Here is a 55,509-nt window from a genome sequence, read left to right on the forward strand (position 1 = left end):
GGAGCGGAGCCGCTCATCGACGAGGACGCCGCGCGCCGTGCGCAGCCCGGCCCCGGCGGCCAGCTCGTCGCGCGGAATCACCCCGCACGAGAGGACGAGCAGGTCGCCCCGGATGACTTTGCCGTCGCCCGAGACGAGGGCGCGAAACGCGCGCCGCCCGGCGATCTCCTCGGTCACGATCGCATCGGCCCGCGTGTGCGGCACGACGTGGACGCCGGCGGCCGCGAGCTGATCCGTGACGACCCGGGCGGCGCCGCGGTCCAGCTGGCGCGGCATCGGCGCCGGCCCGAAGTGCGCGAGGGCGGGGCGGGCGCCCGCCTCGGCCAGGAGGAGCGCCAGCTCGAGCCCGAGCACGCCGGCGCCCAGCACGACAACACGCCCCCCGGCCCGGACGACGCGGCGCACACGCTCCGCGTCGCCGAGCGTCCGCAGCCCGCAGACGCCGTCGGTGAGGACGTCGTCGAGCCTTGACCCGTCGGCGCCCGCGACCTCCAGCCCGTCGAGCGCGGGGACGCGGGCGCGGGCTCCCGTCGCGAGAACGAGGCGGTCGAAGGGGACCCGGCCGCCGTCGGAGAGTTCGACCTCGCCGCGGGCGCGGTCGATCGCGACCGCGACCTGGCCGGTGCGGACGCTCGCGCCCGCGTCGGCAAGCTCCTGCGGATCCGCAATCGCGAGCTGAGAGGCGGGCAGGTCGCCGGCGGCGTGCTCGGCGAGCAGGATCCGGTTGTACGGGGCGCCCTCCTCGGCACCGAGGACCGTGAGGTCGACGCGGCCGTCGCGCACGGCGGGCAGGAGGTCCTCGGCGAACCGAACCCCGACCGGACCGAAGCCGACGAGGACGACGCGCAGCGGATCCGTCATACGATGCGTCCTGCCAGCGACGCGCGGGGCACGAGATACACGCTTGCCGTCACGATGCCGAGCGCGAGGTAGAAGGCGACGAAGCCCCAGAACGCGGGAACGTAGGAACCGCTCGCGGCCTGGGACGCGTTGAGCACCTGCGGAATCACGAAACCGCCATAGGCGCCGAGCGCGGAGATGAGGCCGAGCGCGGCGGCGCCCTGGCGCTGCGTCGACACCGCGTGTTCCTCGCCAGCCGTCGCGGCGCCGCGCGCCGCGAAGATCGACGGGATCATGCGGTAGGTCGCGCCGTTGCCGACGCCCGTCGCGCAGAACAACACGAGAAAGCACCCGAGGAACAGCCAGAAGCTCCCGAGCGGGAGGGTGGCGATGAGGGCCAGGGTGGCCGCGATCATGATGCCCAGTGCGACGATCGTCATGCGGGCACCCCCGAGCCGGTCCGCGAGGCGGCCTCCGTAGGGCCGGGCGAGCGAGCCGACGAGAGCGCCCAGAAAAGCGAGCGAGAGCGAGGCCGCGCCGACGGAGAAGGTGGAAAACGCCGGGAACTGGTCCGCGATGAGCTTCGGGAACACCCCGGCGAAGCCGATGAACGAGCCGAACGTGCCGATGTACAGCAGCGCCATGATCCACAGGTGCGGCTCGCGCAGGGCGGCGGCGGCGCCCGCGACGTCGCTGCGCGCGGCCGAGAGGTTGTCCATGAAGCGCCACGCGCCCCACATCGCGACGAGGATGAGCGGAACCCACATGAACCCCGCGAGCGAGAGGTTGAGGGTCCCCGCGGCGCCGAGGGTGACCGCGATGGGCACGAGCAGCTGCGCCACGGCCGCCCCGATGTTGCCTCCGGCCGCGTTGAGCCCGAGGGCCCAGCCCTTCTCGCGCTGCGGGAAGAAGAAGGTGATGTTCGCCATCGAGCTGGCGAAGTTGCCGCCGCCGACGCCTCCGAGCGCGGCCACGAGCAGCAGCACGGGATAGGGCGTCTCGGGGTGCTGCACGACGACGCCCAGGAGGATCGCGGGAACGAGCAGGAGTCCCGCGGACACGATCGTCCAGTTGCGGCCGCCGAAGCGGGCGACCATGAACGTGTAGGGAAAGCGCAGCGTCGCGCCGACGAGGCTCGCGACGGAGATGAGCCAGAACTGCTGGCCCGAGGTCAGGTCGAAGCCTGCCGCCGGGAGCATCACGACGACGATGCTCCACAGCTGCCACACGACGAAACCGAGAAACTCCGCGAACACCGACCAGCCCAGGTTCCGGCGCGCGATCCGCCGACCCTCGCCCGCCCACTGCTCCGGATCCTCGGGATTCCATCCGTCGATCCAGCGCCCGGGGCGCGTGGCAAGTCCGCTCGCCGTCGGAGTGTATGCGGGCCGGGTGCGTGTCGTGCCGAAGGGAGCGCTCATGTGTCCTCCGAGGGGTGTGTGGACCGTTCGCCCCCGAGGCTAGGCGCGGCGTGTTTCACGCCCCGTGGCGGCCACGTGACGCGTGCGTCACCTTTCGATCACGCGCGGCAGACGTGCGGGGGGAGCGCCGCGTAACGCGCAGGAAACAGGGCCCGCGAACGTAGAATTGGGGGATGCGCATCGACATCGTGACGATCTTCCCCGGGTTCTTCGATGTGCTCGACGTCTCGCTGATCGGGAAGGCGCGCGGATCCGGGATCCTGGACCTGCGCGTGCACGACCTCCGCGACGGCGCGCACGACCGCCACCGCACGGTCGACGACACCCCATACGGCGGCGGCGCCGGCATGGTCATGAAGCCCGAACCGTGGGGCGAGACGCTCGACCCCCTGCTCGAGGGCGACGCCGTGCTCGTCGTTCCGACGCCGTCGGGCGAGGTCTTCACGCAGAAGACGGCGCGCGAGCTCGCCGGCGAGGAGCGCCTCGTGTTCGCCTGCGGGCGGTACGAGGGCATCGACCAGCGCGTCCTCGACCACTACGCCGCGCGCGGGCGGGTCCGGCTCGTGAGCATCGGCGACTACGTCCTGAACGGCGGCGAGGTCGCCGCGATGGCGATGATCGAGGCGATCGGGCGGCTCGTCCCCGGCGTCGTGGGCAACCCCGAGAGCCTCGTTGAGGAATCGCACGAACTCGGCATGCTGGAGTATCCGATCTATACCAAGCCCGCAGAGTGGCGGGGGCTCGCGGTCCCGGAGGTGCTCCTCAGCGGCCACCACGGCCGCGTCGCGGAGTGGCGGCGTGCGCAGGCGCTTGAGCGCACGCGGCAGCGCCGCCCCGACCTGCTCGCGGAGGACGAGCGGTGAGGGCCGCCGTCATCACCGTGAGCGATCGCTCCGCTGCGGGAGCGCGTGCCGATCTCGCGGGCCCGGCGGCCGTGTCCGCCCTGCGCGAGGCGGGCTACACCGCGGCCGACGCCGTCGTCGTCCCCGACGGCGCGGAGAACGTCGAGGGCGCCCTCCGCGCCGCGCTCGCCGCGGGGGCCCGCCTCGTCGTCACGACCGGAGGCACGGGGATCGCGCCGCGCGATCGGACGCCGGAGGGAACGGCGCGGGTGATCGATCGGGAGGTGCCCGGGATCGGCGAGGAGCTGCGCCGGCGCGGCGCGGCGGAGGCCCCGGGAGGGCTCCTCTCGCGCGGCATCGCGGGCGTAGCGGACGACGCGCTCGTGGTCAACCTGCCCGGGAGCCCGAAGGCGGTCGCGAGCGGCATGCCCGTCGTGCTCGCGGTCGCCGGCCACGCCCTCGGTCAGCTCGGTGGGGCCGACCATGGGTGAGGTGCGGATCGCGGCGATCTCGGCGGATCCGATCTCGGTCTCGGAGCACTCCGCGGCCGTGGACGACCCGCGCATGGGCGCCGAGACGAGCTTCGTCGGCCGCGTGCGCGACCACGACCCGGACGCCGCGGGCGTCGTCGCCGCGCTCGAGTATTCCGCGCACCCCGATGCCGAGCGGATCCTCGGGGAACTGGCCGAGCGCCACGCGGCGCGCACGGGCGGGCTCGTCGCGGTCAGCCACCGGGTGGGGCGGCTCGCGGTCGGCGATGTCGCGGTGGCGATCGCCGTGAGCGCGCCGCACCGGGCCGAGGCGTTCGACGCGTGCCGGGCGATCATCGAGGACATCAAGCGGGAGCTTCCCGTGTGGAAGCGCCAGATCGAGGACGACGGCCGGACGGCCTGGAAGGGCCTCGGCGGCTGAGCCGGCTCGGGGTGTCCTCCTAGCCGCCCGCGAAGGGCGGCAGGACGTCGACCGTGCGGGCGCCCGCGAGGTCCGCGTCGCCGTCGTGACGGGACCCGTCGACGAGGATCGAGCAGCGGTCGATCACGCCGGTGAGCGCGGGGTGATCGGCGATCAGGGCCGCGCGGAGCGCCGCGAGGGTCGTCTCCTGGCGCTCCTCGTCGGGCGTGCCCGCGGCGTCCTCGGCGGCGGCGAAGAACCGGACGCGGACCATCACGCGCGCCAATTCTTGGCGAGGTCGGACGCCGTCGCGATCGCGCGCTCGGCGGCTCCCGGGTCCGCGTCGCGGCCCGCGGCGAGCCCCGCGAGGAAGGCCGTGAGGGGTGCCGCCGGCCGGGCGACGCCGTGTGCGACGTCGCGGGCGAGATCCAGAACCGCCGAGATGTCCACCTCGGCGGGGTCGAGGCCGAGGCGATCGCAGGCCGCGCGCGTCCACGCCTCGAGCGCTTCCGGCGGGAGGTGCGCGCTCACGCGATGCCCTCGCCCTCGCGCGTCCAGGATCCGCTGCGTCCGCCCGTCTTGGCGACGACGCGCGCGTTCTCGATGAGCGCCGAGCGGTCGATGCCCTTGACCATGTCGAGCACGCTGAGCGCCGCCACGGTGGCGGCCGTGATGGCCTCCATCTCGACACCGGTCCGGTCGGCCGTGCGCACGGTCGCCTCGATCGCGACGCCGTCGCCCGTCACCTCGAGGTCGACGCGTGCGCCGTGCACGCCGATCGCGTGGGCGAGCGGGAGAAGCTCCGGGGTGCGCTTGGCGGCGCCGATCCCGGCGATCCGCGCGACCGCGAGGACGTCCCCCTTCGGCACGGAGCCGTCGCGGAGGGCGGCGACGGTGGCGGGCGCCGCGCGCACGAACGCCCGCGCGGTCGCCGAGCGGACGGTTGGCTGCTTGTCGGTGACGTCGACCATGCGGGCGTGGCCCGCGTCGTCGAGGTGCGTGAAAACGGGGGAGGTCATGACACCAGCATGACATCGAGGACGTCGCCCGGCGCGACCGTGGCGACGTCCTCGGGGACGATCGCGTATCCCTCGGCGCGGCCGAGGCCGCCCGCGAGGTGGGAGCCGGATCCGCCGCCCGTCGCGGGGACGACGCGCCAAGGCCAGGCCTCGCGGAGGACCCGCACGGGCAGGTACTGCCGGCGCGCGGGGGGCGTGCGCCACCCGGTCGCGGCCGCAAGCCGCAGGCGCGGCCGCTCCGTCGCCGCCCGCCCCTGCAGCGCGTGGAGCGCGGGCCGCACGAACAGCTCGAAGGACACCGCGACGCTGACGGGGTTGCCGGGGAGGCCGAAGAACAGGGCGCCGCCGTCCAGAACGCCGAACGCCTGCGGCTTGCCGGGCTGCATTGCCACGCGGCGGAAGTCGACCCGATCCGCCAGCGCGAGGCGCACCGGCTCGTAGGCGCCCTGGCTCACCCCGCCCGAGGTGACGATCGCGTCGGCGCCCGCGTGGGCGTCGACGAGACGCGCGAGCTCCTCCGGGTCGTCGCCGACGCGGAACGCGGTCACCTCGGCGCCGCACTCGCGGGCCAGCAGCGCGAGGAGGGTCGAGTTCGAGTCGGGAATCTCGCCGGGCCGCGGCGCGGCGCCCGGCGCGACGAGCTCGGCGCCCGTCGAGACAACGACGACGCGCGGCCGGGGCGCGACGCGGACCCGCGCGACGCCCGCCGCGACGAGCGCCGCGACCTGGAGCGGGCCGAGCGCGGTCCCGGCGGGGAGCACCTCGTCCCCGACACCGACGTCCTCCGCCCGGCGCCGCACGTGCGCCCCGATCGCCGACGGGCGCTCGACGATCGCGCGCTCTAGCGAATCTGCCAGCCCGGCGCGCGTCGCCTCGAACGGCACGATCGCGTCGGCGCCGGCGGGCAGGGGCGCGCCCGTCATGATGCGGGCCGCGGCGCCGGGCGGCAGCGGGTCGGGGGAGCCCGGGCCCGCGGGGATGTCGGCGGCGACCGGGAGTACCCGCGGCGCGTCGGCCTGCGCGCCGGCGACGTCCTCGGCGCGAACCGCGAACCCGTCCATGGCGGAGTTGTCGAACGCCGGGACGTCGAGCCCCGCGCGCGCCGGCGCGGCCAGCGTGCGGCCCGAGGCGTCGACGGTGCGGATCTCCTCCGGCTCCGGCGGTCGAACCCGGGCCATGATGTCGGCGGCGTGCTCCTCGACGGAGATCACGCCGCTCACGCGCGCCCGCCCGGTCGCTCGATCGCGCCCGTCCATCCGGCCATGCCCCCCGCGACGGACCGGGCCCGCACACCCACGCGACTGAGCGCGGCCGCGGCGCGCTCGGCGCGCGGACCGGCCTGGCACACGACGGCCACCTCGCGCCCGTCGGCCGCGCGCGCCACCGCCGCGGGGTCGGCGAGGAGCTGCCCGAGCGGGAGCAGGAGGGCGCCGGGGATGACGCCGGTCCGATGTTCCTCGGGCTCGCGCACGTCGATTACGAGGCCGGCGCCGGCGAGCGGATCCGCCTCGCCCGTCCGCTCCGGCAACGGGCGGTCCGACCGCGTCGCCGGGGCGAGGGGCACCTCGCGCGTTGTGGAACGGAGCGCGTCGACAACCGCGACGCGGCCGAGGAGCGGCTCCCCGATCCCCGCGACGAGGAGGAGGACCTGCGTCGCCATGATCGCGCCGACCTGGTGGACGACGGGCGTGAGCACGCCGACCTCGGCGCATGTCGGGACGCCGCCCGCGGGTTCGCCGGGAAACAGGTCCGTAAGCCGCGTCGGAGCGTGCCCGGCCGGCGGATCCGACCAGAACACCGTGACCTGTCCCGCGGTCTCCTGCACGACGCCCCACACGAGCGGGACGCCGCTCGCGGCGCACCAGTCCCCGACGACCTGGCGGGTCGCCATCGTGTCGGTGCCGTCGACGACGATGTCCGCCCCCGCGAGGAGGCGGGCCGCGTTGTCCGCGTCCAGCCGCTCGCGGACGGCGTCCACGCGGCACTCGGGCGCGATGTCGGCCGCGACGCGCACGGCGCTGTCCACCTTCGGGCGGCCAATGTCGGTGAGGCGGTGCAGCCCCTGGCGCTGCAGGTTCGTCAGCTCGACGTCGTCGTCATCGATGACGGTCAGCCGGCCGACCCCGCCCGCGGCGAGGGCCTGGACGACGGGCGAGCCGAGCCCGCCCGCGCCGACGACGGCCACGTGGGCGGCGGCGAAGCGACGCTGTCCCACGGCGCCGAGGCCGGCCAGCGCGAGATGCCGGGCGGTGCGGCGCTCCTCCTCCGCGGAGAGGGAGGACACGGGGGCGACGCGCGGGGGGAGGGGCATGCCCGAAAGCGTACCCAGCGGGAGCCCGCGCGGCGCCGGTGTGTTGAGATAGGGGGTATGCGCCGACTCGCCGCCGTTCTCCTGCTCGCCGCCGCGTTCGGCGCGCCGGCGTGCTCCGCCGGCGCCCAGGCGTCCGCGCCGCAGTTGCGCGTCGCGGCGGCCGCCTCGCTGCAGGGCGCGTTCGAGGAGATCGCCACCGCGTTCCGCGCGGCCCACCCCGAGATCGACCTCGCGCCGATCACGTACGACGGGTCGTCGACGCTCGCGACGCAGATCGCGGAGGGCGCGCCCGTCGACGTCGCGGCCTTCGCCGACGAGGCGACGATGGCGCGCATCGACGATCAGACGGAGGGCCCCGAGATCTTCGCGACGAACTCGCTGGTGATCGCGGTCCCGGAGGGCGAGGGGGCGGTCGAGACGCTCGAGGACCTCACGGATCCGGGCCTGGACGTCGTGCTCTGCGCGCCCGAGGTGCCGTGCGGCGCGGCGGCGCGCACGGCGCTCGACGCCGCCGGGCTCGTCGTCGACGCCGCGAGCCTCGAGCAGAACGTCACGGCCGTCGCCACGAAGGTTGCAGAGGGCGCCGCCGACGCGGGCCTCGTCTACCGCACCGACGCGGCGGCGATTGCCGGCCTCGACGCGGTCAGCGACGCGCGCCTCGACGCCGTTGTGAACTCCTATCCGATCGCGGTGACGCGCTCGACGGACGCCCCGGACGAGGCCGCCGCGTTCGTCGACTTCGTGACCTCGGACGAGGGTCGCGGGATCTTGGTCGAGGCGGGATTCGGGGCGCCCCAGTGACGTTCCCGGCCCCCGCGCAGGCCGCCCGCGCCGCGCCCGCGCGGGCGTTCGTGCCGCGGTTCGTCTACGCTCCCGCGGCGGTGGCCCTCGTGTTCCTCGTCCTACCGCTCGTCGCGCTCGTCGCGCGGGCGAACTGGGCGACGTTCGCGACCGACGTGACCACGCCGGCCGCCGTCGACGCGCTCGCGCTCTCGCTCGGCACGGCGGTCGTCGCGACGGCCATCTGCGTGATCGTCGGCGTGCCGCTCGCCCTCGGCATCGCCCGCGCGCCCCGCGCGCTCGCGGCGGTGCTGCGCGTCGTGGTCACGGTTCCCCTCGTGCTGCCCCCCATGGTCGGCGGCGTCGCCCTCCTGTTCCTGTTCGGCGCCTCGAGCCCCGTGGGCGCGTGGCTCGACGCTCGAGGGCTCGGCCTCCCGTTCACGACCGCGGCCGTCGTCCTCGCCCAGATCTTCGTCGCCCTGCCGTTCCTTGTGCTGTCCGTCGAAGGGGCCCTGCGCACCGCTGGCACCGATTTCGAGCGCACGGCGGCGGCGCTCGGCGCCGGGCGATTCACGACCCTGCGCCGGGTGACCCTCCCTCTGGCCGCGGACGGGATCGTGGCCGGAACGATCCTCTGCTTCGCCCGAGCGATCGGCGAGTTCGGCGCGACCGCGCTGTTCGCCGGCAACGCACCGGGCGTGACGCAGACGATGCCGCTCGCGATCTACACGGCCTTCAACGGATCCGGCGTGGGGCAGGGCCCCGCCGTCGCGCTCGCGCTTCTGCTGCTCGCGACCGTCCTCGTCGTCCTCCTGCTCGTGCGGGCCTGGCGCCCCGGGGGTGCGCGATGACGCGGCGATCGGGCGCGACGGCGCTGTCCGGGCGGGTGGTCGTTGACCGCGGCCGCGGTTTCCGGCTCGACGTGTCGCTCGAGGTGCCGAGCGGCGAGGTCGTCGCCGTGATGGGCCCCAGCGGGGCCGGCAAGTCCTCGTTGCTCGCGGCCCTGTCGGGCGACCAGCGCCTGACGGACGGTCAGGTGACGATCGGCGCGCACCGCATCACCCGCCGCCGCGCGGCGGATCCCCGCCGGGGCGGCGTGGTGCTGCTCCGACAGAATCCGCTGCTCTTCCCGCACCTGTCGGTGCGGGAGAACGTCGCGTTCGGCCTCAGGGCGCACGGCGCGCCGCGCAGTCGCGCGCTGGCCGAGGCCGACGAGTGGCTCTGGCGCGTCGGGCTCTCCGGATCCGGGGATCACCGCCCGCGCGAGCTGTCGGGCGGCCAACAGCAGCGCGTGGCCCTTGCCCGGGCCCTCGCGACCTCGCCGCGGCTGCTCCTCCTCGACGAGCCGCTCACCTCCCTCGACCCCGAGACCGCGAGCGACATCCGCGCGCTCCTGCGCGAGCAGCTCGCCGCTACCCTCACGACGACGCTCCTCGTCACGCACGACGCGTTCGACGCCGCCGCGCTCGCGGACCAGCTGATCGTCATCGAGAACGGCGAGGTGACCCAGCGCGGCGCGGTGCGCGAGGTGCTCGCGAGCCCCGCGACGCGCTTCGTGGCGGCGGCGGCCGGGCTGAACCGCCTGCGGGGCACCGCTCGCGCGGGCGCCTGGGAGGGCACGGCCTTCGGCGAGCCCCTCCGGATCGACGGTGACGCCCGCGGCGCGTCGCTCGCCGACGGCGACGAGATCGACGCCGTGTTCCGGCCGGCGGACGCACAGGTCGCCCCGGCCCCGGAGGAGACGTGGACGGGCGCGCTCCGCGTCGCGCGTGGCCGTCCGGATCCGGCCGGGCCATGGCTCGCCCGCGTACGCCGACTGGATCCGGCGCCCGGCGGTGCCCGCGTGCACGTTACAGAACCCGAGATGACGATCGACGTGTCGTCCGCGCTCGTCGCGGCGATGCGCCTTGCTCCCGGGGACCCGGTGCGGGTGTCGGTCCCGCCGGAACACGTGCGGCTCGTGCCGGTCTCGAGGCGAACGTCATGAGCGCGGTCCCCCTGCGCCTCGCGGGCGCGCCGCCCCGGGAGACCGGAGAGGCCCCGACGACGGGCCCGCTCGTCGACCGGTTCGGACGCGTGCACCGCGACCTGCGGGTGTCGCTCACCGACCGCTGCTCCCTTCGGTGCACGTACTGCATGCCGGAGCAGGGGAACGAGTGGCTCGCGAAGCAGAGCATCCTCGATCGGGACGAGATCGTGCGAATCGCGCGCATCGCCGCCGACCACGGCATCACGACGTTCCGGTTGACCGGCGGCGAGCCGCTGCTGCGCCGCGACATCGTCGCGGTCGTCGAGGAAATCGCGCGCATCGAGGGGCCGGGGGGCCCCGTGCGCGTGGCGATGACGACGAACGGCATCGGGCTGGACCGCGTCCTGCCCGCGCTCGTCGACGCGGGGCTTGCGCGCCTCAACATCTCGATCGATACGATCCGCGCCGACCGCTTCCGCGACCTCACCCGCCGCGACCGCCTGGACGACGTGTTCGCGGGCATCCGCGCGGCGGCGGCGTCGCCGTTGCGCCCTCTCAAGCTCAACGCCGTCGCGATGCGCGGGGTCAACGACGACGAGCTCGTCGACCTCGTGCAGTTCGCGCTGGACCACGACGCCGAGATGCGCTTCATTGAGCAGATGCCCCTCGACGCCAGCCACACCTGGGACCGCTCGCAGATGGTCACGCGCGAGGAGATCCTCGCCGCGCTCTCGGAGCGTTGGTCGCTGACCCCCGTCCCGGGGCGCGGCGGGGCTCCCGCGGAATCCTGGCGGCTCGACGGATCCGGCCGCAAGGTCGGCGTGATCGCCTCCGTGACCGCGCCGTTCTGCGGGGACTGCGATCGCCTGCGGCTCACGGCCGACGGGCAGCTGCGCAACTGCCTCTTCTCGCACCGCGAGTTCGATCTCGTGCCCGTGCTGCGGGGCGGCGGAAGCGACGCCGACATCGAGCGCGTCCTGCGCGCGTGCATCTGGAAGAAGCTTCCCGGGCACGCGATCAACGACCCGGGTTTCCTGCAGCCGGGCCGCGGCATGAACGCGATCGGCGGCTGAGCGGCCTCAGAGGAGCTGACAGCCCGCCCGGTAGCGCTCCGCGACGATCTCCGCGACGCGCGGGTCGTCACCCAGCGGGGCGGTGGTGGCGTCGGCGCCCGCGCCCGCCACGAGGCGCGCGAAGTGGCCGGGCGCGAGGACGTAGCTCGCGACGATGACGCGGCCCGCGCCCGCGCGGCGCGCGTCGGCGACGGCCTCGGCGACCTTCGGTGTCGCGCCGTAGGCGTATCCGACCCCGACGGGCCGACCGAGGCGTTCGGCCACCGCGTCGCGCACGCGCTCGACGCTCTCGGCGGCCTCGGGCCGCGACGAGCCGGACGCCGCGAGGACGACGGCGTCGCCCGGCGCGGGGCGGAGCGCCGCGACGCGCTCGGCGAGGATGTCGGCGAGCAGCGGGTGGGGGCCGAGCGTGTCGGTCGCGACGACGCCGGGCCGGGAGCGCGCGGCCCGGCCGATGTCGACGGAGGTGTGAAACCCGGGGGAGAGGAGCAGCGGGACGACGACGGCGTCGCCCGGCGTCGCGGCGACCACCTCGTCGACCTGCGGGTGCTGCACGTCCACGTAGGTCTCGCGCACGGGAACGTCCCCGATCGCCCGCGCGGCGGCGGCGACGAGGCGCGAGATCGTGCTCCGGCCCTCGGGGGAGTCGGTGCCGTGCGAGCAGCAGATGAGGGTGGGGGCGCTCACGCGAGATCCTCGACCTCGAGGCGGTATCCGCGCTTGACCACCGTGCGGACGAGGTCGGGACACTCCAGTCCCTCCCGGAGACGCGCGATGGCCATCTCGACGGCGTGCGTGCTGCGGCTGGATCGCGGCAGGTGCGCGAGGAGCTGCTCCCGCGAGACCACCGCGCCACCCGCGTCGAAGAGCGCGCCGAGGACCGTCACGCTCGTGGGGGACAGGGGGAGGAAGCGCCCCGCGAGGACCGCGCCCGCGCTGCGCATCTCGAGGCGCCCGCGCGGCGTGTCGTGGCCGGGCGCGCTGCCGCCGCCGAAGTGGGTCACGACCCCGCGCACGAGCGAGCCGAGGCGCCCGCGATCCGCGACGATCGCGGGGATCCCGCGCGCCACCAGGGGCTGCACGGTCACGGGGCCGACGGCCGCCATGACGACGCGTCCTCGGTCCGCCAGCGCGCGAAGGTCGTCGAGGACGCCCGCGCGCTCGGACTCGCGGAGCCACTCGCTCGCGCCGGGCGCCGAGGTGAACAGGACAGCGTCGACCTCGCCCGCCGCCGTCTGGAGCACGGACTGGCGCACGACGGCCGGATCCGCCGGCGGGCCCCAGCGGTACACCGTCACACTCGCGACGTCCGCCCCGTGGGCCCGGAACATGTCGTCGAGGCCGTCCGCGCCGGATCCGTGGTGTTGCACCGCGACGCGGCGACCGGCGAGCCCCTCGGCGACGAGGTACTCGCCGAGCTCGCGCGCGGTCTCGGAGTCGGCGACCCAGTCCGCCTCGAAGCCAGCCTGCTGAATCGCGCCGCGGGCCTTGGGGCCGCGCGCGACGATCTGCGCCCCGCGAAACGCGTCCTCGAGCTCCTCGGCGATGCCGGCCTCGTGCGCGGCCTCGATCCAGCCGCGGAAGCCGACCCCCGTCGTCGCGACGACGATGTCGGGCGGGTGGGCGATGAGGTCGCGGGTTACCGAGAGGAGCTTCTCGTCGTCCACGTGCGGAACGATCGTGAGCGCGGGAGCCTGGCGCACGGTCGCGCCGTGGCGTTCGAGCGCGGCGCGGAGCTCGGCCGCGCGCCGATCGACGGCGATGACGATCGTGCACCCGTCCAGCGCGGCGGACAGCGGGGGACGGTCGCCGCTCATTCGGCCTCGCGCCCGGTGGCCGCGCCCACGGCGGGCGCGGGGAGGAGCAGGCCTTCGCGCGCGACCGCCCCGACGACGATGACCGCGGGGTTCTGCACGCCAGCCTCGGCGGCGGCCCGCCGCGCCGTCGCGAGGGTCGCGCGCGTCGTGCGCTGGGCGGGCGTGTGGCCGCTCTCGACGAAGGCGACGGGGAGGTCCTCGCGGATCCGCGCCGCAAGCGCGGCCTCCGCGAACTCGCCGAACGCCGCCACGCCCATGAGGATGACGGTCGTTACGGACGGATCCGCGAGCGCGGCGAGAGTCGTGGCGGTCGCGCCGGCGGGGCCGTTGACGAGATGCACGCTCCCGGCGACGCCGCGGTGCGTGACGGGAATCCCGGCCGACTGCGGCACCGCGACGGCGCTCGTGACGCCCGGCACGACCTCGACGGGGACGCCGGCCGCCAGGCACGCGGTGACCTCCTCGCCGCCGCGCCCGTACACGAAGGGGTCGCCGCCCTTGAGGCGAACGACGCGCCGGCCCGCGCGGGCGTGCCGGACGAGGATCGCGTTGATCCCGTCCTGCGGGACGGGGTGGTGTCCCGGCGCCTTGCCGACGTGCACGATCTCGACGTCGGGATCGAGCTCGTCGAGCACGGCCGTCGCGCCGAGCCGGTCGGCGACGACGACGTCCGCCTCGGCGAGCAGCCGTCGCCCGCGCAGCGTCAGCAGGTCGACAGGGCCGGGGCCGCCGCCGACGAGGGCGACCTGGCCCGCGGCCGTCTCGCGCACGCGGCGCAGCGGCGCTGCTCCCTCGTCCAGGAGCCCGCGGATGGCGGCCGCGACCCGGGCCGTACGCCGCGGGTCGACGCCCGCGTCGCTCGCGACGCCGACGACGACGTCGCCGGCCCGCACCTCGGCGGTCATGCGCGCGGATCCGTGCGCGCCGTCGGAGGCGTTCACGCAGAGGATGCGGCGGGCCTCGCACCACGCGGACACCTCGCGGTCGACCCGGTCGTCGCCCGTTGCGGTGTGCACGAGCCAGGCGGCATCGAGGTCGGAGGGGCGGACCGTCCGCGCGCGCCACTCGAGCCCGTGATCGGCCACGAGCTGCGCCGTCTCGGGCGCGAGGGCCGGCGCGACGACGCGAACGACGGCGCCGTCGGCGTGGAGGCGGCGCAGGCGCCGGGCGGTCACGGATCCGCCCCCGACGAGCACGACCGGGCGGCCCTCGAGCGAAATCCCGAGCATCGTCGTCATGTCAGTCGTCCTTCCAGCGGATCATGACCTCGCCGTCGTCGACCGCGACGGGGTAGGCGGGGATCGGCCGATCGTCCTTGCCCTGCGCCTCGACGACAGCGCCCGTGCGCAGATCCCAGGCCTGTTTGTGCAGGGGCGATGCGATCGTGGGCGCCTCGCTGCCGTCGACGAGCAGCTTGGAGCCGACGATACCCCGCGACAGCACGTGCGCGTCGCTGTACGGGTCATAGTTCGACACAGCGCGCACCGTGCCGTCGGCGAGGCGGAAGAGCGCTATCTGGACGCCGCCGATGAGCGCGGCCCGCCCGCGCTCGACGTCGAGGTCGGAAAGGCGGCACACGCGCACCCAGCGCGCCGTCGACGTGGCGGTCATCGCCGCACCTCCAGGGTCGTGCCGGCGATCAGGACGGACCCGGCGTCGCGCTCGGCGCGCGAGGCCGGCCGCGCCTGGCCCCGCTCCGAGACGTAGGCGAGGGACGGATCCGGGGTGTCCGGGGCGTTGACGAAGGAGTGGAAGCGCCGCAGCTTGTCCGGGTCCTTCAGTGTGGCGGCCCACTCGTCCTCGTAGTCCTCGACGTGGCGCGCCATGGCCCGGTCGAGATCGTCGCAGATCCCCAGTGCGTCGTCGAAGATCACCTCGCGCAGGCCCGCGATCCCCCCGTCCAATTCCGCGAACCACGGCGCCGTGCGCTGCAGGCGGTCGGCGGTGCGGATGTAGTACATGAAGAACCGGTCGATCGCGCGGATCAGCCCGTCGTCGTCGAGCCCCTCGGCGAGCAGCTCGGCGTGCCGCGGCGTGAAGCCGCCGTTGCCGCCGACGTACATGTTCCACCCGTTCTCGGTGGCGATGACGCCGACGTCCTTTCCCCGCGCCTCGGCGCACTCGCGGGCGCAGCCGGACACCCCGAGCTTGAGCTTGTGGGGCGAACGCAGGCCGCGGTAGCGCAGCTCGAGGCGGACGGCCATCCCGACGGCGTCCTGCACCCCGTACCGGCACCAGGTCGACCCCACACACGACTTCACCGTGCGCAGCGACTTCCCGTACGCCTGTCCGGACTCGAACCCGGCGTCGACGAGGCGGCCCCAGATGAGCGGGAGCTGCTCGAGCCGCGCGCCGAACATGTCGATGCGCTGCCCACCCGTCAGCTTCGTATAGAGCCCGAACTCGCGCGCGACCTCCCCGATGACGATGAGCCCCTCGGGGGTCACCTCGCCGCCGGGCATCCGCGGGACGACCGAGTAGGAGCCGTCCTTCTGCATGTTCGCCATGACGTGATCGTTCGTGTCCTGCAGCGTCGCGTTCTCGCCGTCCAGGACGTGGCGGCTGACGAAGCTCGCGAGGATGCTCGCCACCGTCGGCTTGCACACGTCGCACCCGCGCCCCCGGCCGAACCGCTCGAGGATCGCCGAGAACGTCGTGAGCCCCGACACGGCGACCGCGTCCCACAGCTGCCGGCGCGAGAAGTCGAAGTGCTCGCACATCGCCATGCTCACGGTGCGGCCAAGCGACGTCAGCTCCGTCGACACGATCTTCCTCACCGCCACGACGCACGACCCGCACGTGGCGCCCGCCTTCGTGCACGCCTTCACGGCGCCCGCGTCCGCGCACCCCTCCTCGTGGACGGCCCGGCGGATCCGCCCCGCCGTGACGGAGGAGCAGGAGCACACGATCGCGTCGTCCGGGAGCTGCGTGTCGGGCATCTCCGCGCCGCCGGCGGGCAGGAGGTACGCGGCCGGATCCGCTCCGAGCGCGCGCCCGACGAGCGGCCGGAGCGCGCCGTACGCGGAGGCGTCGCCGACGAGGATCCCGCCGAGAAGCGTCGACGCATCGTCGCTCAGCACGAGCTTCTTGTACACGCCGCCGACGGGGTCCGTGTATACGACGTCGAGCGCGCCCGGCGTCTGGGCGAACGCGTCCCCGAAGGTAGCGACGTCGACCCCGGAGAGCTTGAGCTTGGTGGACTCGTCGAAGCCGTCGAAGGTCGCGTCGCCGCCGACCAGGCGATCCACCGCGACCTCGGCCATGGCGTATCCCGGCGCGACGAGCCCGACGCACCGCCCGCCGAAGCTCGCGACCTCCCCGAGGGCGAGGATGGCCGGATCCGACGTCGCGCACGCCTCGTCGATCACGACGCCCCCGCGCGGGTCGCACGCGAGCTGCGCCTCGCGCGCCAGGAGGTCGCGCGGGCGCACGCCCACGGTGAACACCACCACGTCGGCCGGCTCGTACGACCCGTCCGCGAACTCGAGCCCCGCGACATTGCCGGATCCGTCCGGGTCGAGCCGGGTCGTGCGGGACTCGGTGCGCACCCGGATCCCCTTGTCCGCGATGAGGCGGCCCAGGACCTCGCCGCCCGAGCGGTCGAGCTGCGCGGACATCAGGTGCGTGCCCGAGTGGATGACGGTGCTCTCGACCCCGAGTCCGTCGAGGGCACCCGCGGCCTCGAGGCCGAGGAGCCCGCCGCCGACGACGCGTCCCGCGAGGGGGCGCCCCAGGTCCGCGCGACGCGCGGCGACGAACTCGCGCAGCGCGACCAGGTCGTCGATCGTGCGATAGACGAAGCACCCCGGAAGGTCGGCGCCGTCCACGGCGGGCCGCGCGGCGAACGACCCCGTCGCGAGGACGAGCGTGTCGTACGGCACGACGTCCCGCGACGCGGTGCGGACCGTGCGGGCGGTCCGATCGATGCTCGTGACGGCGTCGCCCGCGACGAAGCGGACCCGCGGATCCGCGAGCGCCGCGTCATCCAGGGCGAGGTCCGCCTCGGTGGCCCCCGCGAAGAAGGACGTCAGGCCGACGCGATCGTACGGGGTGCGCCCCTCGTCGCCGATGACGGTGATCCGCGCGTCGGCCGAGCGCGCGAGCAGGCTCTCGACGAAGCGGTGGGCGACCATGCCGGCGCCCACCACGACGATGCGGTGACCGGGCTGAATCTCGTTCCTCATGGGGGCTCCTCGGGTGAACACGTCGTGCGTTCACGCTAGGGAGCGGGTGTTTCGGCACGGGCGCCCGGGGGGTTTCCTCGGGCGAACGAAAGCCTCACAGGCCGCGCGCGGCCCCCGTGAGACTCGTTAGAGCGCCGAGCGGTCCGTGAGGATCAGGGGGCCGTCGGCGGTGATGGCGATCGTGTGCTCGCTGTGCGCGCCGCGGGATCCGTCCGCGCTGCGCAGCGTCCACCCGTCGTTCTCGTCGGTCTTCAACTTATCGGTCGTGTGCAGGAACCACGGCTCGATCGCGACGACGAGGCCCGGCTTGAGGGGGAAACCGCGGCCGGCGCGGCCGTTGTTGGGGATGTGCGGGTCGCCGTGCATCGTGCGCCCCACGCCGTGGCCGCCGAAGTCGGTGTTGATCGACAGGCCCGCGCCGTGCGCGACCTCGGCGATCGCGGCCGAGATGTCGCCCACTTTGCCGCCCGGCTGGGCGGCGGCGATGCCGGCCGCGAGCGCGCGCTCGGTCGTCTCGATCAGCGCGAGGTCCTCGTCGCGGGGCGTGCCGACGACGAAGGACACGGCGGAGTCGGCTACCCATCCGTCGACGGAGACCGCGAAGTCCAGGGTGACGAGGTCGCCGTCACGGACGGCGTAGTCGTGCGGCATGCCGTGGAGCACGGCGTCGTTGATCGACGTGCAGATCACCTTGCCGAACGGACCGGACCCGAACGAGGGCGCGTAGTCGAGGTAGCAGCTCTCCGCGCCTGCGCGCCGGATCAGGTCGTGCGCGCGACGGTCGATCGCCAGCAGGTTCGTCCCGACCGTCACCTCGTCGCGGAGGGTCTCAAGCGTCTCCGCGACAAATCGCCCCGCGGGGCGCATCGCGTCGATCTCGGCAGGGGTGCGCAGCTCGATCATGGGTGTCCTTTCGCCGAGGATCCATTGTTCCGCATGCGCCCGGGAGACGGCTCGACGCGCGGGTCGTGTCGCGCGCGGGGATGTGGCAGAATAGACGTTTGTGCCGTGACCGGCGTGCCCGTTGGCGGGCCGGTTTCGATTCTGCCGCAGGGGAGTCGAGGGATCCGCGTTCAGGGGATCCTCACGCACACACGCCTTTTCTCACCTGTTGCGGGCGGCCTGTGGCGACCGCAGGAAGCGATTCATCATGAACATCATCGATGCCGTCGACAGCGCCTCGCTGCGCAGCGACATCCCCGAGTTCGGTCCCGGCGACACCGTCAAGGTGCACGTCAACATCATCGAGGGCAACCGCTCGCGCGTCCAGGTCTTCCAGGGCGTCGTGCTCGGCCGCCAGGGCGATGGCGTCCGCGAGACCTTCACGGTCCGCAAGATCAGCTTCCAGGTCGGCGTCGAGCGCGTGTTCCCCGTGCACTCGCCGATCATCGACAAGATCGAGGTGGTCTCGCGCGGTGACGTGCGTCGCGCGAAGCTGTACTACCTCCGCGAGCTCCGCGGCAAGAAGGCGAAGATCCGCGAGAAGCGCGACGCCTAAGCCCCCGGCCGGAATTCTCGGCGAACGCCCCGCGACACGATTGTCGTGGGGCGTTCGGCGTGTGGGAACCTGGTGATGATGACAACCGAACCACAGCCCGCGTCCGCGCGGGCGCGCCCGCGCGGACGCGGCGCGCTGATCTTCCTGCGCGACGTCGCGCTCATCGTCGTGATCGCCGTCGTCGCGTCGGTGGTCATCAAGGCCTTCGTGGTTCGGTCCTTCTACATCCCGTCGGCGTCCATGGAGCGGACCCTCATGACGGGCGACCGGATCCTCGTCGACGAGCTGACGGTGGACTGGACGGGCTACGACCGCGGCGACGTCGTCGTGTTCGAGGACCCGGGCGGGTGGCTCCCGACCTCCGCCACGCCGAGCCCCGGGGGCGCCGCGGGCGCGATCGACTGGGCGCTGACCGCGGTCGGCATCTCGGCGTCCGACTCCGAGGACCACCTCGTCAAGCGGGTCATCGGGCTCCCGGGCGACCACATCACGTGCTGCAACGCGCTCGGGCAGATCGAGGTCAACGGCGTGGGCGTGGACGAGCTCGACTACCTCGACCTGCCGGACGGATCCTCCCTCGCCTCGACGACGGACTTCGACGTGACGGTGCCCGAGGGATCCCTCTGGGTCATGGGGGATAACCGCAACCGCTCGCAGGACTCCCGCTATCACGCGGACCAGCCGGGCGGCGGGTTCGTCCCGCTCGACAACGTCGTGGGCCGGGTCGTGCTGCGCACGTGGCCGCTGTCGCACTTCGGCACGCTGTCGTCGGCCTCGGACGCCTTCATGGGCGTGCCGGACCCCGCCGAATGACGCCCGTTCAGCCCACGCTCGACCTCGAGCGGGGCCTGCTCGAGGACGCCCCGCTCGTGTTCGGGGTCGACGAGGTGGGCCGCGGCGCGCTCGCCGGGCCGGTCACGGTGGGCGCCAGCGTTCTCGACCGCGACCGCGCGGCGCTCGGGGTCCCGGACGGGCTACGCGATTCCAAGCTCGTCGCAGAACGCCGGCGCGCCGGCGTGGCGCGCGCGGCGGGGGAGTGGACCGTGGCGACCCGCCTCGGCTGGGCGACCCCCGGCGAGGTGGACGAGCTCGGCATCATGGGGGCGCTCGCGCTCGCCGCGACGCGCGCGCTCGAGCGCCTCGCGGAGGACGGCTTCGACCCCGCCTCGGGAATCGTGCTGCTCGACGGCGATCGCGACTACGTCACGCTCGCCGCGCGACCGCGCCTCGGCCGCCTGGACGTGCGGGCGATCGTGAAGGGCGACCGCGACCGCGCCGTCATCTCGGCCGCATCCATCGCGGCCAAGGTCGAGCGGGACGCGCTCATGGTGGCGCTGGACGCGGATCACGAGCCGTACGGCTGGGCGCGCAACAAGGGGTACGCCAGCGCCGCGCACCGCGCCGCGATCGACGCCCACGGCCTGACCGATCACCACCGGCGGTCGTGGGCGATCGGGCCCGGGCTGTTCTGACCGGTGGTCGACGAGCTCCTAGAATGGGATGACCATGGATGACGATGTCTTCGACGATTTCGACCGAGAGCTCGAGCTGGCGCTGTATCGCGAGTACCGCGACGTTGTCGGCCAGTTCCAGTACGTGATCGAGACGGAACGGCGCTTCTATCTCGCGAACGAGGTCGGCCTGGTGCGGCATGACACCGAGAACGACTTCTACTTCGAGCTCACGATGCGCGACGTCTGGGTCTGGGACATCTACCGCGCCGACCGCTTCGTCACCTCGGTGCGCGTCCTGACGTTCAAGGACGTCAACATCGAGGAGCTGTCGCGCCGGGGATTCGAGCTGCCGGACGACCTCTCCATCGGCAAGCAGTAGCGCGCGGCCGGGCCCGTCCCGAGCCCGCGGATCCGCGAGGTTGTCCCCAGGATCCGCGCCGTTTCGCGGGTGAGCGAGAGCGCGAGAGCCGGCGCCCCGCGACAGTGGCCCCATGGCTCACAACACGACCCTGGGGCGCGCGGGCGAAGAACGCGCGGCCGCCTATCTCACCGACGCCGGCGCGCGCGTCGTCGACCGTAACTGGCGCTGCCCCGCCGGCGAGATCGACATCGTCGCGCTCGAGCGCGACCGCCTTGCGATCGTCGAGGTGAAGACGCGCACGAGCATGCGGTACGGGCACCCGTTCGAGGCGATCGACGACGATAAGCTCGCCCGGCTGTGGCGTCTCGCGCTCGCGTGGGCGCGCGCGCATCCGGACGTCGCGCGCGGACGCCAGCTGCGTGTCGACGCCATCGCCGTGACGGGACCGGACGCCGCGACCGCCACGGTCGAGCACCTGCGGGGGCTCGCGTGATCGTCGTGCGGACGTGGGCGGTCGCGCTGACGGGGCTGGCGGGCGCGCTCATCGAGGTCGAGGCGGACATCACGCAGCACCGACCCGACTTCCGGCTGATCGGCATGCCCGACAAGGCGCTGGGCGAGGCGGTCCGGCGCGTGACGAACGCGTCGGAGAACAGCGGCCTGGCGCTGCCGGACCGCCGGCTCACCGTCAACCTCTCGCCCGCGAGCCTGCCGAAGCAGGGGTCCGGGTTCGACCTCGCGGTCGCGCTCGCGGCCGTCGCGACCGACGGACGCGCGGATCCCGACTCGCTTGCCCGCACGGTGCACATCGGCGAGCTCGGGCTGGACGGCCGCGTGCGCGCGGTGCCCGGGGTCCTCCCCGCCGTGCTGGCCGCGGTGCGCGCCGGGCGGCCGCGGGTGGTCGTGCCCTGGTCCAACCGCGCGGAGGCCGAGCTCGTCACCGGGGCGGAGGTCATCGCCGTGCGGACCCTGGCGGAGGCCGCCAGGCTGCACGGGGCCGACGTCGACGACCCCGTGCTCGCGGGCGGGGAGGCCCCGGAGGCGGCGGCGCCGGCGCAGGCTCCGGATGAGACCCCGCCAGACCTGTCCGAGGTCGTCGGTCAGGACGAGGCGGTCGAGGCGCTCGTCGTCGCGGCGGCGGGTGGGCACCATCTGCTCATGTCCGGCCCGCCGGGGGCGGGGAAGACCATGCTCGCGCGGCGGCTGCCGGGGATCCTTCCCGCGCTCGACGACGCCGCGGCACTCGAGGTGGCGAGCGTGCGGTCGTTGTCCGGCGAGGCCGTCACGCGCCTCGGGCGCACGCCGCCCTTCGAATCTCCCCACCATTCGGCGACGCTCGCGGCGCTCGTCGGCGGCGGATCGCGCCGCGCTTCGCCCGGGGCCGTGGCCCGCGCCTCGCGCGGCGTGCTCTTCCTCGACGAGGTCGCGGAGGCGCCGCGCTCGGTGCTCGACGCCCTGCGGCAGCCGCTCGAGAGCGGCACCATAGAGATTCATCGCGCCGGGTTCACGGCGCGGTTCCCGGCGCGGTTTCAGCTCGTTCTCGCGATGAATCCGTGCCCATGCGGCGAGTTCGGCGTCGCGGGCGGCGTGTGCACCTGCTCGCCCGCGGAGGTCCGGCGCTACGCCGCGAAGATCTCCGGGCCGCTCCTCGATCGCGTCGACATCGATCTCCGGCTCGCGCGCGTGTCCCGCCTCGGCGGGCCGGGGCGCGGCCGCACGACGACCGCGGCGGCGCGCGGGCGGGTCGACGCGGCGCGCGAGCGGGCGGCCGAACGCTGGCGCGACACCCCCTGGCGCACGAACGCGGAGGTGCCGGGGACCTGGCTGCGCGAGAGCCCGCACCGGCTCGCCGGGGAGGCGAGGCGGACGCTCGACGGCGCGCTTGAAAGGGGCCTGGTGACCCTCCGCGCATACGACCGCGTCGCGCGGGTGTCTTGGACGCTCGCCGACCTCGCGGGCCGCGATCGCCCCGAGGTCGCCGACGTCGGGCGCGCGCTGTTCCTCAAGAAGGGGGTGGCGGCGTGAGTGACCTCGTGAGCGCGCGTGCGCGCGCCACGGCGCGGGCCTGGTGGGGCGCCGACGACGACGAACGCCTGGCACGCGCGGCATGGTCCGTGCTCGGCGAACCGGGGGACGGCGTGGCGGGCGCCCTGCGCGCGGCGTACGGCGCAGCGGGCGCGCTCGAGCGCGTCGCGGATCCGGCTCCGGACGCGGCGCGCGCCGTGCGGGAGGGCGTCCTCCGGTGGCGGCCGCGCTGGGACCCGGCGCGCGTGGAGGCGGCCGTGGCAATCGGCGCGCGCCGAGGCCTCGCCCTCGTGATCCCCGGCGACCCGGCGTGGCCGGAGGGCCTCGCGGATCTGGGCGCGCACGCGCCGGCGTGTCTCTGGGTGCGCGGGGACCCCGCGGCCCTGGCGCGGCCGCGGTCGGCGGCGCTCGTCGGGGCGCGCGCGGCCACGGCGTACGGCGAGCACGTGACCGCCGAGATCGCGGGGGACCTCGCGCGGTCGGGCGTCACGGTCGTCTCCGGGGCCGCGTACGGCATCGACGGCGCCGCCCATCGCGCCGCGCTCCAGGGCGAGGGTCCGACGATCGCATACGTCGCGGGCGGGGCGGACCGCGTCTACCCCGCGGGGCACGCGGCGCTCCTGGAGCAGATCGCCCGCGCGGGCGCGGTGGCCGCGGAATGCCCGCCGGGGACGACCCCCACCCGCTGGCGATTCCTCGCGCGCAACCGGCTCATCGCCGCGCACGCGGCGGCGACCGTCATCGTGGAGGCGGGCGCGCGCAGCGGCAGCATCAACACGGCCGGGCACGCGGCCGCGCTCGGGCGCCCGCTCGGAGCGGTGCCCGGCCCCGTGACGAGCTCGACCTCGTCGGGGTGTCACCGCCTGCTGCGGGAGTACGCGGCCGTGTGCATCACCCGCGCCGCCGACGTGCGCGAGCTCCTCGGCGAGGCGGATCCGGCCCCGCCCGTCGCGACGGATCCGCCGCCCGAGGTCGTCCGCGTGGCCGACGCGCTGACGCGGCGGCGGGCGCAGGGGGTCGGCGAGATCGCGGCGCGGAGCGGGTTGGCGCCGGACGAGGTCGAATCGGCGCTCGGGCTCCTCGTCCTCGAGGGAGCCGCGCGGCGCACGGCCGAGGGATGGCTCGAGGCGTGAGTCAGCGCAACAGGCCGACGACTTCGGCCCGGGTGCGCGCGCCCGTGCGCCGCAGGATCTGGGACACGTGGTACTTCACGGTGTGCTCGCTGATGCCGACCTCGCGCGCGATGTCAGCATTGCGCGCCCCCGTCGCGAGGAGCGCGGCGACCTCCCGCTCGCGGGGCGTGAGGGCCCCCAGCGCGTCGCCGTCGATCGCGGGCGGCGGATCGAGGGGGATCGTGATGCGCACGTCCGTGCCCCAGCCGGGCGTGGCCGTCACGGCGATGTCGCCGGCCAGGCCCGCGACGTGCTCGGCGATGGGGCGGAGCCCGTCGTCGTGCGCGGCGCGATCGCCGGCGCCGTCGTCTCGGATGCCGATGAGGAGGTTACGGCCGTCGCAGTCCCACTGAATCCGGATCCGTCGCGCGCTCGAGGCATCGACGATCGCGAGGACCGCGTTGCGCACGATGGCCCGCGCTGCGTGCGCCACGTCCCCGGGCAGGGCGCGCCCGTTCTCCGGCGGCTCGACGAACTGCACGTCCAGGTCGCCGTAGGTCATCAGCGGGCGGAGGTCCCGCGTCAGGCGCGCGAACGCCCCCGCGACGGGTTCGAGCACCCCCGCCTCGTGCTCGTCGGAGGCGGCGCGGAGGTCGACGAGAGCGGCGGCGGCGACGTCGATCGCGGCCTGCCGCGCGCCGCGATCCGACGCGGTCCGCGAGCGCAGGATGGCGAGCAGGCTCTCGAGCGTCAGGGCGTGATGGTCGGCGATGTCGCGGACCGCGCGCGCGGCCTCGCCGTCGGACGGGGGAGGGGACACGCGCCTCACGCTACCCGAAAGGCGGGGCCCTGCCCGAGCGGGCAGGGCGCCCTGTCGAACGGGCGGGCGCATGCGGGCGGCGCCCGCGCGAGCATGGGTTCATGAGCACGCAGACCTCGACGGCGTCCGGACCCGACCCGCGCGACGCGCGGGCGCTCATCGCGGGCGAGGTGGACGGCGTGCTGCGCGGGCTGCCGCCGCTCGGCGAGCTCGCGGACGCCGTCGCGGACTCGGATCGCGTCTTCGTCCACGGCGCGGGGCGCTCGGGCATCGCCCTCCGCATGACCGCGATGCGGCTCGCGCACCTCGGGCTCCGCGTCCACGTTGTCGGAGACGCGACGACCCCCGCCATCGCCCGAGGCGACCTGCTCCTCGTCGCGAGCGGATCCGGCACGACGGGCAGCATCGTCCGCGCGGCGGAGTCGGCGCGCGCGGCCGGTGCCCGCGTGGCGGTCTGGACGACCGCGTCCGATTCCCCGCTCGGCCGCCTCGCCGACGTGGTCGCCGTCATCCCCGCCGCCGCGAAACAGGACCGCTCGGAGGCCGCGAGCGCCCAATACGCCGGGAGCCTCTTCGAGCAGGCGGTGGTCCTCGCGGGCGACGCGCTGTTTCACCAGCTCTGGCGCGCGGGCGGGCAGAGCGCCGACGAGCTGTGGCCCCGCCACGCAAACCTCGAGTAATCCTCCCTCCGATCCCCCTTCCGATACGACAAAGGACCCCCATGAAGATTCAGTTCGCCATTGACACGCTCACGACCGCCCACGCCCTTGAGCTCGCCGCCGCGGCCGCGCCGTACGTCGACGTGCTCGAGCTCGGCACGCCCCTCATCAAGAGTGAGGGCCTCCGCGCCGTCACCGCGATGAGGGAGGCACACCCCGACAAGGTGATCTTCGCGGACCTCAAGACGATGGATGCGGGCGCTCTCGAGGCGGACATCGCCTTCCAGGCCGGCGCCGACCTCGTGACGGTGCTCGGCACAGCCGATGACTCGACGATCGCGGGTGCCGTCGAGGCCGCTCGCTCGCACGGCAAGGGTGTCGTGGTGGACCTGATCGGCGTCTCCGAAAAGGCCGCGCGGGCGGCCGAGGTCGTCGCGCTCGGCGCGACCTCGGTGGAGATGCATGCGGGCCTCGACGAGCAGGCCCAGGACGGCTACGCGCTCGATGACCTGCTCGCCGCCGGCCGCGCCGCGGGCGTGCCGTTCTCGGTCGCCGGCGGCGTGAACGCCTCCTCGATCGCGGACGTCGCCGCCGCCGGCGCGCACACCGCGGTGGCGGGCGGGGCGATCTACGGCGCCCCGGACGTCGCCGCGGCCGCCGCGGAGCTCCGCGCCGCGCTGGCCTGATCCGCGCGCCCCGCACGCGAGCGCGATCGCCGCGGGGAGAATGAGCGCATGCTCCTCTCCGCGGCGATCGAGGCCTTCGTCTCGCACCTCACGGGCGTCCGGCGGCTGTCGGCCGCGACCGCCCGGGCATACCGCGCGGACCTGCGCGACCTGTGCGATGCCGCGGGCGACCCCGCGGTGGCGGAGATCGACGTCGAGGACCTCCGCGAGTGGCTGTGGCGCGCGGCCACGCGCGGCGACGCGCGCTCGACGCTCGCCCGCCGCACGTCGAGCGCCCGGGGCCTGTTCCGTTGGCTCCTCGACGAGGGCAGGATCCCCGCGGATCCCACCGCCCGGCTCGTCACGCCCAAGAAGGGCCGCCCGCTCCCGCGCGTCGCGCCGGCAGACGGCCTCGCCGCCGTCCTCGACGAGGCCGCAGCGCGGGCCGCCGACGGCGATCCGCTCGCGCTGCGCGACCACGCGATGCTCGAGCTACTGTACGGATCCGGGATCCGCGTGGCCGAGCTGTGCGGCCTGGACCGCGGCGACGTCGACGCGGGGCGCCGGACGGCGCGGGTCACGGGCAAGGGAGACAAGGACCGCGTGGTGCCGTACGGCGCCCCCGCGCAGCGCGCCCTGGACGCCTACCTCGTCCGCGCGCGCCCGGCGCTCGCGGCGCGGCGCTCGGAGGTGTCGAGCGCCCTCTTCCTCGGCGCGCGCGGGGGTCGCCTCGGCGCGCGCGCCGTGTACGACGTCGTGTCGCGCGCGATCGGGCCGCTCGTGGGCTCCGCGGCCGTGGGCCCCCATGCCCTGCGTCACTCGGCGGCGACCCACTTGCTCGACGGGGGAGCCGACCTTCGCGCGGTGCAGGAGCTCCTCGGGCACGCCAGCCTCGGGACCACGCAGATCTACACGCACGTCTCGAGCGAGCGCCTCGCGGCCGCCTACCGGCTCGCGCATCCCCGCGCGTAGCGGGCCCTCAGCAGCAGGGCAGGAGCACGGGGCGCTCCGCGGCGCCCAGCAGCGCGAGGGGGTTGATGTAGGCGCCGTCGAGGCGCGCGCCGAGGTGCACGGTCCCCGCCCGCGCGTGCCCACCCTCGGCGAGCTCGCCGATTTCCTGGCCGCGGGCGACGGCTGTGCCCGCCGGGGGAGCCCCGGCGACCGGCTCGAGGGTCGACACGAGCCCGCCGCCGTGGTCGATCGTCACGAGCGGCCGGCCCGCGACGCTCCCGGAGAAGGCGACGACGCCGTCGGCGGGCGCGACAATCACACCGCCCGCGCCGAGGTCCACGCCGCGGTGACCCGGGCCGTACGCGTGGGCGGGCGGCTCGTACGCGCGCACGACGACGCGGAGACCGCCCGGCCAGGCCCAGGCGACCGCGTCCGCCGTCGGCGACGCGTCGCCGACGGCGGACGCGTCGCCCGGCGCGGCCCCGACGGGGGGTGCGGGAGACAGTGCGAAGGCGATCGCCAGGAGGGCGATCACGCGGCGCGCGCGGGGCGAAAAGAGGCGGATCATGGCGACATCTTCCCGGCGATCGCGCGGCGCCGCCGCGGGAATCCGCCATCGCGGGGACACCCGCGCGACGCACGGCCCTGTGGACGCGCTGGCGGGCCCGAGACGGCGCACCCGGGCGGGACCGGCCTGATACACTGGCGGGAGCACCCCGTCCTGCGGGGTGACTTCGCGTGCCTGATGCGGCCTCGGCCGTGGCGCATTCCCCTCGGTCCCTCCTCGCGGAGGGCGGGCGTGCGCGGGGCACCAGGATCGCCGACGTCCGTCGGCAGTATCAACCGGAACAGGCGCGCTTCGCGCGCCCCAACGCAAGGAGAACGGCACATGGCCGTCGTTACCATTCGCCAGCTGCTCGACAGCGGCGTGCACTTCGGACACCAGACCCGCCGGTGGAACCCGAAGGTGAAGCGCTTCATCCTCACGGAGCGCAGTGGCATTCACATCATCGACCTGCAGCAGTCGCTGTCCTACATCGACCGCGCCTACGACTTCGTCAAGGAGACGGTCGCGCACGGTGGCACGATCCTCTTCGTTGGAACGAAGAAGCAGGCCCAGGAGGTGCTCGCCGAGCAGGCGACCCGCGTCGGTCAGCCCTACGTCAACGAGCGCTGGCTCGGTGGCCTCCTCACGAACTTCCAGACGGTCTCCAAGCGTCTCGCGCGCATGAAGGAGCTCGAGGAGCTGGACTTTGAGGACCCGGCCGGCACCGGTTTCACCAAGAAGGAGCTCCTCCTCAAGAAGCGCGAGCTCGACAAGCTCCACAAGTCGCTCGGTGGTATCCGTAACCTCACGAAGACCCCGTCGGCCCTGTGGGTCGTCGACGCCAAGCGCGAGCACCTCGCCATCGACGAGGCCCGCAAGCTCGGCATCCCGGTCATCGGCATCCTCGACACCAACGTCGACCCCGACGACCTCGCCTACCCGATCCCCGGCAACGACGACGCGATCCGCTCCGTCTCGCTCCTGACGCGCATCATCGCCGACGCCGCCGCCGAGGGGCTGCAGCAGAAGCACAATCCCGAGGGCGACCAGGCGGCCGAGCCGCTCGCCGAGTGGGAGCGCGAGCTGCTCGAGCAGGGCCAGGCCTCCGAGGCTCCCGCCTCGGAGGAGGCCCCGGCCGAGGCCCCCGCGGCCGAGTGACCGCTCGAGGGCGGGCGCCGATCCCGGCGCCCGCCCTCGTCCGCGGCGACACCCGCGCCGCACCCCTTTTCACGATCGAACTTTCCGGTCCATCACCGACACCACAAGGGAAGCCACTCATGGCAAACGTCAGCATCGCCGACATCAAGACGCTGCGTGAGCAGCTCGGCACGGGCATGGTCGACACCAAGAAGGCGCTCGAGGAGGCCGAGGGCAACCTCGAGAAGGCCATCGAGATCCTCCGCCTCAAGGGCGCCAAGGGCAACGCGAAGCGCGCCGACCGCGCCGCGACCGAGGGCCTCGTCGCGGGCGTCGCCTCGGACGGCGCCGCCACGCTCATCGAGCTCGCGTGCGAGACCGACTTCGTCGCCAAGAACGACAAGTTCATCGCGCTCTCGGAGAAGGTCCTCGCGGCCGTCGCCGCGGCGGGCGCGAACGGCGTCGAGGCCGCTCTTCAGGCCGAGGCCGACGGCAAGACCGTCGAGCAGCTCATCTCGGACGAGGCCGCCATCATCGGCGAGAAGCTCGAGCTCCGCGGCGCGGCCACGCTCTCGGGCGACGCGTTCCAGATTTACCTGCACAAGACGAGCAAGGACCTGCCCCCGCAGGTCGGCGTGATCGTGGCCTACTCGGGCGACGACGCCGAGACCGCGCGCTCTATCGCGCAGCACATCTCGTTCGCCGCGCCGCAGTACCTCACGCGCGACGAGGTCCCCGCGGACGTCGTCGAGAAGGAGCGTGAGATCGTCACGGAGATCTCCCGCAACGAGGGCAAGCCCGAGGCCGCCCTGCCGAAGATCGTCGAGGGTCGCGTCAACGCGTTCTTCAAGCAGGTCGTGCTCCTGGACCAGGCGTACGCCAAGGACAACAAGCTGTCGATCCAGAAGGTCGCGGACGACGCGGGCCTGACCGTGTCGGGCTTCGCCCGCTTCAAGGTCGGCGCCTGACGCCACGCGTCCCCCCGAAAGGGCCCGGAATTCGCACTGCGGATCCCGGGCCCTTTCGCTCTCCGTGGGTTCCCCAGGAGCGGCGGGGGCGACTGCGATAGCGTGGGAGGCACCGCCTCGCCACCTTCGACAGGAAGCTGCCACCGTGACTCACGCCGCCCCCACCACCCCCCGCCGCCGCGTTCTCCTGAAGCTGTCGGGAGAAGCCTTCGGAGGGGGTCAGCTCGGCGTCGCGCCCGACGTCGTGGGGCAGATCGCGCGCGAGATCGCGGAGGCCGCCGAGGAGGTCGAGATCGCGATCGTCGTGGGCGGCGGCAACTTCTTCCGCGGGGCCGAGCTGTCCAAGAGTGGCATGGAGCGTTCCCGCGCCGACTACATGGGGATGCTCGGCACGGTGATGAACGCGCTCGCGCTGCAGGACTTCCTGGAGCAGGCGGGCACCGAGACGCGTGTGCAGTCCGCGATCGAGATGCGCCAGGTCGCCGAGCCCTACATCCCGCGCCGCGCCGAGCGCCACATGGAGAAGGGACGCGTCGTGATCTTCGGCGCGGGCGCGGGCCTGCCCTACTTCTCCACCGACACGGTGGCGGCCCAGCGGGCGCTCGAGATCCGGGCCACCGAGGTCCTCGTCGCGAAGAACGGCGTCGACGGCGTGTACACGGCGGATCCGCGCGTCGACGACACTGCAAAGCGCCTGGACCACGTGACGTACGGCGAGGCCCTGGTCCAGGGCCTCAAGGTCGTCGACTCGACGGCCTTCAGCCTCTGCATGGACAACGGCATGAACATGCGCGTTTTCGGTATGGAGCCCGCGGGGAACGTCACGCGCGCGCTGCGCGGCGACACGATCGGCACGCTGGTCACGCGCTGACCCACCGCGCGCCGAGGCGCGGTGCGCCTCGGCGCGCCGATAGAATCAACGAAGCATTAACGACGAATGGAGTCTTCCGTGATCGCCGACGTACTGGCCGAAGCCACCAGCCGCATGGACCGCGCTGTCGAGGCCGCGAAGGAGGACTTCGCCACCGTGCGCACGGGGCGCGCGAACCCGCAGATGTTCCAGCGTGTGCAGGTCGACTACTACGGCACGCCGACCCCGCTGCAGCAGCTCGCCTCGTTCGCGAACCCCGAGGCTCGCACGGTCGTTGTGACGCCCTACGACAAGTCGGCGCTCAAGGCGATCGAGGACGCGATCCGCGACATGCCGAACCTCGGCGCGAACCCGACCAACGACGGCAACATCGTGCGCGTCACGATGCCGGAGCTCACCGAGGAGCGCCGCAAGGAGTACGTCAAGCTCGTCCGCGGTAAGGCCGAGGACGCGCGCGTGCGCGTGCGCGGGATCCGCCGCCAGGTGAAGGACGACCTCGAGTCGCTGAAGGACGAGATCGGCGAGGACGACGTCGTGCGCGGCGAGAAGGACCTCGACCAGCTCACGAAGAAGCACGTCGACCTGATCGACGAGGCGCTCAAGCACAAGGAAGCCGAGCTTCTCGAGGTCTGATGCTGCCGGGCGTGGAGCAGGAGGGGGAGCGGCCGGGCGCACCGGCCGTCGGTGAGGCGTTGCCCGCGCACGTCTCCCTCCACGATCGCGTCGACCGCGCGCGCGACGAGGTCGAGCAGCGGATCGATCGGGCGCGCGACCAGTTCGAGGCGACCAACGAGCGCATCAAGAAGCGCACGGGGCGCGACCTCGTGGCGGCCATCGCGGTCGGCGTCGCCGCCGGCGCGGCGGTCCTCGCGTCGCTGATCTTCGCGACGTGGGTCTTCGCCATCCTCGCGGTCGGCATCGCCGTGCTCGGCGTGTTCGAATTCGGGCGCGCCCTGCAGGCGCGCGGACGCAGGATCGACATCGTGCCGCAGGTGATCGGCGCCGTCGCGATCATTGCCGCGGCGTACTGGTTCTCGACGGCCGTGCACTGGACCTCGCTGTTCTTCGCGCTCGCGCTCATCATCGTGTGGCGCGTGTTGGCACAGATGACGGCGCGCGACGGTCGGGTATACGCGTCGATCTTCAGCGACATCATCGTGGGGTGCTTCGTGCCCCTCTACGTCCCGTTCCTCGCCAGCTCCGCGCTGGTCCTGGCGCGTCAGGAGCACGGCGGCATGTGGGTCGTTGCCTTCCTGCTCGTGGTCGTGGTGGCCGACACCGGCGCGTACGCCACGGGGATGGCCTTCGGCCGCCACAAGCTCGCCCCGCGGATCAGCCCGGGGAAGACCTGGGAGGGCTTCGCGGGCGCGGTGGCGATCTCCGGGGCCGTGGGCGCGGTGGCGTGCATCTTCCTGGTGGGGATCCCCTGGTGGGCCGGCGCGATCTTTGGCGTCGTGCTGGCGGGATCCGCGACGCTGGGCGACCTGGCCGAGTCGATGATCAAGCGCGATCTCGGCGTCAAGGACATGAGCTCGTGGCTCCCGGGGCACGGCGGCGTGCTCGATCGCCTCGACAGCATCCTCCCGTCGTCGGTCGTCGCCCTCGCGCTCTTCCAGTTCCTCGGACCCCTGGCGGCGTGATGACCACCGACAAGACCGCGGACGCCCCCGCCGCTTCGTTTCCGCGCGCGGCGCGGGGCGCGCGCGGCTACGACCCGGCGTCGGTGGAGGGGTTCCTTGCGCGCGCTCGCGCGAGCTTCGACGGCACGGACCCGTCGGTCGGGAGCGTCGACGTGCGACAGGCATCGTTCCCCCTCGTCCGCGGCGGCTTCGACATCCGCGTCGTCGACGGCGCCCTCGCGCGGCTCGAGGACGCGTTTGCGCAGCGCGAGCGCGAGGAATCGATCGCCTCGGACGGTGCGGACACCTGGATCGAGAACGCCCGGGAGGAGGCCAGGGAGCTGCTCGCGCGGCTGAGCCGCCCCGCGGGGAGCCGGTTCCGGCGCGTGCCCTGGTTCCACTCGGGGTACGCGGTCGCCGAGGTCGACATCGTGGCGGATCGCGTCGCCCGATACTTCTCCGACGGAGAGTACGTCGGCGTGGATCAGGTGCGTCAGGCGGCCTTTCATACCCAGCGCGGCGGCTATCGCGAGGACCAGGTCGACGCGGTGCTCGACGCGGTCGTCCGCGTCATCCTCGCGGTGCGCTGAGCGAGGATTCTCGGCCAATAGGGCCGCAGGATTGTCACGTTCGGGTAACACTCGGGTAGTATCACGAGCACTGTGACTCCTCCTCGCAAAGAATCCCAGCCCATGACGCGCCGCGAGGCGCGCTCCATCGAGCGATCCGCGATCGCGGAGGCCCGACGCAGCACGCGCGAGGTCGCCGTGCACCGGCGTCGCCGGGACGAGGCGCGGCGCTGGTCCGCCCGTCGGGTCGCGGGCGCGGTCGTCGGTAGCGTCGCGGCGGCGGGATTCCTCGCCGCATCGCTGGCGCCGGTCGTAGGATCCCAGGTCGCGTCGGCGAGCCAGGACCCCGCGCAGACGACGTTTGCGACGGCGGCTGACGAGGCGCAGCTGTTCGCGGCGTCCGAGAAGGGCGGATCGCTGGCCGCGCTGGCGACCGTGTCGTACGAGGCCGAGCTCCGCACTCCCGAGCCGGAGCCCGAGGTCACGGCGGAGGTCGCGAGCGCGACCGAGAGCGCCGCGACCGAGGAAGTCGCGACCGAGGAAACCGCGGCCGAAGCGACGGTCGCCGCGCCGGTCGCGCTTCCCACGTATTCGGGCGGCGGGTCGAAGGAAGACTGGATGACCGCCGCCGGCATCGCCTCGTCTGACTGGGCCTACGTCGACTACATCGTGAGCGCCGAGAGTGGCTGGAACCCCAACGCGACCAACGCGTCCTCGGGCGCCTGCGGGCTGGTGCAGGCGCTGCCGTGCAGCAAGGTCCCCGGCAACGGCTACGACCCCGTGGACAACCTCGCGTGGGGCAGCGGCTACGCGGTGGGCCGGTACGGCAGCTGGGCCGCGGCCTACCAGTTCTGGATCACGAACCACTGGTGGTGACGGGAGTCGATGGGCCGTTCACGCCGTCGCCCCCGGTCGCGGGAATCCTCGTCTGACGCCTCGTTCGAGCGTTTACTCTCGGGCTGGCGCCGCACGGAGACGCGCCGCGGCAGCTCCTGGTCCGTGCAGCCCGTGGGCCCCGGCCGGTCGGAGAAGCCGTACACGTGCCCCGGGTGCCAGGGCACGATCGCCGCGGGCGACGCGCATGTCGTCACCTGGCGCGAGGACGGGGTGCTCGGGGCCGCCGCCGACCTCGCGGCGCGCCGCCACTGGCACACGCACTGCTGGAACATCTTCTGATTCGAGGGGAGCCGACCGTGGAGATTCGCGGCGCCGCCGTTCTGCCCGCGCGGCGTGAGGACATCGAGTTGCGCACGAGCGACGGGCTCACGCTCGTCGGGGAGCTCGCGCGCCCGGCCGAGCGCGACCCCGTCGCGACCCTCGTGACGCTGCACCCGCTGCCGACGCACGGCGGCTTCATGGACTCGCACATCATCCGCAAGGCCGCCGCGCGCCTGCCCGCGCTCGCGGGCCTCGCGGTCCTGCGCTTCAACACGCGCGGGACGGCGTCGCCCCGGGGGACGAGCGAGGGCGCCTTCGGCGACGGCGTCGACGAGCGCGCCGACGTCCAGGCGGCGATGGCGTTCGTGGCCGAGCGCGGCCTGCCGTCGCCCTGGGTCGTCGGGTGGTCGTTCGGCACCGAGCTCGCCCTGAAATACGCGCGCGAGTATCCGATCGAGGGCGCGATCCTGCTCTCGCCCCCGCTCCATCGCGCGACGGACGCGGACGTCGCGGCATGGGGCGCGGATCCGCGCCCGCTCATCGCGCTCGTGCCCGAGTTCGACGACTACCTTCGGCCCGCCGAGGCCCAGCGCCGCTTCGCGCCGTCCGGCGCGAGCGTCATCCCCGTCGAAGAGGGCAAGCACCTCTGGGTCGGGGAGAAGCAGACCACCCGCGTGCTGACCGAGATCGTCCGCGCCGTGAACCCGGGCGCGCTCCCGCTTCCGACCGAGTGGCCGGACGCTCCGGGGCGTTAGCGCGCGTTCATCCGCGGGATGAGCACCTGGCGGTAGACGATCAGGATGCTCGCGGCGACCGGGATCGCGATGAGCGCGCCGAGCAGGCCGAGGAGCGCGCCGCCCGCGAGGGCCGCCACGACCACGACGCCGCCCGGCACCTGTACGGCCCGGCTCATGATGCGCGGCGAGAGCACGTACGCCTCGATCTGCATGTACACGAGGTAATAGATCGCCGCGATGAGCGCGGTCGTCGTGTCCCCGACGCTCGGGAGGAGGCACACGAGGACGATGATCGTGGATCCCGTGATCGTCCCGACGAGCGGGATCATGGATCCGAAGAACGCGATCACGGCGAGCACCATCGGGAACGGCGCGCCGATGAGCGACAGGAAGACGGCGCTGATGGCGCCGTTGACGAGCGCGAGCGTGAGCTGGCCCATCACGTAGTACCCGACGGAGTCCGTGATCTGCTCCGCGATGTGGACGAACGTATCGCGGCGCGAGGCCGGGACCGTCTGGTAGATCGCGTTCTTCAGCGACGGCGTGGAGGCCGTCAGATAGATCGTCAGGATGAAGATGATGAGGGCGCCGAACAGGCCGTTCGCGACGCCGACGGTCACCGTGACGAGGCTCTCGCTGATCGAGAAGATGTTGTCGGTCAGCCAGTCGTTGAGGGCCGCGATGAGCACGGGCACGTCGAGGTTCGGGAGCGTGGCGTCGAGCCACGTCTCGACGTCGGCCTGCCAGTCGGACCGATTCATGAGGAACGTGACGCCGCGCACGAGCTGCGAGATCTGCTCGACGAGGACGGGGAGCACGATGAGGAGGATCCCGGCGAACAGGCCGAAGACGATGAGGAGCGCCACGATCACGGCCGCCCAGCGCGGGAAGCCGCGACGGGCGAGCCACGAGACGACGGGGTCGAGGCCGAGCGACAGGAACAGCGCCGTCCCGACGTACAAAATCACGGTCGAGAGGCTTTCGACGCTCTGCAGGAGGATGATCGCGAGGCCGACTCCGAGCGTCGCGAGGAACCCCAGCCGGAACGGGTTGTGGATCTTCATGACACTCCTGCGGCGACGTCGAGTCGGCGGCCGTGCGGCCTGCAAGGAGCGTACCGGCACGCGGCCGACTGCGCGTGCGGGGCGACAGCTCCCAGGTGTCGTCGTTAGTCTGAATCATCCGGGCTGCCGTGGCGTTCTGGCGCGGCGCGTGAACGAGGAGATTTGATCCGTGCGATTTGTGTGGGCGGTCGTCGCCTTCCTGGTGGCCGTTGCGCTCGTCGGGACCGGCGTGGCGCAGCTGACCGTGCTCAAGGGACCCGACTCGATCACGAGCGAGCTCGCGCCGGCCGACGACGCGCTCGCGTTCACGGTCGTGGACTCCGACGTCCTCGGGGAACACCCCGGCACGCCGACGATCACGATCTCGACTGGTGCGGACACGGAGGTGTTCGTCGCGTACGGCCGGACGGCCGACATCGACGCGTGGCTGTCGGACACGTCGTTCAACCGGGCCACGCTCGCCGACGAGTCCGACGTGGCCGAGGGCGAGTCCCGCATCGAGATCGCGGCCGTGGAGCCCACGGGCGAGTTCGCAGATACCGGCGAGCGCTCCGGCTGGGACCCCCGGTCGTCGGACCTGTGGGTCGAGCGGATGACGGGCGAGGGCGAGCTCACCGAGCGGCTGACGCTCCCCGACGGAATGAGCATGCTCATCGCGACCGACGGCGAGGCGCCTGCGCCCGCCGAGGTGTCGCTCGCGTGGCGCACCGACGTGACGACGCCCTGGGCCGGGCCGCTGATCGCGCTCGGCTCCCTCGCCGCGCTCGTCGGCCTCGTGTTCTGGATCGCGGGCTTCGTGCACCTGCGCCGGCGCCGCGGGCCGCGCCGCAAGGGGCCGAAGCTTCCCCCGACGGCGCCTGCCGCCCCGCCCGCCGTCGAGGCCGCGCCGGAGTCGGACGCCCCGGAGGGCGGATCCGGCACCCGCGCGCGCCGGCGCTTGCGGATCGCGGCGCCCGCGCTGGTTGTGTCGGCCGCGCTGCTCGCGGGTTGCTCGCCGACCGCATGGCCCGACTTCGCCGACGACGACGCGGTGTCCGCGTCGCCCTCGGCCACGCCGGCGCCGGAGCAGGCCACGCCCGCGATCACCGATGCCCAGGCCGCGCGCATCGTCGAGAGCATCTCGTCGACGATCACGCGCGCGGACGAGGAGAACGACGCCGACGTCGCCGCGCGACGCATGTCGGGCGCAGCGCTCAAGATGCGCGAGACGGCGTACGACGTGCGTTCGGACGTCAACGACTACCCGGTGCCCGCGACGATCCCCGAGGGCCCCGTCAGCGTCCTCCTGCCGCAGGCGAACGACGGCTGGCCGCGCACGGCGCTCGTCGTCGTCGGCGAGGAAGAGGGCGAGGACGTCCCGACCATCCTCACGATGACCCAGGACAGCCCGTGGTCGCAGTATCGCGTGTCCTACCTCGCCTCGATCGGGGCGAGCGTCGAGCTGCCCGAGCTCGCGCCCGCGTGGCTCGGTGCGGCGCTCGTGCCGCCGGACTCGTCGTTCCTGCAGATCGCGCCCCAGGACCTCGCCGCGGCCTACGCCGACGTCATCGGCAAGGGGGAAGACAGCGACTACGCCGCGCTGTTCGATCTGGAGGCGGATCCGTTCCGCCAGGCGCTCGCCAACAAGCGGTCCGAGACGCGCGACACCTTCAATGAGACCGCCGAGGGCACCGCCGAGATCTCGTTCGACGAGGCCGCGGGCGACACGGATCCGGTCTCGCTCGCCACGTTCAACAGCGGCGCGATCGTCGCCGTCTCGCTCGAGGACTCCGAGACCCTCCGCCCCACGAACGAGGACGGCGTCATCAAGGACCTCGCGCCCGAGATCGAGCACTTCGTCGGCGAGACCGAGACGGCGACCGGCCTGACGACGACCTATTCGAGCGAGCTGTTCTTCTTCGTGCCCGCGAAGGCCTCGGAGGAGCCGATCCGCGTGCTCGGCTACTCGTACGGCCTCGCCGGCTCGGAGCTGCTGCCCGAGTGACCCCGCGGGTGCGGAAAAATAGCACCGCCCCCACTTCCGACTAACGAAGGGTGATCGATGTCTGACGCCTCCCTCGGATCCGCCCTGCGCGGCGCCGTTGACCTCTCCTCGCTGCGCAACCGCCCCGCCTCGCCTGCGCCCGGCCCCGCGTCGGGTGGCGCCGGCGCCGCGGGCGCGCCCGACGTCGTGATGGACGTCTCGGACGCGACGTTCGCACAGGTGATGGAGCTCTCGTCGCGCGTCCCGGTCGTCGTCGACATGTGGTCATCGCGCTCCGAGGCGTCGGCCCAGCTCAGCCCCGTCCTGGAGAAGGTGACGCGCGAGGTCGCGGGCCGCATCGTGCTCGCGCGGGTCGAGATCGACCACAACCCGCAGATCCAGCAGGCCTTCCAGGTCCAGTCCGTGCCCTCGGTCGTCGCGCTGGTCGGCGGCCGGCCCGTGCCGCTGTTCAACCAGGCGGTGCCGGAGGAACAGGTGCGCGACCTGTTCGGCCAGCTCCTCGACGTCGCCGCGCAGGCGGGCGTGACGGGATCCGTCGACGTGGCGCCCGATGCGGGCGCACCCGAGCAGCCGGTCGAGCCGCCGCTGCCGCCGCTGCACCAGGAGGCGTTCGACGCGATCGGCCGCGGAGACTACGCGGCCGCGATCGCCGCGTACGAGCGCGCGCTGAAGGAGAATCCGCGCGACGACGAGGCCGCGGCCGGGCTCGGTCAGGTGCGCCTCCTCGACCGCACGGCGGGCGCCGACCTGCACGAGGCGCGCCGGGCCGCGGCCGAGGCGCCCGACGACGTGTCGGCGCAGCTCGCCGTCGCGGATCTCGACGTCGCCGGCGGGCATGTGGAGGACGCGTTCGATCGCCTCCTCGACCTGTTCGCGCGCGTGGCGGGGGAGGACCGCGCGGCCGTCAAGGACCGCCTCGTGGAGCTCTTCGGCGTCGTCGGCCCGTCGGATCCGCGGGTGGTCCGCGCCCGCACGCGCCTCACGAGTCTCCTGTTCTAGGCGCGGCCGGAGGGCCCATGCGCGTCTACCTCGATCACGCCGCCACGACGACACTGCGCCCGGAGGCGCGCGACGCGTGGCTCCGGGCGCACGAGATCGTCGGCAATCCGTCCTCCGTGCACGGCGCGGGCCAGGACGCGCGGCGCGCGCTCGAGGACGCGCGCGAGCGCCTCGCCGCCGTCATCGGCTGCGACCCGATCGAGGTCGTGTTCACGTCGGGCGGCACCGAGTCGGTGAACCTCGCGATCGCGGGCCTGTGGCGCGCCCGGCGGCGCGGTGACGCGATCGTGCTGCCGGACGGCGAGCACCACGCGACCCTCGACACCGTCGCGGAGCTCGAGCGCGCCGAGCGCGCGCGCGTCGTCGGGGTCGGGATCGATCGCGGGGGCCGGATCGACGCGGACGCGTTTGCCGCGGCGCTGTCCCCGGACGCGGCCGTCGCCACCGCGCTCGTGGCGAACAACGAGGTGGGAACGCTGAACGACGCGGCCGGTCTGGCGCGCGCGGCCGCCGCGGCCGCGGTGCCGCTGCACCTCGACGCCGTTGCGGCGTTCGGTCAGGTGCGGGTCGACTTCGCCGGATTGCGCGGCGACGCCCCCGCGGACGCGGGGCTCGTGGCCCTCAGCGTCAGCGGGCACAAGATCGGCGCCCCCGCGGGCACGGGCGCGCTCGTGGTCGCGCGCGGGGCTCGGCTGGCGCCGCTCCTGCACGGCGGATCCCCGCAGCGCGGGCTGCGCGCCGGCACGCAGGACGTGGCGGGCGCGGCGGCGCTGGCGGCCGCCGCCGTGGCCGCCGAGGGCGAGCGCGCGGACCGATCCGCGCGGCACGCCGCACTGCGGGCGCGGCTGGTGGCGCGCCTCGCGGAGGACCCGCGGATCCGCCTCCTGGGGGATCCGGAACGCCGCCTCCCCGGCAACGTGCACCTGTTCCTGCCCGGCGCGCCGGGGGAGTCGATGCTGTTTCTCCTGGACGCCGCGGGCGTATCGGCGTCGACCGGATCCGCGTGCCAGGCGGGCGTGACCGAGGCCTCGCACGTCGTCGCGGCGATGGGGCTGGACGAGGCGAACGCGCCGCGGCAGGTGCTGCGCCTGACGATGGGGCGCGACACCACCCCCGCCGAGGTCGACCGTGCCGCAGGGGCCGTGCTGTCGGCCTATCGCCGGCTGCGCCCCGCCGAGGAACCGGCCAGCGACGCGTCGTAGCATGGAGCGCATGCGGGTTCTGGCAGCGATGAGCGGCGGGGTCGATTCGGCCGTGGCGGCGGCGCGGGCCGTCGACGCGGGGCATGACGTCGTCGGCGTGCATCTCGCGCTGTCGCGGGCGGGCGGGACCCTGCGCACGGGAAGCCGCGGGTGCTGCACGGTCGAGGACGCGCTGGACGCGCGCCGGGTCGCCGACCGCCTGGGGATCCCCTTCTACGTCTGGGACTTCTCGGAGCGCTTCCGCGACGACGTGATCGAGGACTTCGTCAGCGAGTACCGGGCGGGGCGCACGCCGAACCCCTGCATGCGCTGCAACGAGAAGATCAAGTTCGCGGCCCTCCTCGAACGCGCGCTCGAGCTCGGCTTCGACGCCGTCTGCACGGGGCACTACGCCACGCTCGTGGACGGCGCCGGCGGCCGCGAGCTGCACCGGTCGAGCGAGGAGGCGAAGGACCAGTCCTACGTGCTCGGCGTGCTCGACGCCGATCAGCTCGCGCACACCTACTTCCCCCTCGGGGACACGCCCTCGAAGGCGATCGTGCGCGCCGAGGCCGAGCGCCGGGGCTTCAGCGTGGCGACCAAGCCGGACAGCTACGACATCTGCTTCATCCCGGACGGCGACACCCGCGGCTACCTCGCCGAGAAGGTCGGCGCGGCCCCCGGCGACATCGTCGACCGCTCCGGGGAGGTCGTCGGATCCCACGACGGCGCGCACGCGTTCACGGTGGGCCAGCGCAAGGGCCTCAAGATCGGTCGCCCGGCGCCCGACGGCAAGCCGCGCTTCGTGCTCGAGGTGCGCCCCGTGGACAACACGGTCGTCGTCGGTCCGCGCGAGGCGCTGGCGGTGTCGGAGATCTCGGGCCGGCGTTTCTCCTGGGCGGGGGCCGCTCCCGCGCACCTCGAGGAGGACCGGCGGTGCGAGGTGCAGGTGCGCGCGCACGCGGATCCCGTTCCCGCCGTCATGCGCGTCGCGGACGGCGCGCTCGTCATCGTCCCGGACGAGCCGATCTCCGGGGTCGCGACGGGGCAGACGGCCGTCGTCTACCTCGGCACGCGCGTGCTCGGGCAATGCACGATCGACGCGACCGTCTCGGCCGCGCCTGTCGGGGGTCGAACCTAGAATCGGACGGGTGACCACCACGCGCCCCGCCTCCGACCTCCCGCTCGACGACGCGCGCGCCGAGGCTGCCGATCTCACCCGCCGCATCGAGGCGGCGCGCGATGCGTACTACGGCGCCGACGAGCAGCCGGTCGACGACGCGACCTACGACGGCTGGATGCGGCGCCTCGAGGAGATCGAGGACGCGCACCCGGTTCTTGCGGCGCAGGACTCGCCCACGCAGACCGTCGGTGCGGCGGAGGCGACGGGTCTCGACACCATCGAACACGCCGAGCGCATGCTCAGCCTCGACAACGTGTTCGCGCCCGAGGAGCTGGCCGACTGGTGCCACAGGACCTCCAAGGCGGCCGCGCGACCCGTGCGGTGGCTGACGGAGCTGAAGATCGACGGCCTCGCCATTAGCCTGCGCTACGAGCGGGGCGTGCTCACCTCGGCGGCCACGCGCGGGGACGGGCGGGTTGGCGAGATCGTGACGGAGAACGCGGCGCGCGTCGCGGGGATCCCCGCGCGGCTCGACGGCGAGGGGCACCCCGACCTCGTCGAGGTGCGCGGCGAGGTCTTCATCCCGGTCGCCGAGTTCCACGCGCTCAACGCGCTTCAGGCCGATCTTCGCGCCCGGGCCGTCGAGGAGGCGAAGGCGCGCCACGCGGGCCGCGCGGGAGCGCGAGCCGCGTTCGACGAGGCCCGCGCGGAGGCGTCGGCGGCGCGTCGCTTCCCCGCCTTCGCGAATCCCCGGAACGCGGCCAGCGGCGGCCTGCGCCAGCAGCTCGACAAGAAGGACGGCCTCGAGCGCGAGGCCGGCGAGGCGCGCCTTGCGTCGCTCCGGCTGTACGTGCACGGCATCGGGGCGTGGCCGGATCCGCCGGTCGCCGCGCAGAGCGAGGTCTACGAGGTGCTCGCGGGGTGGGGCTTGCCCACGAGCCCGCACCTCGCGGTGTGCGACACCACGGCGGACGTCCTCGACTTCGTCGCGCGGTACGGCGAGAACCGCCACGCGGTCGAGCACGAGCTCGACGGCATCGTCGTGAAGGTCGACGAGCTCGCGCTGCACGACGAGCTCGGCGCGACGAGCCGCGCGCCGCGCTGGGCGATCGCCTACAAGTACCCGCCGGAGGAGGTCCAGACCCGGCTCGTCGACATCCAGGTCGGCGTCGGGCGCACGGGGCGGGCCACGCCGTACGCCGTGATGGAACCGAAGCTCGTGGCGGGCAGCGTCGTCTCGCGCGCCACGCTGCACAATCGCGAGGTGGTCGAGCACAAGGGCGTCCTGATCGGCGACGTCGTGATCCTCCGCAAGGCGGGCGACGTGATCCCAGAGATCCTGGGCCCGGTCATCGAGCGCCGCGACGGGTCCGAGCGGGCGTTCGTCATGCCGGAGCTCTGCCCCGAGTGCGGCACGAGGCTCCGCCCCATGAAGGAGGGCGACATCGACCTGCGCTGCCCGAACGGGGAGGACTGCCCCGCGCAGGTGCGCGGGCGCGTCGAGCACATCGGTTCGCGCGGGGGGCTCGACGTCGAGGCGCTGGGTGAGGTGACGGCCGCCGCGCTGACCCAGCCGGCGCGCTCGACCGAGACGGGCGAAGAGCTCGAGCCGCTCCTGCGCACGGAGGCGGGGCTGTTCGACCTGACGCTCGAGCAGCTCGTGCCCATCGAGGTCGTCGTGCGCGACCCCGAGACCGGCGAGGAGCGGGTGGACGAGTCCACCGGCGAGCCGGTGCGGCGCGCGCCGTTCCAGAAGGTCACGCGCGTGTACCCGCCGGGCTGGGAGGACGCCACCGCGCAGGCGCGGCGGGCGGCGGGGATCCGCAAGGACCACCCGCGGGCCTCGCCGTCGGCGCAGGCGATCACGCTGCTCGAGGAGCTCGAGAAGGCAAAGACGAAGGAGCTGTGGCGGCAGCTCGTCGCACTGAACATCCGGCACGTGGGGCCGGTGGCGGCGCGCGAGCTCGCCGCGTGGTTCGGATCCCTTGACGCGATCCGCCGGGCGACGGCCGAGGAGATCGCGGCCGTCGAGGGGGTCGGCGAGACGATTGCGGCCTCCGTGCTCGACTGGTTCGACGTGCCGTGGCACCGGGAGATCGTCGAGCGCTGGACGCGGGCCGGCGTGCGGTTCGCGACGCCGGGCCACCCGGGCCCGGGCGCGGCGCGGGCCGCCGGCGGCGTGCTCGAGGGGCTGACCGTCGTCGCGACGGGGACGCTCGAGGGGTACACCCGGGAGGGCGCCAAGGAGGCGATCATCGGCGCGGGCGGCAAGGCGGCGTCGAGCGTGAGTAAGAAGACCGACTTCGTGGCAGCGGGGCCGGGCGCCGGATCCAAGCTGGCCAAGGCCGAGGAGCTGGGTATCCGCGTGCTCGACGCCGAGGGCTTCCGGATCCTCGTGACCGAGGGCCCGGGCGCGCTCCCGGATCCGGGGGAGTGATCGACGGGCGCCCCTTGTGCGCCGCGTCGCGCCGACGCTACCGTGACGCCCACCCGGCGCGCACACAGGAACTTCTCACATAACATCAACCTCGCGCGAACGCCAGTTGGCGCGAGGCGACCGGGGCTGGTTAGGGTGTGCGCTGCTCAACGGAGCGGAGGACTACTCGAATGTCAGATCACACATATTTCATCATTGCCCTTGTCATTTATTTCGCCGCCATGATCGGCATCGGCGTCTACGCGACGCTGAAGACCAAGTCCCACGAGGACTACATGCTCGGCGGCCGTAGCCTGCCGCCAGCGGTCGCCGCGCTCAGCGCCGGCGCGTCCGACATGTCGGGCTGGCTCGTCATGGGCCTGCCGGGCGCGCTGTACGCGACGGGGCTCATCGAGGCCTGGATCGCCATCGGCCTCACGATCGGCGCCTACCTGAACTGGAAGTTCGTCGCGCCGCGCCTGCGCGCCTACACGGAGGTCGCGAAGAACTCGATCACCGTGCCGAGCTTCTTCGAGAACCGCCTGCACGACAAGAGCCACGTGCTCCGCGTCGTGGCGGGCGTCGTCATCCTCGTCTTCTTCACGCTGTACGTCTCGAGCGGCATGGTCGCCGGCGGGAAGTACTTCGAGAGCTCATTTGACGGGGATTACACGACGGGCATGCTGCTCGTGGCCGGGGTGACGCTCGCGTACACCTTCTTCGGCGGCTTCCTCGGCGCGACCTACACCGACTTCGTCCAGGGCATCATGATCTTCGCCGCCCTGCTCATCGTCCCCGTGCTCGCCATCGTCTCGATCGGCGACCTTGCGGCGGTCGGCGAGGGCATCGAGGCGGCGGGCGCCGACAACCTCGACTGGTTCGGCGGCGGCATGTCCGCCGCGACCTTCCTCGGCATCGTCTCGTCGCTCGCGTGGGGCCTCGGCTACTTCGGCCAGCCGCACATCATCGTGCGCTTCATGGCGCTGCGCTCCACGCGCGACGTGAAGGTCGCCCGCCGCATCGGCATGGGCTGGATGATCCTCTCGCTCCTCGGCGGCGTCGCGACCGGCCTCATCGGTATCGCGTGGTTCAGCATCAACGGCATCGAGCTGGCCGACCCCGAGACGGTCGTGCTCGTGCTCGCGCAGAACCTCATGCACCCCCTCGTGGCGGGCCTCGTGCTCTCCGCGGTGCTCGCCGCGATCATGTCGACGATCTCGAGCCAGCTCATCGTGTCGTCCTCCGCGCTCATCGAGGACATCGCGCGCCTCGTGTTTAAGAAGACCGTCAGCGAAAAGCTGCTCGTCTGGCTGGGCCGCATCGCCGTGCTCGTGATCGCGGTCATCGCGATCGCGATCGCGTTCGACTCCGAGGCGACGGTGCTGGAGCTCGTCGGGTTCGCGTGGGCCGGGTTCGGCGCCGCGTTCGGCCCGATCGTCCTGCTGTCGCTGTTCTGGCGGCGCTTCACGGCCGCCGGCGCGATCGTCGGCATGATCTCCGGCGCCGTCGTGGCCTGGGTATGGGGTCAGTACCTCTCGGGCGGGTTCTTCGACCTGTACGAGATCGTGCCGGGCTTCGTCGTGAACCTCGTCCTCGCCGTCGTCGTGAGCCTCGCGACGTACAAGGGGGACACGCCGGACGACAAGGAGATCCAGCGGGAGTTCACCGACACCGGCTCGATCATCATCGCGGACTTGGAGAAGCCCGCCGCGTCGTAGCGATCCGCGCCACCCGAACGCCCCGCCGTCCTCGGCGGGGCGTTCGCGTTTCCTAAACGCGTCCTCATCCACGCGTCACAGCGGTCTCACGGGGCCGCACCAGAGTGAGTCTTATCCAAGGGGGAGGGCTCATGACGATTATGACGAGCGACGCACGGGACACGGGTGCCGGGGTGGGAGAGCGCGCGCCGCGCGTGGCGCTGTACTCGCACGACGCGATGGGGCTGGGACACATTCGCCGCAACCTCGCCCTCGCCCGGGCGCTGGCGGCAGGCGGCGCGCGGCCCGACATCCTGCTCCTGACGAGCGCGCCCGAGGCGGCCTGCCACGCGCTCCCCGACCGGACGGATGTCGTGGCCCTGCCCGGCGTCGCGAAGAACGCGCGGGGATCCTACGGGCCACGCCGCCTCTCGCTCGCCGGGGAGCACCTTGCGCGGATCCGCGCCGACATCCTGCGCGCCGCGCTCGAGGGGTTCGCCCCCGACGTCCTCATCGTGGACAAGCACGCGCGCGGGCTCGGCGGCGAGCTCGAGGGCGCGCTCGACGCCCTCGCCCGTCGCGGCACGCGCATCGTCCTCGGCCTGCGCGATGTGCTGGACGCCGCGCCGGCCGCGCGCCGCGACTGGCGCGCGGCCGGCACGGCGCGCGCGCTCGAGCGGTGGTACACCGACGTGTGGGTATACGGCGACCGCTCGGTGCACGACCCGCTGGAGGGCCTGGAGGTCCCGCCCGACCTTCGCACGCGCGTCGCGTACACGGGCTACTTGGCCCGCGGCCGGGTCGCGCCGCTCCGAGGAGAGGCCCGCGAGCGTCTCGTCGTCGGCATGGTGGGCGGCGGATCCGACGGGCAGGCCCTCGCGCACGCGTTCGCGCGGGCCGATCTCCCCGCCGGTCACCGCGGCGTCCTCGTCACGGGGCCGCAGATGCCCGCCCGCGACCGCGAGGACCTCGCGCGGCTCGCTGCCCGTCGCGCGGACCTCGAGGTGCGCACCTTCGTGCCGGACGGCTCCGATCTCATCGCGCGCGCGTCGGCCGTGGTCGCTATGGGCGGCTACAACACGGTGTGCGAGGCGCTCGCGGCGGGCACGCCGATTCTTGTCGTGCCGCGCGTGCGGCCGCGGCGCGAGCAGCTCGTGCGCGCCGTCGCCATGCGCCGTCGCGGCCTCATCGACGCCCTCCACCCGGACGACCTGAGCCCCGCGGCGATCGAGCGGTGGCTCGACGCGCCCGGGGACCCCGCCGCGGGAACCGGCAACCTCGACGGGCTCGCCACCGTCGCGGACCTCTTCGGCGCGCTCGTGGCCGCGCCCCGTCGCGAAAGGACCGTCGCATGACCGGCCCCGCCCCGCTCGTCGGATACGTACTCAAGATGTATCCGCGATTCTCCGAGACGTTCGTCGTGACCGAGATCCTGGCCCGCGAGGCGGCGGGGGAGAGCCTGCGGATCTACTCGATGCGCCCGCCGGCGGACCCGCACTTCCACGCCGCGCTCGCCCGCGTCGCGGCGCCCGTCGTGCCGCTGCCGGTGCCGCGGTCGGCGGCGTCGCAGTGGGCCGCCCTCGCCCGGGCGCGGGACCTGCCGGGATTCCGCGACGCCGCCGGCGAGCTCGCGGGCGCCTCGGCGGACGACGCGGCGCAGGCCATCGACCTCGCCCTCCGGGCACGAGCGGACGGGGTGACCCATCTCCACGCGCATTTCGCGAGCATGGCGACGACGATCGCGCGCCTCGCGTCCCTCCTCGCGGGGATTCCCTATTCCTTTACGGCGCACGCGAAGGACCTGTTCCACGACAGCGTCGACGACGCCGACGTGGCCCGCAAGGTCGTGGGCGCCCACCACGTCGTGACGGTCTCCGACTACAACCGCCGCCACCTCGAGCGGGTCGCCGGACCCGGCCACGCCGTGCACCGGGTCTACAACGGCGTCGACGTCCGGGAGTTTCGCCCCACGGATGCCGCGCGCGAGGTCGATGTCGTGGCGGTCGGACGCCTCGTCGAGAAGAAGGGATTCGAGGTGCTGATCGACGCGATCGCCCACCTGCGCGCCGCCGGCCGCGAGACGACCTGCCGGATCATCGGGCGCGGCGAGCGCGAGGAGCAGCTGGCGGCGCGCATCGCGGATCGCGGCGTCGGCGACCTCGTGCGGCTCGTGGGCGCGGCGACGCAGGACGGCGTGCGCGACGAGGTGGCGCGCGCCCGCGTCTTCGCCGCGCCGTGCGTGGTGGGCTCCGACGGCAACGCGGACGGCCTGCCCACCGTCCTGCTCGAGGCGATGGCGCTCGGGACGCCGTGCGTCTCCACGCCCGTGACGGGCATCCCTGAGGCGGTCGTGGACGGGGAGACGGGCGTCCTCGTGGAGCCGGGGAACGCGCCCGCGCTCGCCCGCGCGCTCGCGGGCCTCCTGGACGATTCCGCGCGCGCCAGGGCGCTGGCGGCCCGCGCCAGGGCGCGCGTCGAGGCGGAGTTCTCGAGCGAGCGCCAGGCCGCGGCGCTCCGCGCGCTCGTGGCGAGCGGGGAGGTCGCCTGATGCGCATCGCCTACATCTGCCAGGATCCGGGGATCCCGATCTTTGGCCGCAAGGGCGCCTCCGTGCACGTCCAGGCCGTGCTCGCGGTGCTCGCCGGCCACGGTCACGAGATCGACGTGTTCTGCCGCCGCACCGGCGGCGACACGCCGGCCGCGCTGGCGCCAGCCGTGGCCGCCGGCGCGCTGCGGCTGCGCGTGTCCGGCCCCATCCGGGACGCGGATCCCGCGCGCCGGGAGGACCGGCTCCTCGCGGCCGACGCCGAGATCGCGGGAGAGGTCCTCGCCGCGCACGGCTGGCGCCCGTACGACGCGATCTACGAGCGGTACAGCCTCTTCAGCACGGCGGGGGTTGCGGTCGGCCGGGCGGCGGGGGTTCCCGTCATCGTCGAGGCCAACGCGCCGCTGCCGCTCGAGCAGGCGGCCCATCGCGTGCTCGTGCGCCGCGCAGACGCGGACCGGGTGGCCGCCACTACGCTCGGGGGCGCCACCGCGGTGGTGTGCGTGTCGCGCCCGGTCGCCGACTGGGCGGCGGGCTACGCGCCCGGCGATCGCATCGTCGTCGAGCCGAACGGCGTGGACCCCGCGCGCTTCGACGGTGTCGCGCACGCGACACCGTCCGCGCACTTCACCGTGGGGTTCGTCGGGACGCTCAAGCCGTGGCACGGGACGGCGACGCTCCTGGACGCGCTCGTCGACGTGCGCCGTGCGGGCCTGCCCGCCCGCGCCCTGATCATCGGGGACGGCCCCGGGCGCGCGGACCTCGTCGCTCATGCCGCCGCGCGCGGGCTGACGGGCGCCGTCCAGTTCGCCGGTGCGGTCGCGCCGGAAGACGTGGCGGGGCTGCTCGCCACGTGTCACGTCGGCGTCGCGCCGTACCCTCCCGGGCACGCGTACTTCTCGCCCCTGAAGGTGGTCGAATACCTCGCCGCGGGGCTGCCGGTGGTCGCCTCCCGCACGGGTCAGATACCCGACCTCGTGGCGGACGGGGAGACGGGGATCCTCGTGGAACCCGGCGATCCGCGCGCGCTCGCGGCCGCGCTTCTCGCCCTCGCCGCGCGCCCCCGCCGCGCCGCCCGGATGGGGCGCGAGGGCCGGCGCCGCGCACTCGCCGACCGCACCTGGGCGGCGGTCGTCGATCGCTCGTTCCGGGCCGCGGGGCTCGCGCTCGAGGCGGTGCCCGCGTGAGCGCCGGTCGGAGCCGGTCGCTCCCCGCGCTGTGGCGGTTCCTCGCGCCCGACGTGCGCCCGCAGCGGACCCTCATCGTGGGCGGATTCGTCGCCATGTTCGCCGAGGTCGCGTTTCGGATCCTCGAGCCCTGGCCCCTGAAGGTCGTGATCGACGCCGTCGTCGCGCCCGGCGCCGCGTCGAGCCCCGGCATCGCGAGCCTGCTCCTCGCCTGCGCGTGCGCCGTGCTGCTCGCGGCGGGGATGCGGGCGTTGTCTTCGTATCTCATGACGGTGTGCTTTGCGCTCGCCGGGACCCGCGCGATGAACGCCGTGCGCGGCCGGGTCTACGCCCACGCGCTGCGACTCTCCCTGCGGTTCCACGCCGGCACGCGGTCGGGCGACGTGCTCAACCGCCTCGTGGGCGACGTCGGCAAGCTCCGCGATGTCGCCGTCACGGCCGCGATGCCCCTGATCGGGAACTGCGTCACGCTCGTCGCGATGCTGACGGTCATGCTCGTTCTCGACTGGCGGCTCGGGCTCGTCATCCTCGCGTGCGTCCCCGTCTTCCTCCTGGCCTCGCACGTGGCCACGCGCCGCATCACGCGCGCCTCCCGCGTGCAGCGCGCGCGGGAGGGCGACCTCGCCGGCACGGCGGGCGAGACGTTCGGCGCGATGAAGGTCGTTCAGGCCTACGCGCTCGAGCGCGGCCTGACGCGCCGGTTCGAGATCTCCAACGATCGCGAGCTGACCGAGGGCGTGCGCGCCACGCGCCTCGCGGCGGGCCTCGAGCGGTCGACCGACGTGCTCGTCGGCATCGCGACGGCCGCCGTGCTCCTGGTGGGAGGTACGAGCGTCCTCGACGGCCACCTCACCCCGGGCGAGCTCGTCGTGTTCGTCCAGTACCTCAAGGGGGCGTTCAAGCCCATGCGCGATCTCGCCAAGTACGTCGGGCGCATCGCGAAGGCCCGCGCCTCCGGGGAGCGGATCCTGGACCTCGCCGACCAGGACCCCGACATCGCCGATCGCCCGGGCGCGACCGCACTGCCCCGGCCGATCGGGCACGTGCGCTTCCGGGGCGTGTCCGCGTCGTACGACGACGCCTCCCTCGCCCTCGACGGCGTCGACCTCGCCGTCGGCGCGGGGGAGCGGGTCGCGCTCGTGGGCTCGTCGGGCTCGGGGAAGTCCACGCTCGCGGCGCTCCTGCTGCGGCTCCAGGATCCGATCCGGGGTTCCGTCGAGATCGACGGGGTCGACCTCCGCGACGCGACCGTTGAATCGGTGCGGAGCGCGACGGCGATCGTGTTGCAGGAATCTGTGCTCTTCCGGGGGACGATCCGGGAGAATATCCGGATGGGGCGCCCCGACGCTACCGACGAGCACGTGGCGTGGGCGGCCGGCGTCGCCTGCGTGAGCGAGTTCGCCGAGCGGCTCCCGGGCGGGTTCGACGCGGTCGTGGGGGAGCGCGGCGACACGCTCTCGGGTGGCCAGCGCCAGCGCATCGCGATCGCCCGCGCCATCCTGCGCGACGCGCGGATCATCGTGCTGGACGAGGCGACGGCGGGCCTGGATCCGGCCGGCGCGCGCGAGGTGCGCACGGCGCTCCGCCGCCTCACGGAGGGGAAGACGACCTTCGTCATCACGCATGACGAAAACGAGGCCGCGGGCTGCGACCGCACGGTCGTCCTCGAGCGCGGGCGCATCGTCTCGGAGGCCCCGCATGTCTGAGGACGCCGCCGACCTCGCGCGCCGCGACCCCTCGATCCCCGCGCTCGCGGACGCGCTCGACGCGCCCGGGCTCGCGGCCCGCGCGGGGCTCGCGAGCGCCGAGGTGACCTATCGCCGGTACAAGCCCGGCGTCTCGCTGGACGTCGGCCTCGTCCTGGTCGCCGCAAGCGGCGCGCGGACGCCCGCGCGCGCCGTGGCGTATGCCGCGGAGGCCGCGCCCAAGCTGCGGCGCGACGCGCGGCGCGGCGCCATCGCGGTCGACGCCGCTCGCGGGTTCGGGATTCTGCCGGACGAGGCCGATCGCGACCTTCCCGGGATCGCCGTCGCGCGCCGCGCGCACCCCGCCGTGCGCGTGCTCGTCTACAAGCCCGGTCGTCGCTGGGTCGGCCGCTGCGACGCATGCGGCGTCCTCGTCAAGGTCCATCGCCCGGCCGCGGCGCGCGCGGCATCCGCCGGGCACGCGCTCCTCGCGGACCTCACGGCCACGGCGGCTGAGGTGTGCACCGACCTCGACCGGGGCATCCTTCAGACCCGCCTCCTTCCCGGGCGCGCCCCGGGATCCGGCGACGCGAACGCGCTCAGGGCAGCGGGGCGCGCGCTGGCGCGGATTCATGCGGGCGGCGCCGTGGCGCCGGCGGCGGCCGGGCTCGCGTGGCGCCGGGCGCGCCGGGCGGCCCTGGACGGCGCGCTCGCGCAGCTGTGGGCGGTGGCGCCGGCGGCGGGGGAGTCCGCCCGAGCGGTCGCGCGCCAGCTGGCGGAGGAGATCGCCCGGCCGCGCGCGATCGCGCCGATCCACGGCGACTTCTCGCGGGATCAGCTCCTCGTCGCGGGCGGCGACGTCGCGATCGTGGACCTCGATCGCGCAGGCTTCGGCGATCCCCTCTGGGACCTCGCCTCGGCCGCGGCCGACAACCTCGCCGGCGGCGGCGACGGGTTGCCCGCCCTGGTGGAGGGCTACCGGGCCGCGGGCGGGGAGGTGGACCCCGCGGCCCTCCGGCCCCTGACCGCGGCGGCGCTCCTGCAACGCGCCGCCGAGCCCTTCCGGCGCGGCGCCGACGACTGGCGGGATCGCGCGCTCGACACGGTCACGCTCGCCGCGCGGATCGTCGCGACCGTGCCGCGGGATCCGGCGCTGCCGGGCCTCGCCGTCGCGTTGGAGCGGCCTGGGGCCGTGCTCGTCGCCCATCGGGAGGGCAAGCGCGCCGTCGTGCGGCTCCCCGGTCGCGATCCCGCGTTCGTGAAGGTGGTCCGTCCGAAGCGCCACGCCGCGGCGCTCGACCGTGCGCGGCGCGTCGAGGGCCTCCAGGTCGCGCGCGCCCCGCGGATCATCGGTGCCGACGCGGGGCGCGGCACGATCGAGATGACCGCGGTCGGGGAGCGCACGCTCTTCGAGGCGGGCGCGGATCCGACCGTCCCGATCGGCGACCTCGCGCGCTGGTGGAGCGGCGCGGGTCGCGCGGTCGGCGAGCTCCGCCGGATCCGCGGCGACGGACTCGACCGGCACGGCCCGCGCGAGGAGCTGGCCGCGCTCGATCGCGCCTGGGCGCACGCGCGCGGCGCGGAGGGCGCCGACCGCGCCGCGGGGATCCGCGCGCGGGTGGCAGCGGAGCTCCTCGGCGCGCCCGGCCCGGAGGACGCCGTGCTCCACAGGGACCTCCACGACAAGCAGCTCCTGGTTCCCCGCGAAGGCGAACGGGTCGGGCTGATCGACGTCGACACGCTCGCGCGGGGCGAGGCCGCTCTCGACGTCGCGAACCTCGCCGTGCACATCGAGCTCCGCCGCGCCCAGGGCCACCTGAGTCCCGCGCGCGCCGACGCCGCGCGCGTCGCATTCCTCCGGGAGGTGCACGTCGCGCCCCGTCGGTTTGCGGCCTACGCGCGCGCGACGGCGCTGCGGCTCGCCGCCGTGTACGCGGTACGGGAGTCCGAGGGCGACGCGGCTCGCGCGATGCTCGCGCTCGCCGCGGGCGACGATCCGTCCCTCATGCCTAGGATGGGGGCGTGACGATCGCGTTCGACCCGCCGCGCCCCTGGACCGCCTCCTACGCCCCGGGCGTGCCGGAGGATCTCGACCCCGTCTCGGGGTCGCTCCTCGACCTCGTGCGCGGCTCCGCGGCCGAGTTCCCGGACGCGCCGGCCCTGCAGTTCTTCGGGCGCGAGACGACGTACCGCGCGCTCGCGGACGCGATCGAGCGCGCCGCCGCCGGCCTGCAGGATCTCGGCGTGAGCGCTGGCGACCGCGTGGCGCTCGTCCTCCCGAACTGCCCGCAGCACATCGTCGCGTTTTACGCGGTGCTGCGCCTCGGCGCGATCGTCGTCGAGCACAACCCGCTGTATACGGCCCGCGAGCTGCGCAAGCAATTCGAGGACCACGGCGCCACCCACGCGATCGTGTGGAGCAAGGTCGCCCGCACGGTGCAGGATTTTCCCGCCGACCTCGCCGTGACCGCGCTCGTCTCGGTCGACGTCACGCTCGGCATGCCCGGATACATGCGCGCGGCTCTCCGGATCCCGGTTCCGAAGCTGCGGGCGCTGCGCGACCAGCTCACCGAGCCCGTGCGCGGCGCCGTGTCGTGGGAGGACGTGGTCGCGGCGGCGCCGCTGGATCCGTCCGTTCCCGGGCCGGGCACGGACGACGTCGCGATCATCCAGTACACGAGCGGGACGACGGGGGACCCGAAGGGCGCGGCCCTCACCCACGGCAACCTGCTGGCGAACGCGGCGCAGGCGCGCGCCTGGATCCCCGAGGTGGGTCGCGGCGAAGGCACGGTCGTCTACGCCGTGCTGCCGATGTTCCACGCCTACGGGCTCACGCTCTGCCTGACCTTCGCGATGTCGCAGGCGGCCCGCCTCGTGCTGTTCCCGCGGTTCGACCCGGACATGGTTCTCCGCGCGACGAAGAAGCACCCGGCGACCGTCCTGCCCGCCGTGCCGCCGATCGCCGACCGGCTGCTGCGCCGCGCGCAGGAGAAGGGCGTCTCGCTCGAGGGCACGCGCATCGGCGTCTCGGGCGCCATGGCGCTCGATGCCGACGCGCTCGTCGGCCCATGGGAGGCGGAGACGAAGGGGTACCTCGTCGAGGGGTACGGGCTGTCGGAGTGCTCGCCCGTACTCATCGTCAACCCCGTCGCCCCGAACCGCAAGGCGGGATCCATCGGCCTGCCGCTGCCCGGAACCGAGGCCCGCGTCGTCGACCCCGAGACCGGGGTGGACGTGCCGCGGGGGACGGCGGGGGAGCTGCTCGTGCGGGGGCCGCAGGTGTTCTCGGGGTACTACGGCCGACCGGAGGAGACGGAGGCCGTGTTCCTCGACGGCTGGTTCCGCACGGGCGACATCGTCGAGATGGACGCGGACGGCTTCTTCCGGGTCGTGGACCGCATCAAGGAGCTCATCATCACGGGCGGCTTCAACGTCGCGCCGACGGAAGTCGAGATCGCGCTGCGCCAGCACCCCGCGATCTCCGACGCGGCCGTCGTCGGGCTCCCCGGCCCGAGCGGCGAGGAGGTCGTCGCGGCGGTCGTGGTCGAGGGCGGCGCGGACATCGACCCGGAGGAGGTGCGCGAGTTCGTCAAGCGCGTGCTCACGCCCTACAAGGCGCCGCGGCGCGTCGTCGTCGTTGATGAGCTCCCGACCTCGATGATCGGCAAGGTGCTGCGGCGTCAGGTGCGCGAGCGCCTCATCGCCGAGGGCGCCTGACGTCGTCGCGGGCGCCCGAGAACGGCGCGAGCGCGTCGCGGATCCGCGCCAGGTCGTCCGCGCTCTGCCCCGTGCGCGCCATGATCTGGCCCGGCACGTCCAGCGCGCGCTCGCGGAGGACCCGTCCCGCGTCCGTCAGGACGATGTCGAGGCGGCGCTCGTCTCCGGCGCGGCGCGCCCGCGCCACGAGGCCCTGCGCCTCGAGGCGCTTGACGAGCGGCGAGGCGGTCGCCGGCTCGAGCGCGATCTCCTCCGCGAGCTCGCCGAGGGAACGGGGATCCCGCTCCCACAGCGCGAGCATCACGAGGTACTGCGGGTGCGTCAGCCCGAGCGGCTCGAGGACGGGCCGGTAGAGCGCGACGACGTTGCGGGCCGCCGTCACGAGCGCGAAGCAGAGCTGGTTGTCGAGGCGAAGCAGGTCGTCGCGGGGATCCGTCACGCCCCGATCCTAGACGCTCTAATGCTTAGTACACTAAGTGTTATGACCGAGAAGCAGAGTTGGCGCGAGCGCGTGCGGGCGTCCGGAGGGCTGTACCACTGGCTGAACGCGCGCCTCATCCGCTACGCCGGGCCCGCCCAGATTGGCCCCTACGGGCCTAGCACGCCGCCACCGTGCGGGCGGTGCGGCGCGGCGAAGGACGCGCACGTGCAGGTCGACGGCGGCGCCCTGCGCTGCCCCGAACCCGCCTCCCCGTAGACTGGGGGCGTGTCTGAAATCACTCCCGATCTCGTGCGTCATCTCGGCGTGCTCGCCCGGATCCAGCTGTCCGATCAGGAGGTGACCAGCCTCACCGGCGAACTCGACGCCATCGTGTCGAACATCGCGAAGGTGAGCGAGGTCGCCACGGCGGACGTGGCTGCGACGAGTCACCCGATCCCCCTGCAGAACGTCTTCCGCGAGGACGAGCCGGGCGACATGCTCACCCTCGAGCAGGCGCTGCTCAATGCGCCGGACTCCGACGGGTCGCGGTTCCGCGTCACGGCGATCCTGGGGGAGGAGCAGTGATGGCGGCCGACCTCGTGCGCCTCACGGGCGCCGACCTGGCGGAGAAGCTGCGCTCGGGCGAGGTCTCGAGCGCCGAGGCCACCCAGGCGCACCTCGACCGCATCGCCGCGGTCGACGGCGACGTGCACGCGTTCCTCCACGTCTCGGACCACGCGCTCGACGTCGCGCGCGACATCGACGAGCGCCGCGCGGCCGGCGAGGAGCTCCCGGAGCTCGCGGGCGTGCCGCTCGCGGTCAAGGACGTCCTCGTGACCACAGACATGCCGTCCACCTCGGGATCGCGGATCCTCGAGGGGTACATGTCGCCGTACGACGCGACGGTTGTGAAGCGCTCGCGCGCGGCGGGTCTCGTGCCGCTCGGCAAGACGAACATGGACGAGTTCGCGATGGGCTCTTCGACGGAGCACTCCGCGTATGGGCCCACCCGCAACCCGTGGGACCTCGACCGGATCCCGGGCGGCTCCGGCGGCGGGTCGGCCGCCGCGGTCGCGGCCTTCGAGGCCCCGCTCGCGCTCGGATCGGACACGGGCGGATCCATCCGCCAGCCCGCGCACGTCACGGGCACCGTCGGCGTGAAGCCCACCTATGGCGCGGTCAGCCGCTACGG

The 55,509-nt window shown here is 73.9% G+C and carries 58 protein-coding genes (2 of these 58 only partly in view); 41 read left to right on the top strand and 17 right to left on the bottom strand.

What is annotated here, in order from left to right; genetic code table 11:
* Window positions 1-861, bottom strand: the 5' portion of a protein-coding gene (locus GJQ66_RS05360; protein WP_155048317.1) for an FAD-dependent oxidoreductase. Its footprint begins 684 nt before the window's first position; the window shows 861 of its 1,545 coding nt (coding positions 1-861); the start codon lies at window positions 859-861; its stop codon lies off the left edge, out of view.
* Window positions 858-2,261, bottom strand: a complete 1,404-nt coding sequence (locus GJQ66_RS05365; protein ID WP_155048318.1) for an MFS transporter — start codon at window positions 2,259-2,261, stop codon at window positions 858-860. The genes GJQ66_RS05360 and GJQ66_RS05365 overlap by 4 nt, the downstream gene beginning before the upstream one ends.
* Before the next feature lie 173 nt (window positions 2,262-2,434).
* Between GJQ66_RS05365 and trmD the strand changes: the two genes are divergently transcribed.
* From trmD to GJQ66_RS05380, 3 genes are read left to right on the top strand one after another with little or no spacing between them, the layout of a single operon-like run.
* The gene (gene trmD / locus GJQ66_RS05370) at window positions 2,435-3,124 is read left to right on the top strand and encodes a tRNA (guanosine(37)-N1)-methyltransferase TrmD (protein WP_155048319.1); all 690 of its coding nucleotides are present in this window, start codon (window positions 2,435-2,437) and stop codon (window positions 3,122-3,124) included.
* Window positions 3,121-3,594 (top strand): molybdenum cofactor biosynthesis protein B, encoded by a 474-nt coding sequence (locus tag GJQ66_RS05375; RefSeq protein ID WP_368732702.1) that lies wholly within the window; start codon window positions 3,121-3,123, stop codon window positions 3,592-3,594. The genes trmD and GJQ66_RS05375 overlap by 4 nt, the downstream gene beginning before the upstream one ends.
* On the top strand, window positions 3,587-4,015 hold the full coding sequence (locus GJQ66_RS05380; RefSeq protein WP_155048320.1) for a molybdenum cofactor biosynthesis protein MoaE: 429 nt from the start codon (window positions 3,587-3,589) through the stop codon (window positions 4,013-4,015). Before GJQ66_RS05375 ends, GJQ66_RS05380 begins: the two co-directional genes overlap by 8 nt.
* 19 nt (window positions 4,016-4,034) lie before the next feature.
* Here GJQ66_RS05380 and GJQ66_RS05385 read toward each other — a convergent pair whose 3' ends face one another.
* Genes GJQ66_RS05385 through GJQ66_RS05405 form a run of 5 tightly spaced genes read right to left on the bottom strand, consistent with a single transcriptional unit; the run spans window position 4,035 to window position 7,324 of the window.
* Window positions 4,035-4,268, bottom strand: a complete 234-nt coding sequence (locus GJQ66_RS05385) for a MoaD/ThiS family protein (RefSeq protein ID WP_155048505.1) — start codon at window positions 4,266-4,268, stop codon at window positions 4,035-4,037.
* Entirely contained in the window at window positions 4,268-4,525 is a 258-nt protein-coding gene (locus GJQ66_RS05390; RefSeq protein ID WP_368732703.1) for a DUF6457 domain-containing protein, read from the bottom strand. The genes GJQ66_RS05385 and GJQ66_RS05390 overlap by 1 nt, the downstream gene beginning before the upstream one ends.
* Entirely contained in the window at window positions 4,522-5,013 is a 492-nt protein-coding gene (moaC, locus tag GJQ66_RS05395; protein ID WP_155048321.1) for a cyclic pyranopterin monophosphate synthase MoaC, read from the bottom strand. The genes GJQ66_RS05390 and moaC overlap by 4 nt, the downstream gene beginning before the upstream one ends.
* Window positions 5,010-6,233 (bottom strand): gephyrin-like molybdotransferase Glp, encoded by a 1,224-nt coding sequence (glp, locus tag GJQ66_RS05400; RefSeq protein WP_368732704.1) that lies wholly within the window; start codon window positions 6,231-6,233, stop codon window positions 5,010-5,012. The genes moaC and glp overlap by 4 nt, the downstream gene beginning before the upstream one ends.
* Window positions 6,230-7,324, bottom strand: coding sequence for a HesA/MoeB/ThiF family protein (locus GJQ66_RS05405; RefSeq protein WP_155048323.1), 1,095 nt, complete (start codon window positions 7,322-7,324; stop codon window positions 6,230-6,232). The genes glp and GJQ66_RS05405 overlap by 4 nt, the downstream gene beginning before the upstream one ends.
* A gap of 57 nt (window positions 7,325-7,381) precedes the next feature.
* On the opposite strand from GJQ66_RS05405, the gene modA reads away from it, so the two are divergent.
* The 4 genes from modA to moaA are packed head-to-tail and all read left to right on the top strand — an operon-like array spanning window position 7,382 to window position 11,146.
* Window positions 7,382-8,125: a molybdate ABC transporter substrate-binding protein gene (modA, locus tag GJQ66_RS05410; protein WP_155048324.1), complete on the top strand. Its 744-nt coding sequence runs from the start codon at window positions 7,382-7,384 to the stop codon at window positions 8,123-8,125.
* Window positions 8,122-8,955: an ABC transporter permease gene (locus GJQ66_RS05415; RefSeq protein ID WP_368732705.1), complete on the top strand. Its 834-nt coding sequence runs from the start codon at window positions 8,122-8,124 to the stop codon at window positions 8,953-8,955. Before modA ends, GJQ66_RS05415 begins: the two co-directional genes overlap by 4 nt.
* Window positions 8,952-10,091 carry an ABC transporter ATP-binding protein gene (locus tag GJQ66_RS05420; RefSeq protein WP_196215816.1) on the top strand — a complete coding sequence of 380 codons (1,140 nt, stop codon included), beginning with the start codon at window positions 8,952-8,954 and terminating at the stop codon, window positions 10,089-10,091. The genes GJQ66_RS05415 and GJQ66_RS05420 overlap by 4 nt, the downstream gene beginning before the upstream one ends.
* Window positions 10,088-11,146 (top strand): GTP 3',8-cyclase MoaA, encoded by a 1,059-nt coding sequence (moaA, locus tag GJQ66_RS05425; protein WP_155048325.1) that lies wholly within the window; start codon window positions 10,088-10,090, stop codon window positions 11,144-11,146. Before GJQ66_RS05420 ends, moaA begins: the two co-directional genes overlap by 4 nt.
* 6 nt (window positions 11,147-11,152) lie before the next feature.
* Here the strand turns inward: moaA and GJQ66_RS15365 are convergent, their stop codons facing one another.
* The 6 genes from GJQ66_RS15365 to map all read right to left on the bottom strand — a co-directional run bounded on the left by GJQ66_RS15365 (window position 11,153) and on the right by map (window position 18,050).
* On the bottom strand, window positions 11,153-11,833 hold the full coding sequence (locus GJQ66_RS15365) for a sirohydrochlorin chelatase (RefSeq protein WP_368732706.1): 681 nt from the start codon (window positions 11,831-11,833) through the stop codon (window positions 11,153-11,155).
* Window positions 11,830-12,963 (bottom strand): uroporphyrinogen-III synthase, encoded by a 1,134-nt coding sequence (locus GJQ66_RS05435; protein ID WP_155048326.1) that lies wholly within the window; start codon window positions 12,961-12,963, stop codon window positions 11,830-11,832. Before GJQ66_RS05435 ends, GJQ66_RS15365 begins: the two co-directional genes overlap by 4 nt.
* Window positions 12,960-14,201, bottom strand: a complete 1,242-nt coding sequence (gene cobA / locus GJQ66_RS05440) for a uroporphyrinogen-III C-methyltransferase (protein ID WP_155048327.1) — start codon at window positions 14,199-14,201, stop codon at window positions 12,960-12,962. The genes GJQ66_RS05435 and cobA overlap by 4 nt, the downstream gene beginning before the upstream one ends.
* Before the next feature lies 1 nt (window position 14,202).
* The gene (nirD, locus tag GJQ66_RS05445) at window positions 14,203-14,574 is read right to left on the bottom strand and encodes a nitrite reductase small subunit NirD (RefSeq protein ID WP_155048328.1); all 372 of its coding nucleotides are present in this window, start codon (window positions 14,572-14,574) and stop codon (window positions 14,203-14,205) included.
* The gene (nirB, locus tag GJQ66_RS05450; RefSeq protein WP_155048329.1) at window positions 14,571-17,147 is read right to left on the bottom strand and encodes a nitrite reductase large subunit NirB; all 2,577 of its coding nucleotides are present in this window, start codon (window positions 17,145-17,147) and stop codon (window positions 14,571-14,573) included. Before nirB ends, nirD begins: the two co-directional genes overlap by 4 nt.
* A 126-nt stretch (window positions 17,148-17,273) precedes the next feature.
* Window positions 17,274-18,050, bottom strand: coding sequence for a type I methionyl aminopeptidase (gene map / locus GJQ66_RS05455; protein WP_155048330.1), 777 nt, complete (start codon window positions 18,048-18,050; stop codon window positions 17,274-17,276).
* A 247-nt stretch (window positions 18,051-18,297) separates the two neighbouring features.
* Here map and rplS point away from each other — a divergent pair, with 247 nt between their 5' ends.
* From rplS to dprA, 7 genes are all read left to right on the top strand, one after another.
* Window positions 18,298-18,645 (top strand): 50S ribosomal protein L19, encoded by a 348-nt coding sequence (gene rplS / locus GJQ66_RS05460; RefSeq protein WP_155048331.1) that lies wholly within the window; start codon window positions 18,298-18,300, stop codon window positions 18,643-18,645.
* Between the two features lie 78 nt (window positions 18,646-18,723).
* Window positions 18,724-19,458: a signal peptidase I gene (lepB, locus tag GJQ66_RS05465; protein WP_196215817.1), complete on the top strand. Its 735-nt coding sequence runs from the start codon at window positions 18,724-18,726 to the stop codon at window positions 19,456-19,458.
* Window positions 19,455-20,117: a ribonuclease HII gene (locus GJQ66_RS05470; protein WP_155048333.1), complete on the top strand. Its 663-nt coding sequence runs from the start codon at window positions 19,455-19,457 to the stop codon at window positions 20,115-20,117. The genes lepB and GJQ66_RS05470 overlap by 4 nt, the downstream gene beginning before the upstream one ends.
* A 34-nt stretch (window positions 20,118-20,151) precedes the next feature.
* The gene (locus GJQ66_RS05475) at window positions 20,152-20,478 is read left to right on the top strand and encodes a DUF2469 family protein (protein ID WP_155048334.1); all 327 of its coding nucleotides are present in this window, start codon (window positions 20,152-20,154) and stop codon (window positions 20,476-20,478) included.
* A gap of 112 nt (window positions 20,479-20,590) precedes the next feature.
* Entirely contained in the window at window positions 20,591-20,953 is a 363-nt protein-coding gene (locus GJQ66_RS05480) for a YraN family protein (RefSeq protein WP_155048335.1), read from the top strand.
* Window positions 20,950-22,485, top strand: coding sequence for a YifB family Mg chelatase-like AAA ATPase (locus GJQ66_RS05485; RefSeq protein WP_368732707.1), 1,536 nt, complete (start codon window positions 20,950-20,952; stop codon window positions 22,483-22,485). The genes GJQ66_RS05480 and GJQ66_RS05485 overlap by 4 nt, the downstream gene beginning before the upstream one ends.
* Window positions 22,482-23,618, top strand: a complete 1,137-nt coding sequence (gene dprA, locus GJQ66_RS05490) for a DNA-processing protein DprA (protein ID WP_368732708.1) — start codon at window positions 22,482-22,484, stop codon at window positions 23,616-23,618. Before GJQ66_RS05485 ends, dprA begins: the two co-directional genes overlap by 4 nt.
* 1 nt (window position 23,619) lies before the next feature.
* On the opposite strand, the gene GJQ66_RS15285 is transcribed toward dprA, so the two are convergent.
* Window positions 23,620-24,417, bottom strand: a complete 798-nt coding sequence (locus tag GJQ66_RS15285; RefSeq protein ID WP_368732709.1) for a LuxR C-terminal-related transcriptional regulator — start codon at window positions 24,415-24,417, stop codon at window positions 23,620-23,622.
* Between the two features lie 101 nt (window positions 24,418-24,518).
* On the opposite strand from GJQ66_RS15285, the gene hxlB reads away from it, so the two are divergent.
* Genes hxlB through GJQ66_RS05510 form a run of 3 tightly spaced genes read left to right on the top strand, consistent with a single transcriptional unit; the run spans window position 24,519 to window position 26,713 of the window.
* Window positions 24,519-25,097 (top strand): 6-phospho-3-hexuloisomerase, encoded by a 579-nt coding sequence (gene hxlB, locus GJQ66_RS05500; protein WP_155048338.1) that lies wholly within the window; start codon window positions 24,519-24,521, stop codon window positions 25,095-25,097.
* Between the two features lie 41 nt (window positions 25,098-25,138).
* Window positions 25,139-25,762 carry a 3-hexulose-6-phosphate synthase gene (gene hxlA / locus GJQ66_RS05505; RefSeq protein ID WP_155048339.1) on the top strand — a complete coding sequence of 208 codons (624 nt, stop codon included), beginning with the start codon at window positions 25,139-25,141 and terminating at the stop codon, window positions 25,760-25,762.
* Window positions 25,763-25,810: 48 nt separating this feature from the next.
* Entirely contained in the window at window positions 25,811-26,713 is a 903-nt protein-coding gene (locus GJQ66_RS05510) for a tyrosine recombinase XerC (protein WP_155048340.1), read from the top strand.
* 7 nt (window positions 26,714-26,720) lie between these two features.
* Here GJQ66_RS05510 and GJQ66_RS05515 read toward each other — a convergent pair whose 3' ends face one another.
* Window positions 26,721-27,260, bottom strand: a complete 540-nt coding sequence (locus GJQ66_RS05515) for a murein hydrolase activator EnvC (protein ID WP_155048341.1) — start codon at window positions 27,258-27,260, stop codon at window positions 26,721-26,723.
* A gap of 321 nt (window positions 27,261-27,581) precedes the next feature.
* On the opposite strand from GJQ66_RS05515, the gene rpsB reads away from it, so the two are divergent.
* The 9 genes from rpsB to GJQ66_RS05560 all read left to right on the top strand — a co-directional run bounded on the left by rpsB (window position 27,582) and on the right by GJQ66_RS05560 (window position 34,316).
* Window positions 27,582-28,397 carry a 30S ribosomal protein S2 gene (gene rpsB, locus GJQ66_RS05520; protein ID WP_230379322.1) on the top strand — a complete coding sequence of 272 codons (816 nt, stop codon included), beginning with the start codon at window positions 27,582-27,584 and terminating at the stop codon, window positions 28,395-28,397.
* 119 nt (window positions 28,398-28,516) lie between these two features.
* Window positions 28,517-29,344, top strand: coding sequence for a translation elongation factor Ts (gene tsf, locus GJQ66_RS05525; RefSeq protein ID WP_155048342.1), 828 nt, complete (start codon window positions 28,517-28,519; stop codon window positions 29,342-29,344).
* Window positions 29,345-29,489: 145 nt separating this feature from the next.
* On the top strand, window positions 29,490-30,215 hold the full coding sequence (gene pyrH, locus GJQ66_RS05530; protein ID WP_368732710.1) for a UMP kinase: 726 nt from the start codon (window positions 29,490-29,492) through the stop codon (window positions 30,213-30,215).
* A 78-nt stretch (window positions 30,216-30,293) separates the two neighbouring features.
* Window positions 30,294-30,848, top strand: coding sequence for a ribosome recycling factor (gene frr / locus GJQ66_RS05535; RefSeq protein ID WP_368732740.1), 555 nt, complete (start codon window positions 30,294-30,296; stop codon window positions 30,846-30,848).
* An 11-nt stretch (window positions 30,849-30,859) separates the two neighbouring features.
* Window positions 30,860-31,855 (top strand): phosphatidate cytidylyltransferase, encoded by a 996-nt coding sequence (locus tag GJQ66_RS05540; protein WP_196215818.1) that lies wholly within the window; start codon window positions 30,860-30,862, stop codon window positions 31,853-31,855.
* On the top strand, window positions 31,855-32,424 hold the full coding sequence (locus GJQ66_RS05545) for a DivIVA domain-containing protein (protein ID WP_155048509.1): 570 nt from the start codon (window positions 31,855-31,857) through the stop codon (window positions 32,422-32,424). Before GJQ66_RS05540 ends, GJQ66_RS05545 begins: the two co-directional genes overlap by 1 nt.
* Before the next feature lie 102 nt (window positions 32,425-32,526).
* A complete protein-coding gene (locus tag GJQ66_RS05550; RefSeq protein ID WP_155048345.1) occupies window positions 32,527-33,279 on the top strand; it encodes a transglycosylase SLT domain-containing protein in 753 nt (250 codons plus the stop codon).
* A 9-nt stretch (window positions 33,280-33,288) separates the two neighbouring features.
* A complete protein-coding gene (locus GJQ66_RS05555; protein WP_155048346.1) occupies window positions 33,289-33,579 on the top strand; it encodes a hypothetical protein in 291 nt (96 codons plus the stop codon).
* A gap of 17 nt (window positions 33,580-33,596) precedes the next feature.
* Entirely contained in the window at window positions 33,597-34,316 is a 720-nt protein-coding gene (locus GJQ66_RS05560; RefSeq protein ID WP_368732711.1) for an alpha/beta hydrolase, read from the top strand.
* Here the strand turns inward: GJQ66_RS05560 and GJQ66_RS05565 are convergent.
* Window positions 34,313-35,362, bottom strand: a complete 1,050-nt coding sequence (locus GJQ66_RS05565; protein WP_155048347.1) for an AI-2E family transporter — start codon at window positions 35,360-35,362, stop codon at window positions 34,313-34,315. The two genes, GJQ66_RS05560 and GJQ66_RS05565, sit on opposite strands and share 4 nt — an antisense overlap.
* 169 nt (window positions 35,363-35,531) lie before the next feature.
* On the opposite strand from GJQ66_RS05565, the gene GJQ66_RS05570 reads away from it, so the two are divergent.
* From GJQ66_RS05570 to GJQ66_RS05625, 12 genes are all read left to right on the top strand, one after another.
* Window positions 35,532-37,346 carry a glycosyl transferase gene (locus tag GJQ66_RS05570; RefSeq protein ID WP_155048348.1) on the top strand — a complete coding sequence of 605 codons (1,815 nt, stop codon included), beginning with the start codon at window positions 35,532-35,534 and terminating at the stop codon, window positions 37,344-37,346.
* 57 nt (window positions 37,347-37,403) lie between these two features.
* The gene (locus GJQ66_RS05575) at window positions 37,404-38,345 is read left to right on the top strand and encodes a tetratricopeptide repeat protein (RefSeq protein ID WP_155048349.1); all 942 of its coding nucleotides are present in this window, start codon (window positions 37,404-37,406) and stop codon (window positions 38,343-38,345) included.
* Window positions 38,346-38,362: 17 nt separating this feature from the next.
* Complete coding sequence (locus GJQ66_RS05580) at window positions 38,363-39,547, top strand: cysteine desulfurase family protein (protein WP_155048350.1); 1,185 nt, start codon at window positions 38,363-38,365, stop codon at window positions 39,545-39,547.
* Between the two features lie 10 nt (window positions 39,548-39,557).
* Entirely contained in the window at window positions 39,558-40,667 is a 1,110-nt protein-coding gene (gene mnmA, locus GJQ66_RS05585; RefSeq protein WP_155048351.1) for a tRNA 2-thiouridine(34) synthase MnmA, read from the top strand.
* 10 nt (window positions 40,668-40,677) lie between these two features.
* Window positions 40,678-43,086 carry an NAD-dependent DNA ligase LigA gene (gene ligA, locus GJQ66_RS05590; RefSeq protein ID WP_368732712.1) on the top strand — a complete coding sequence of 803 codons (2,409 nt, stop codon included), beginning with the start codon at window positions 40,678-40,680 and terminating at the stop codon, window positions 43,084-43,086.
* Window positions 43,087-43,256: 170 nt separating this feature from the next.
* Window positions 43,257-44,783, top strand: a complete 1,527-nt coding sequence (gene putP, locus GJQ66_RS05595; protein ID WP_155048354.1) for a sodium/proline symporter PutP — start codon at window positions 43,257-43,259, stop codon at window positions 44,781-44,783.
* 131 nt (window positions 44,784-44,914) lie between these two features.
* Window positions 44,915-46,117: a glycosyltransferase family protein gene (locus tag GJQ66_RS05600; protein ID WP_155048355.1), complete on the top strand. Its 1,203-nt coding sequence runs from the start codon at window positions 44,915-44,917 to the stop codon at window positions 46,115-46,117.
* Window positions 46,114-47,310: a glycosyltransferase gene (locus GJQ66_RS05605; protein WP_155048356.1), complete on the top strand. Its 1,197-nt coding sequence runs from the start codon at window positions 46,114-46,116 to the stop codon at window positions 47,308-47,310. The genes GJQ66_RS05600 and GJQ66_RS05605 overlap by 4 nt, the downstream gene beginning before the upstream one ends.
* Window positions 47,310-48,494, top strand: a complete 1,185-nt coding sequence (locus GJQ66_RS05610; RefSeq protein WP_155048358.1) for a glycosyltransferase family 4 protein — start codon at window positions 47,310-47,312, stop codon at window positions 48,492-48,494. Before GJQ66_RS05605 ends, GJQ66_RS05610 begins: the two co-directional genes overlap by 1 nt.
* On the top strand, window positions 48,491-50,200 hold the full coding sequence (locus GJQ66_RS05615; RefSeq protein WP_155048359.1) for an ABC transporter ATP-binding protein: 1,710 nt from the start codon (window positions 48,491-48,493) through the stop codon (window positions 50,198-50,200). Before GJQ66_RS05610 ends, GJQ66_RS05615 begins: the two co-directional genes overlap by 4 nt.
* Entirely contained in the window at window positions 50,193-52,205 is a 2,013-nt protein-coding gene (locus GJQ66_RS05620) for an aminoglycoside phosphotransferase family protein (protein WP_196215819.1), read from the top strand. The genes GJQ66_RS05615 and GJQ66_RS05620 overlap by 8 nt, the downstream gene beginning before the upstream one ends.
* Entirely contained in the window at window positions 52,202-53,896 is a 1,695-nt protein-coding gene (locus GJQ66_RS05625; RefSeq protein WP_368732713.1) for a long-chain-fatty-acid--CoA ligase, read from the top strand. Before GJQ66_RS05620 ends, GJQ66_RS05625 begins: the two co-directional genes overlap by 4 nt.
* Here GJQ66_RS05625 and GJQ66_RS05630 read toward each other — a convergent pair.
* Window positions 53,877-54,335, bottom strand: a complete 459-nt coding sequence (locus tag GJQ66_RS05630) for a MarR family winged helix-turn-helix transcriptional regulator (protein ID WP_368732714.1) — start codon at window positions 54,333-54,335, stop codon at window positions 53,877-53,879. The genes GJQ66_RS05625 and GJQ66_RS05630 overlap by 20 nt on opposite strands.
* A 42-nt stretch (window positions 54,336-54,377) precedes the next feature.
* Between GJQ66_RS05630 and GJQ66_RS05635 the strand changes: the two genes are divergently transcribed.
* The 3 genes in view from GJQ66_RS05635 to gatA are tightly spaced (at most 9 nt apart) and all read left to right on the top strand, a layout consistent with a single transcriptional unit that may run on beyond the window.
* Complete coding sequence (locus GJQ66_RS05635; RefSeq protein WP_155048361.1) at window positions 54,378-54,593, top strand: hypothetical protein; 216 nt, start codon at window positions 54,378-54,380, stop codon at window positions 54,591-54,593.
* A 9-nt stretch (window positions 54,594-54,602) separates the two neighbouring features.
* Window positions 54,603-54,902, top strand: coding sequence for an Asp-tRNA(Asn)/Glu-tRNA(Gln) amidotransferase subunit GatC (gene gatC, locus GJQ66_RS05640; RefSeq protein WP_368732715.1), 300 nt, complete (start codon window positions 54,603-54,605; stop codon window positions 54,900-54,902).
* Window positions 54,902-55,509 carry the beginning of an Asp-tRNA(Asn)/Glu-tRNA(Gln) amidotransferase subunit GatA gene (gene gatA, locus GJQ66_RS05645; protein WP_155048362.1) on the top strand. 910 nt of this gene lie beyond the right edge of the window, so 608 of the gene's 1,518 nt are visible here — the first part of the coding sequence; the start codon lies at window positions 54,902-54,904; its stop codon lies off the right edge, out of view. Before gatC ends, gatA begins: the two co-directional genes overlap by 1 nt.

Source organism: Microbacterium sp. ZXX196 (assembly GCF_009709595.1).
GTDB classification, from domain to species: Bacteria; Actinomycetota; Actinomycetes; order Actinomycetales; family Microbacteriaceae; genus Microbacterium; species Microbacterium excoecariae.

Bases quoted from the DNA above. Each gene is read 5' to 3' on its own strand.
- lepB (WP_196215817.1), top strand. From the start codon at position 18,724: ATGACAACCGAACCACAGCCCGCGTCCGCGCGGGCGCGCCCGCGCGGA.
- putP (WP_155048354.1), top strand. From the start codon at position 43,257: ATGTCAGATCACACATATTTCATCATTGCCCTTGTCATTTATTTCGCC.
- trmD (WP_155048319.1), top strand. From the start codon at position 2,435: ATGCGCATCGACATCGTGACGATCTTCCCCGGGTTCTTCGATGTGCTC.
- GJQ66_RS05605 (WP_155048356.1), top strand. From the start codon at position 46,114: ATGACCGGCCCCGCCCCGCTCGTCGGATACGTACTCAAGATGTATCCG.
- cobA (WP_155048327.1), bottom strand. From the start codon at position 14,201: ATGACGACGATGCTCGGGATTTCGCTCGAGGGCCGCCCGGTCGTGCTC.
- GJQ66_RS05470 (WP_155048333.1), top strand. From the start codon at position 19,455: ATGACGCCCGTTCAGCCCACGCTCGACCTCGAGCGGGGCCTGCTCGAG.
- GJQ66_RS05515 (WP_155048341.1), bottom strand. From the start codon at position 27,260: ATGATCCGCCTCTTTTCGCCCCGCGCGCGCCGCGTGATCGCCCTCCTG.
- map (WP_155048330.1), bottom strand. From the start codon at position 18,050: ATGATCGAGCTGCGCACCCCTGCCGAGATCGACGCGATGCGCCCCGCG.
- hxlA (WP_155048339.1), top strand. From the start codon at position 25,139: ATGAAGATTCAGTTCGCCATTGACACGCTCACGACCGCCCACGCCCTT.
- GJQ66_RS05575 (WP_155048349.1), top strand. From the start codon at position 37,404: ATGTCTGACGCCTCCCTCGGATCCGCCCTGCGCGGCGCCGTTGACCTC.
- GJQ66_RS05380 (WP_155048320.1), top strand. From the start codon at position 3,587: ATGGGTGAGGTGCGGATCGCGGCGATCTCGGCGGATCCGATCTCGGTC.
- GJQ66_RS05620 (WP_196215819.1), top strand. From the start codon at position 50,193: ATGTCTGAGGACGCCGCCGACCTCGCGCGCCGCGACCCCTCGATCCCC.
- GJQ66_RS05475 (WP_155048334.1), top strand. From the start codon at position 20,152: ATGGATGACGATGTCTTCGACGATTTCGACCGAGAGCTCGAGCTGGCG.
- GJQ66_RS05385 (WP_155048505.1), bottom strand. From the start codon at position 4,268: ATGGTCCGCGTCCGGTTCTTCGCCGCCGCCGAGGACGCCGCGGGCACG.
- GJQ66_RS05420 (WP_196215816.1), top strand. From the start codon at position 8,952: ATGACGCGGCGATCGGGCGCGACGGCGCTGTCCGGGCGGGTGGTCGTT.
- GJQ66_RS05600 (WP_155048355.1), top strand. From the start codon at position 44,915: ATGACGATTATGACGAGCGACGCACGGGACACGGGTGCCGGGGTGGGA.
- GJQ66_RS05545 (WP_155048509.1), top strand. From the start codon at position 31,855: ATGACCACCGACAAGACCGCGGACGCCCCCGCCGCTTCGTTTCCGCGC.
- nirD (WP_155048328.1), bottom strand. From the start codon at position 14,574: ATGACCGCCACGTCGACGGCGCGCTGGGTGCGCGTGTGCCGCCTTTCC.
- nirB (WP_155048329.1), bottom strand. From the start codon at position 17,147: ATGAGGAACGAGATTCAGCCCGGTCACCGCATCGTCGTGGTGGGCGCC.
- rplS (WP_155048331.1), top strand. From the start codon at position 18,298: ATGAACATCATCGATGCCGTCGACAGCGCCTCGCTGCGCAGCGACATC.
- GJQ66_RS05365 (WP_155048318.1), bottom strand. From the start codon at position 2,261: ATGAGCGCTCCCTTCGGCACGACACGCACCCGGCCCGCATACACTCCG.
- GJQ66_RS05580 (WP_155048350.1), top strand. From the start codon at position 38,363: ATGCGCGTCTACCTCGATCACGCCGCCACGACGACACTGCGCCCGGAG.
- hxlB (WP_155048338.1), top strand. From the start codon at position 24,519: ATGAGCACGCAGACCTCGACGGCGTCCGGACCCGACCCGCGCGACGCG.
- GJQ66_RS05555 (WP_155048346.1), top strand. From the start codon at position 33,289: ATGGGCCGTTCACGCCGTCGCCCCCGGTCGCGGGAATCCTCGTCTGAC.
- GJQ66_RS05405 (WP_155048323.1), bottom strand. From the start codon at position 7,324: ATGCCCCTCCCCCCGCGCGTCGCCCCCGTGTCCTCCCTCTCCGCGGAG.
- rpsB (WP_230379322.1), top strand. From the start codon at position 27,582: ATGGCCGTCGTTACCATTCGCCAGCTGCTCGACAGCGGCGTGCACTTC.
- GJQ66_RS05480 (WP_155048335.1), top strand. From the start codon at position 20,591: ATGGCTCACAACACGACCCTGGGGCGCGCGGGCGAAGAACGCGCGGCC.
- GJQ66_RS05610 (WP_155048358.1), top strand. From the start codon at position 47,310: ATGCGCATCGCCTACATCTGCCAGGATCCGGGGATCCCGATCTTTGGC.
- GJQ66_RS05550 (WP_155048345.1), top strand. From the start codon at position 32,527: ATGACGCGCCGCGAGGCGCGCTCCATCGAGCGATCCGCGATCGCGGAG.
- moaA (WP_155048325.1), top strand. From the start codon at position 10,088: ATGAGCGCGGTCCCCCTGCGCCTCGCGGGCGCGCCGCCCCGGGAGACC.
- GJQ66_RS05435 (WP_155048326.1), bottom strand. From the start codon at position 12,963: ATGAGCGGCGACCGTCCCCCGCTGTCCGCCGCGCTGGACGGGTGCACG.
- moaC (WP_155048321.1), bottom strand. From the start codon at position 5,013: ATGACCTCCCCCGTTTTCACGCACCTCGACGACGCGGGCCACGCCCGC.
- tsf (WP_155048342.1), top strand. From the start codon at position 28,517: ATGGCAAACGTCAGCATCGCCGACATCAAGACGCTGCGTGAGCAGCTC.
- mnmA (WP_155048351.1), top strand. From the start codon at position 39,558: ATGCGGGTTCTGGCAGCGATGAGCGGCGGGGTCGATTCGGCCGTGGCG.
- GJQ66_RS05510 (WP_155048340.1), top strand. From the start codon at position 25,811: ATGCTCCTCTCCGCGGCGATCGAGGCCTTCGTCTCGCACCTCACGGGC.
- GJQ66_RS05635 (WP_155048361.1), top strand. From the start codon at position 54,378: ATGACCGAGAAGCAGAGTTGGCGCGAGCGCGTGCGGGCGTCCGGAGGG.
- GJQ66_RS05565 (WP_155048347.1), bottom strand. From the start codon at position 35,362: ATGAAGATCCACAACCCGTTCCGGCTGGGGTTCCTCGCGACGCTCGGA.
- modA (WP_155048324.1), top strand. From the start codon at position 7,382: ATGCGCCGACTCGCCGCCGTTCTCCTGCTCGCCGCCGCGTTCGGCGCG.